Raw genomic sequence first — 54768 nt, 5'->3', positions numbered from 1 at the left:
CGATGCCCATGCCCCAGGCGAAGCCCTGATAGACTTCCGGGTCGAGCCCGCAATTGCGCAGCACGTTCGGGTGGACCATGCCGCAGCCGAGGATCTCCAGCCAATCGTCGCCCTCGCCGAAGCGGATTTCGCCGCCCTTGCGCGAGCACTGGATGTCGACCTCCATCGAGGGCTCGGTGAAGGGGAAGAAGGACGGGCGGAAGCGCATCTTCACGTCGTCGATCTCGAAGAACGACTTGCAGAACTCTTCGAGGATCCACTTGAGGTGGCCGAGATTGGCGGACTTGTCGATGACGAGCCCCTCGACCTGATGGAACATCGGGGTATGAGTCTGGTCGGAATCGTTGCGATAGGTCCGGCCTGGGCAGATCACGCGGATCGGCGGCTGCTGCGCCAGCATGGTGCGCACCTGGACCGGCGAGGTGTGGGTGCGCAGGAGCTTGCGCTCGCCATTCTCGTCCGGCGCGAAGAAGAAGGTGTCGTGCATCTCGCGGGCGGGGTGGCCGACCGGGAAGTTCAGCTTGGTGAAGTTGAGATCGTCGGTCTCGACATCCGGCCCTTCGGCAATCGCGAAGCCCATATCGCCGAAGATCGCGGTGATCTCGTCGATGACCTGGCTGATCGGATGGATGCGGCCGCGCGCCTCCGGGCCGTCCTGCACCGGCAGCGACACGTCGACGCGCTCGGAGGCGAGCCGGGCTTCGAGAGCCGCCTCGCCCAGCGCCTCCTTGCGAGCCGCGATCGCGCCCTGCACGCGGTCGCGCAGGCCGTTGATCTGCGGGCCCTTCTCCTTGCGCTCGTCCGGCGTCATGCCACCCAAGGTCTTGAGCAGCGCCGAGATCGAGCCGGACTTGCCGAGGGCGCCGATGCGCACATCCTCGACGGCAGCTTCATCGGCGGCGGAATCGATCGCGGCGAGGACGTCGCGTTCCAGGGTGGCGATATCGGTCATGAACAGGTCGCAAGCATCTGAAGGCGTGGGAACGGGCGCGTTCTAGCGGGAACGGCCGGGTTATGCCAGAGCGAAGCGACGAGAGAGGAGAATGCCTTGCCCGACAATACCCGCCAGAAGGAATCGCCGTCCTATCGGCTCGCCGCGCTCGACCCCGATTTCATCCTCGGCGATTCGACCCGCGGCGTCCGCTTCATGCTGGAATACCAGAAGGCCGAGGACAACTTGAGGGCACGCGGCGTGGTTTCGACCGTCGTCGTCTTCGGCTCGGCGCGGGTGCGCGAGGGCAATCCCTGGTACGAGGCCGCCCGCGCTTTCGGTCGCATCGCCTCCGAACGCGGCGGCGCGCTGCGCGACGGCGAGGCCGGCCGCTATCACGTCATCGCCACCGGCGGCGGGCCGGGCATCATGGAAGCCGCCAATCGCGGCGCGACCGAAGCCGGCGCGATCTCGATCGGCTTCAACATCACCCTGCCGCACGAGCAGGAGCCGAACGCCTGGTCGACGCCGGACCTGACCTTCCTGTTCCACTATTTTGCGATGCGGAAAATGCATCTGGCGATGCGCGCCGCGGCGCTCGTGGTCTTCCCCGGCGGCTTCGGCACGCTCGACGAATTGTTCGAGATCATGACGCTGGTCCAGACCGGCAAGATGGGCCCGGTGCCGATCGTGCTCTACGATTCTGCCTACTGGAAGGGCCTGCTCAACCTCGACCAGATGGCCGCCGCAGGCTTCATCCGGCCGGATGACCTCAAGCTGTTCGCCTACGCGGATTCGCCGGAAGAGGCCTATGACCGGATCGTCGAAGGCGCCGGCGAAGGCTGGAACCCGCCGAAGAATGGCAGCGTGCAGACGTAGTCATGCGTGGCATCGTCATGGTCGGGCTTGTCCCGACCATCCACGTCTTCGCTGGTCGAAGGTCGCGTTCAAGACGTGGATGCTCGCCACAAGGGCGAGCATGACGGTAGAGCCCAAAGAAAAAGGCCGGCGTCACCGCCGGCCTTTTCCAATTCAGCACTGCAAGGCTGCTCAGGCAGCGGTTGTTACGCAGCCTTGGCCTCGGCGCCCAGCACGCCCTTGACCGTCTCGACAACCGCAGCGAACGAGGCTGCATCGTCGATGGCCATGGCCGACAGGGTCTTGCGGTCCAGCTCGATGCCCGACTTGATCAGGCCACCGATGAAGACCGAATAGGTCAGGCCGTGCTCGCGAACCGCAGCGTTGAGACGCTGGATCCAGAGAGCGCGGAACGAGCGCTTCTTGTTCTTGCGGTCGCGATAGGCGTACTGCATCGAGCGATCGACGGCCGCCTTGGCGGCGCGGATCGTATTCTTGCGGCGGCCATAGAAGCCCTTGGCGGCCTTGAACGTCTTCTTGTGCTTGGCGTGGGCGGTAACGCCCCGTTTCACGCGAGCCATGTCATGATCTCCGGAATGTCAGGTGGCGTCAGCCGTTGGGGAGGAAGAACTTCTTCACGTTGGCAGCATCGCCCTCGAAGAGGGTCGTGGTGCCGCGGTGATTGCGGATCTGCTTGTTGGTCCGCTTGATCATCCCGTGACGCTTGCCGGCCTGGGCGTAGAGCACCTTGCCGGTACCGGTGATCTTGAACCGCTTTTTAGCGGCCGATTTGGTCTTGATCTTGGGCATTTCAGCTCCTCAATGGTCGAGGCTCCGCGTCTTTCGAGCGCGTTGCCAATGTCTTGCTTTCAGGAAGCAAAGCACGACCGCCACGGCAGCCCTTATCAGCCGGGCGATCGAAGGCCGGCCCTATCGCAGAAAACGGCCGCTATTGCAAGTGCGAAGCCGGCAATCCGCCGTGGGATTGCCCGGAAAAGCCGCAGCCGCTTATCCCCTTCCTTCAAACGCTTGTCACGCCGTATGGTCAACAGGCGCGTACCGCACCTGGAGAACACCCCGTGAAGAAGCTTCTCACCCTTGCCGCAGGCCTCGTCCTGACGGCCGCCGCCTCGGCGCCGGCGCTTGCTCAATCGACGCTCGACAAGATCAAGGCCCGCGGCAACATCATCTGCGGCACCAGCGAGGGCGTTCCCGGCTTCTCGCTGCAGGACAAGAACGGAACCTGGGTCGGCTTCGACACCGATGTCTGCCGCGCGCTGGCCGCGGCGATCTTCAACGACCCGAACAAGGCGACCTATCTCTCGCTGTCGAGCAAGAACCGCCTGGTCGCGCTGCAGTCCGGCGAGATCGACGTGCTCGCGCGCACGACCACCTGGTCGCTCGGCCGCGATATCGGCCAGGGCGTCACCTTCACCGCGATCAACTATTATGACGGCCAGGGCTTCATCGTCCGCAAGAAGCTCGGCGTGAAGAGCGTCAAGGACCTCAACGGCGCCTCGGTCTGCGTGGCGCAGGGCACCACCACCGAGCTCAACCTCGCCGATTACGGCCGCACCAACGGCATCAAGTTCGAGACCGTCGCCTTCGCGACGCTGGAGGACACGGTACAGGCCTATGAGGCCGGGCGCTGCGACGCCTACACCACCGACCTTTCGGCGCTCGCCGGCACGCGGGGCCGCCTGAAGGACCCGGAAGAGCATATGCTGCTGCAGGAGGTCATCTCCAAGGAGCCGCTCGGCCCCTGGGTCCGCAAGAACGACCCGACCTGGTTCGACCTCGTCCGCTGGACCGTGATCGCCACGATCAATGCCGAGGAGCTCGGCGTGACGCAGGCCAATGTCGAGGAACTCGCCAAGACCTCGCAGAATCCCGAAGTTCGCCGCATGCTCGGCGCCGAGGGCAAGTTCGGCGAAGGCCTCGGCCTGACCAATGACTGGGTCGTGCGGATCATCAAGGCCGTCGGCAACTATGGCGAGAGCTTCGAGCGTCATTTTGGCCCGAAGACCAGCAATCCGCTGCCGCGCGGCGTCAACAACCTCTGGACCAAGGGCGGCCTGCAATACGGCCCGCCGATCCGCTGAGCCGAGACGGCGTTTGAAATCGGGCCGCTCCTTGCGGGGAGCGGCCTTTTTTCTTCACGCGGCTTCGCAGACCAGGGTTTCGGCTCGCGCGCCGAGTAACCGATTGTAGCCCGCGAGCACCACGAGCAGCGCCGCAGCCCCCGCGCCGACCGAGATCCAGAACCCGCTATGGGCGCCGAAGGCGTCGATCAGCACGCCAGCGGCGGAAGCTCCGGCGGCCATGCCTATGCCGATGCCGGTGATGCCCCAGGTCATGCCCTCGGTGAGCTGGCGCGGCGGCACCAGACGCTCGATCAGCCCCATGGCGATGATGATCGTCGGCGAGACCGCAGCCCCGGCCATGAAGAAGACCAGCGCCAGCGATGCGAGTCCGGTCACGGCGAGCAGCGGCAAGGTCGTCGCTGCGGCCAGCGCGATCGCCGCGAGGAACTGCGTGGCGAGCGAGGCTTTCAGCCGAAGCGTCCCGAAGACGAGACCGACGATCAGCGAACCCGCCGCATAGATGGCGAGGACGAAGCTCGCCGCAGCCTTCTGGCCCTGCACTTCTGCAAACGCGACGGCGGTGATCTCGGCCGTGCCGAAGATCGCACCGACGGCGATCATTGCGAGCACGACGACCTGGACGCCACCGACGCGAATGACTGAGGTATCAGCCTCGGCGGTACGGGTGCGCACCGGCGGCTCGGTCCGCCGCTGCGCGCAGAGCAAGGGCACGCCGACGACGAGGAAGATCAGGGCGGCCAGCGGCCCGGCCTCGGGAAACAGGCTGACGCTGAGCCCGATCGCGACGATCGGCCCTACGATGAAGATGACCTCGTCGACGACCGATTCGAAGGCGAAGGCCGTGCGCAATTGCGGGGTGTCGCGGTAGAACTCGGTCCAGCGCGCCCGGACCATGGCGCCGATGCTCGGCATCAGGCCCGCGAGCAGCGCGAAGACGAAGAGCAGCCAGCTCGGCGCGCGCGCCCAGGTCGAGAGCATCAGGCCGCCAAGCGCCAGCGCGCCTGCAGCCGCGGCCGGCATCAGGACGCGGCGCTGGCCATAGCGATCGACGAGGCGCGAGACCTGCGGCGTGATCAGGGCGCTGGCGAGCGCGAAGGTCGCGGCCACCGCGCCTGCGATCGCATATTCCCCGCGCCGCTCGGACAGCATGGTGACGATGCCGAGCCCGACCATCGAGGCCGGCAGGCGGGCGATGAAGCCCGCACCGGAAAAGGCGAAGGCGCCCGGCGCCTGGAATATCTCGCGATAGGGGTTAGGCATGACTCGAACCGAAGGAAGCGGACATACGCCGCGTATGTGAATGAATGCGTAATTGCATACGCCCCGTATGTCAATTAACATACGGGGCGTATGTGATGGGGATATGATGGCCCGCAGACTTCGTGCCGACATGATCGCGGAGACCCGCGCCAGCCTGATCGCCGCCGCTCGCGGGGCGTTCGGTGGCGTGGGCTATGCGGCAGCCTCGATGGACGAGATGACCGCGGCGGCCGGGCTGACGCGCGGCGCGCTCTATCACCATTTCGGTGACAAGAAGGGCCTGTTCGCGGCTGTGATCGACCAGATCGACGCGGAGATGACGGTGCGATTGCGCGCCGTCTCCGCCCGGGCCGAAGATCGCTGGACCGGCTTCCGCGACGAATGCGCCGCCTATCTCGCCATGGCGCTGGAACCGGAAATCCAGCGCATCATGTTGCGCGACGGCCCCGCCGTGCTCGGCGATCCCTGGAGCTGGCCGATCCAGAACGACTGCATCCGGATGATGACCCGAGGGCTGGATGAGCTCGTCGGCGAAGGGGTGCTGGCGCCGCTCGATCCAGAGGCCGTAGCGCGTCTGATCTTCGGCGCGACGCAGCATGCGGCGCAGTGGATCGCGCATGCGCCCGACCCGGAAGGGGCACTCAAGGCTGCGACCGACGCTTTCGACGCGATGCTGGACGGTTTGCTCAGCAAGACAAAATGAAAAAGGGCGCCGACGGCGCCCTTTTTCTCGATCTGCATGCGATCGCGGGTGACGCGCGCCTCAGCGCGGCGCGAGCACCATGACCATCTGGCGGCCTTCGAGCTGCCAGTCGCTCTCGACCTTGGCGATCTCGGCGGTATCGACCTTGACCCGCTCGAGCACCTTCACGCCGAGGTCCTGATGCGCCATTTCGCGGCCGCGGAAGCGCAGGGTGACCTTCACCTTGTCGCCTTCCTCGAAGAAGCCGTGCATGGCCTTCATCTTCACATCGTAGTCGTGCTTGTCGATGCCGGGGCGCAGCTTGATTTCCTTGATCTCGATGGTGCGCTGCTTCTTGCGCGCCTCCGAGGCCTTCTTCTGCTCGAGAAAGCGGAAGCGACCATAGTCAAGGATCTTGCAGACCGGCGGGACGGAGTTCGGGGCGATCTCGACGAGGTCGAGGCCGGCATCCTCGGCGAGCTTCAGCGCATCGAAGAACGAGACCACGCCACGGTTGGCGCCGGTATCGTCGATGAGCTGGACTTCGCGAACTCCGCGAATGTCGCGGTTCGAGCGGGGACCTTCTTTGGTCGGGGTCGGGGCAGCGCGGTAGGGACGACGAATGGGGGTATTCTCCTGTACTTGGCGCCTCCGCGCCGTTGTTGCAGACACATTGCACAAAGATGGGCGATGTCAATGCATGACACCGCTGCAGCAGGCATTCGCCTGCTTGCGGATCAGCGCCCCAGCAACGCGCAATAGACGTCGAGGGTTTCCGCGACCATCGCTTCGAGCGAGAAATGCCGCTCGACATGGACCCGCGCCCGCCGCGCCAGCGCGTCGCGGGCGGAGGGGCGCAGGGCCAAAACCTCGTTCAGGCTGGCCGCGAGAGCGGGAGCGTCTCCCGGAGGCACGCGCCAGCCGGTGCGCTCCGCCGGTGTGACCTGCGGCGGCGCCAGAACCGTCTCGGGCACCGCGCCGAGGTCCGAGACCACGACGGGCGTACCCATCGCCTGTGCTTCGACCGCAACGCGACCGAAGGCTTCCGGATCGGTCGAGGGCACCGCGACGACAGCGGCCGAGAGCATCGCCGCCGGCATGTCGGTGCAGTGGCCGACACGTTTCACGCGCCCCTCCAGCCCAGCCTTCGCGATCAGCGCGTCGAGCTCCTTCACGTAGCCGTCCCTGCCCTGCGCGTCGCCGGCGAGGATGAACGCCGTGTCGGCATCGCCGCCGTCACGCATGATGCGCGCGGCCTCGATCAGCACGCGCTGGCCCTTCCAGTTGGTCAGGCGGCCAGGTAGCAGCACGATGCGCTGGTGGGGCTCGACGCCCCATGCCTTGCGCAGGGCCTGCACCCGCTCCGCGCCGACGGCAGCCGGTGCGAAGGCCGAGAAATTGGTGCCGCGATTGACGACCCTGACACGGTCGCCCGCCACAGGGTGCTTCGCCTGGATCAGGCCCGCCGTATAGACGGAGTTGGCGATCACGACGTCGCCGCGCGCCATCACCGAATTATAGAGCGTCTTCACCACCGAGCGGCTGTTATAGGAGCCATGATAGGTAGTGACGAAGGGCAACTTCAGGATGCGTGCCGCGCCGAGCGCGACCCAGGCCGGGGCACGCGAGCGAGCATGGATCAGCTCGACACCCTCCTGCTTGCAGAGCCGGGCGAGCTTGCGGATGTTGAAGAGCATCGCGACCGGATTCTTCGAGGCCGCCGGAAACGGCAGCCAGACACCGCCCTTGGCCTGCAACTCGGCGACGAGGCGTCCGCCTTCGGTCGCGACCAGCGCGCGCGCGCCGGCATCGGTCAGCCCCTTGGCGATATCGACGGCTGTGCGCTCTGCCCCGCCGGCTTCCAGCTCGGGAATGATCTGCAGGATCGTCCGCCCCGCCAGCGGATGCGTTTCGGTCGAAGGCAGCGAAAGATGGGCACCCGGCTTGAAGGACATTCGCTCTCGGTCTGGAATTTCGTTAACAGGGGCGAATATGCCCCTATCGGTTGACTGCCGCAGCCTCTAATCGCCGCGGCCAGATGATTCGCCACAGGAGATTTGCCTTGGAGCGCCAGCCGCCGCAATGGCTCGAGGTCGGAAACGGCCCCTCTAAGCGCCGCCTCGCCTACCTCCTGCAGGAGGGAACCGGCGCGCCGATCGTCTGGCTTGGCGGCTTCCGTTCGGACATGCGCGCGACCAAGGCGGAGGCGCTGGCCGAGTGGGCGCGGGCCAATGGCCGGGCCTGCCTGCGCTTCGACTACGGCGGCCATGGCGAGAGCGACGGCGATTTCGGCAGCTTCACCCTGTCCGACTGGCTCGGCGACGCGCTCGCAGCGATCGAAAGCCAGTGCCGCCAGCGCCCTATCCTCGTGGGATCTTCGATGGGCGGCTGGATCGCGCTGCTCGCAGCCCGCAAGCTGTTCGGCACTCCGCTACAGCCGGCCGGGCTCGTCCTGATCGCTCCTGCCGTCGATTTCTCCGAAGAATTGATGTGGGCGCAGATGCCCGATTCGATCCGCCGGACGATCTTCGAGGAAGGCGTCTGGCAGCGCCCCTCGGAGTACTCGCCGGAACCGACGCCGATCACCCGCGCCCTGATCGAGGACGGGCGCAAGCACCTGATGTTCGGCGGCGAGATCAAGGCCGGCTGTCCCGTGCATATCCTGCAGGGCATGCGCGATCCCGACGTACCCTGGCGCCAGGCGCTCAAGCTCGTCGAGCATCTCAGCGGCGATCCCGTCGTCCTGACCTTGATCAAGGACGGCGATCACCGCCTGTCGACGCCCGAGGATATCGTGAGGCTGCAAGCGGCGGTCGCGGGAATCGCGACCGCGCCCTGACCTTGGGGGTGGCCAGCGTCAGTGGACGCTGACCATCCGCAGATCGTGCTCCCAGGCATTGGCCGTGGCCGCCTCGCGCGAATCCGTGACGAGGATCGGCGCACCGTCAGCCGAGAGCAGTGTGAAGAGCTGCAAGCCGGACTCGATCTTCGGAGCCTGCGGGAAAATCCGCATCAGCTCGTCCGAGGTCATCGACTTGACGTAGGCCACTTCGCCGGCGCCGAGCGCGGCGAATTCCGCAGGGGTCAGCGGGTTGGCCTGAATAAGGATTCTGTCCTGTTTCATCGCGCCCTCCTTCAGAGCAGTGCGAATGCGGTTCTGATACTGCGCCTTCAATTATGAACAGATGCGAAAACCGCTGGCCGCATCCTTCAAAAGCTGGGCGGGTCTCCGCCCTCTACTCTCGGCTCATGATATCGATACGCCGGATGAGCCGTTCCGGTTCCGGCCTGACCAGATCAATTGCAAGCAGGCCGTTCGACAGATCGGCGCCGAGCACCTGCATGCCGTCGGCCAGCAGGAAGCTGCGCTGGAACTGACGGGCCGCGATGCCGCGGTGCAGGAACTGGCGATTCTTGTCGTCGCTCTGGCGCCCCCGGATCGTGAGCTGGTTCTCTTCCAGCGTGATCTCGAGCTGCTCCCGAGCAAAGCCCGCGACGGCCAAGGTGATGCGCAGACGATCGGGCTCGTCCTCCGTCCGAGGCAACCGCTCGATATTGTAGGGCGGGTAACCTTCGCTCGCGCCCTTGGCGACGCGATCGAGCGCACGCTCGATATCGTCGAAGCCGAGCAGGAACGGGTGGGACAGGCTAGGCGTACGCGTCATCGATCCAGGCCCTCGAAAGGCGCCTCACAAACATCGGGACCCGCCGCCGGCAGCATCCCGCAGGCGAAAGGCGAACCCTTCCGCTTGTCCAAGATATGGCGAAGCGCGAAGGCCGCTTCAAGGGGAGCGGCATCGAGCCGGCGCATCGGATGATGGAAGGTTCCGACGATGTCCGGAAGAAGAATGGTACAGCCACCCCGGCTTGAACGGGGGACCTCTAGATCCACAATCTAGCGCTCTAACCAACTGAGCTATGGCTGCCCAAACACAGGCTTCGCGACCGGCCGCCGTGGCGGGGTCTTCAGCGGCGCGGACCCTAGTGCCGACTCTCCGCTTTTGCAACCGCGTAATTCAACTGCGGCTGCGGAAATTCGGCGCGGCCCGTGCACGCGCCGAATCCGGTACTTTGATCAGTCCTTGCGCAGGGCAGCATTGGCCGTGCGTGCCAGCTCCTTGAGGTGCTCGGCATAGGATTCGTAGCTGCGGCGCACTGCCTTGGCCTGCAGGGCGATCGCTTCCGAGGCGCTGTTGCTGCGTGCGAGCGTCTGCGCGTCGCCCAGCGTCGCCTCCAGTTCGGCACAGGCATGGTCGAGCATGCGGGCCTGCAAGGCACCGAAGGCGCGCGCCATGGTGAGCGCCTGGCTCATCGCCGTCGCCGTGACGACAGCCGCCGCCTCGGGCGGACGCGGCAAAGGCAGCGAATCGAGGGGAACAGGCTGCTGGGGCGGCGCCTTCGCGGTCAGAGCGGGAGCAGGCTCTGCGGGCTTGGTAACCGGGGCGGCAGGCGCGGCGTGAGCAGGCTGGGGCTTGGCAGTTTCGGGCTTGACGGCCGCAGGCTTTGCAATTGTGGGCTCGATCACCACAGGTTTGGCCGGCGCCAAAGCCGGCTTCGCTTCAGCGACCGCAGGCTTGGACACCGTAGCCGCAGGCTTGGCAGCCTCCGCCGCAACCTGCGGCCCCGCGACTTTCGCCACAGGCTTCTCGATCCGGATCTTGATCGGCGCCGCCTTCGTCGGAGCATTGGCAACGACGGGCTTGCTGACGGGAACCGCCTTGGCCGCTGCGGCGGGCGCAGGCGACGGCGCGGCAACCTTTGCAGGGGCGACAGGCGCGGATTTTGCGAGAGCGGACTCGGCCGCAGCGGCGGATTGCACGGCGGCCTTGGGCTTCTCAGGTTCCGTGGCGGCTGGCGGCGTCGCGGCGAGCGCCGGCGTCAGCGCCTTCACCGGGGACAGGCTGACCGGGACCTTGGACTTGGTCCGGGTCGGAGCAGGCTTGACCATGACAGCTCTCCTTCAGCGGCAAACAGCGAAGGCCGGACCGCGTGGTCCGGCCAAATCAGCAGTGAACGGCGCCTCGAAAGGCGCCGAATCAGCCAAGCCTCAGCGGCCCTTGGTCGCCTTGCTGACGGTCTCGGCGGCCTTGGTGGCAACGTCCTGCGCGGCGGTACCGAGATCCTTAATCTGGCTCTGGAGCGCGGCGACCTGCGACTTCAGGAACTCGGACTGGTGCTGCATGACCTCGGTCAGGTCCTTCGACTTCACCAGCTTCTGGGCGAAATCGAACGCGGCCGCGACGTTGTTCTCGGCATAGGAAATGGCCTTGCGGGTCGCTTCCTGGGTGTTGGCGCGAGCGCTCTCGGCCGAGCCATGGGCATTGTCCACAGCCTTGTGGGCAGCGCCCATGAAGCCGTCAAACGCCTTGCGGGCCTGCTCTACACTGCGCTCGGCGAACTCGCGCATCTCGGTGGGCACTTCATAAGGCAGCTTGCTGTTCATCAAATCCTCCTGTCGTGTGGCGATCCATCCCTAGATCATTGTGCAGTGCAATATCATTGTTGCACCGCAATGACAACAGCGTGACAATCGGCGACAGCCGCCATGTTAACGCTGTTTCGAGGAGAAGCGGGAGAGCGATCTTCGGTTCCATGGATTTGCCGCCGTTTGGGGTCTATTAAGGCTTTGTTAGGCATAACGGGCGCGGATCGAACGAGCAGGCGGGCATGAGCGAAGCCGGAGAGGACTGGGCGAAGTGGAGCGTGGCGGCGGCTGAAGACGCCGCCCTTGCATCCTTTGCCGCCGGCGGCGCCCTGCTGCTGTGGAATTCCGCCACCGAGCAGCCGCATCTCGTCAACGCCGCAGCGCAAGCCCTGCTCGGCGGGCAGACGAACCTGCCGGCGCCGACCCGGCAGCGCCTGAACCTTCTGGCCGGCGGCATGGCCTCGGCCAACGGCATACGGCTCGAACGCCTGCGCCTGACGGCGAGCTTCGCGGCGGTGCCCGTCACCTGCGGCAGCAAGCTGGTGCCGCTACCTGACGGTCGCTCCGCCCTGGCCATCGCCGTGCAGGTGTCCGAACTGCGCCGCCTCGGCATCACCGTGCCCGCGGTCGCGCCTGCCGACCGGGCTCCTGTCGCTGCTCCGGCTGTGCCCGCCCCCCAGGAGGAGGTCCCATCGCCCGCCAAGCCGGCCATGGTCCGCTTCCTCTGGCAGAGCGACCGTGAGGGCAGGCTGACCAAGCTCTCGGACAACATCGCCGCCCTGACCGGGCAATCCGCGGTGGCCTGGCTGATCGGCCAGCGCTGGCAGGATCTGCTCGGCTCCGCCTTCGCCGACAGCGATGGTGGACTGATCGACCGATTCACCAAGGCTACGACCTGGAGCGGCCACAGCGTGCTCTGGCGCACCGATTCGCCCGGCGAGGCCGCGCCAGTCGAGCTTTCCGGCGTGCCCGTGCTAGACGCCCAGCGCCAGCTCACCGGCTTCCGTGGCTTCGGTATCGCCCGGCTCAACGAGCGTTGCCCGTTTCCGGTGCCCGAGGCAGATCCCGCTGCGGCAGAGACCGCCGAGCCAGAGGCGGAGCAGATTCCGGCTGCGGCCCAGACCGCACAGGACGACAACTCGCACCAGGCGGCTGATCTGGCCGTCATGAACGCGACGGCTTCCACCACCTCGTTCGCTACCGACGAGAAGACCACTTCTGCCCCGTCGGCAGCGGAGGAAGGCACTCCCACCTCCGATGAAGCCGAAGCAGGCGGCCTTTCGGACATGACTGAGGAAGACGCAGAGGATGCTGACGATGCTGCCGCCTTGGCCGCGCTCGATCGGCCGGCGGACAAGCCCGTGCCGGGGCACGCTCCCGAAGCGCCTGCCAAACCTGACGCCGAGCCCGAACCGCTGCCCGGCAAGATCGTGCCGCTGCGCAACGGCCACCTGACTGCAATCAGGCCGCTGCTCGAGCCTTCCAAATCGCATCTGAGCTCGGCCGAGCGCAACGCCTTCCGCGAGATCGCCAAGGCGCTGGGCGCAAGGCTTGCCGGCGACGACGAGCCGAGCGCGCCTCGCCTGCCGCCGGTCGCGCCGTTGCAGGTCAAGGAGAAGGAAGAGGCCTCCCTCGCCAAAGCGGGCACGGAAGCGGATACCGGCCTTGCCCTTGCCCGCCAGCGCAACTCCCATGCCGACGTGCTCGACCGTTTGCCGATCGCTGTCCTCGTCAATCGCGGCGACGAGGCGCTCTATGCCAACCGCACGCTGCTCGAATTGCTGGATTACGCTGATCTTGCCGACCTGAAGGCCGGCGGCAAGGTCAGCCGCCTGATCAAGGAGGCCGCCCGCACCGATGGCGGCACGATGACCCTGATCGACCGGCTCGGTCATCTCGTCCATGTCGATGCCGTTCTGTCGAGCGTGAGCTGGCAGGACGAGCCGGCGACGCTGATGGCCTTCCGCCATCCCAGCGGCGACGGCAGCGAGGTGCCGGTGCTGACGCCGGAGGAGGCCGAGGAAGCCGAGCTCGCGGCGGAGTTCGCTGCGGAAGAAGCCGAATCGGTGGCGCGCGTCGAAGCGCTCAGGCTCGATGCCGAAGCGCGCGACGGCCGCATCGCCGAGCTCACCGCCATGCTCGACACCGCGACCGACGGCGTCGTCACGGTCGACGATCGCGGGCGTATCCTCTCGCTGAACAAGGCGGCCGAGGCGCTGTTCGGCTACGATCAGCGCGAGGTCACCGGCGAGTTGTTCACCCTGCTTTTCGCCAGCGAGAGCCATGCCCCTGCCCTCGATTATCTCGAAGGGCTGAAGGGTGGCGGTGTCGCCTCGGTGCTCAATGACGGGCGCGAGGTGCAGGGCCGGGTGCGTCAGGGCGGGAAGATCCCGCTGTTCATGACGATGGGCCAGATCGCCCATGGCAACGACCCGCGCTTCTGCGCCGTGCTGCGTGACATCACCGCCTGGAAGAAGACCGAGGGCGAATTGGTCGATGCCCGCAAGGCGGCGGAAATGGCAAGCGCCCAGAAATCGGACGTTCTCGCCAAGATCAGCCACGAGATCCGCACCCCGCTCAATGCGATCATCGGCTTCGCCGAGGTGATGGCTGAGGAGCGCTTCGGGCCGATCGCCAACGAGCGCTACAAGGAATATCTGCGCGACATCCACCAGTCGGGCGGCTACGTCATCAGCCTTGTCAACGACCTGCTCGACCTCGCCAAGATCGAGGCCGGCAAGCTCGATCTCGACTTCGTCAGCGTCAACCTGAACGAGATCGCGCTCTCCACAGTGTCGCTGCTCCAGCCGGAGGCGCAGCGCGGCCGTGTCGTCCTGCGCTCGGGGTTGTCGCCGAAGCTGCCGCCGGTCGTCGCCGACGAGCGCTCGATCCGCCAGATCGCGATCAACCTGCTCTCCAATGCGGTGAAGTTCACCGATGCCGGCGGACAGGTCATCATCTCGACCGCGCTGGGCGACCAGGGCGAGGCGATCCTCAGGGTCCGCGACACCGGCATCGGCATGGACGACGACGAGTTGCGCCTGGCGCTCGAACCCTTCCGCCAGGTGCCGACGACGCGCCGCGCCGGCGGCACGGGCCTGGGCCTGCCGCTGACCAAGGCGCTGGTCGAGGCGAACCGCGCCGCGATGGCGATCACCAGCGTCAAGAAAGAGGGCACGCTGGTGGAGATCACCTTCCCGCCGCAGCGCGTGCTGGCGAGCTGATCAACTGTCATGCTCGGGCCTGCCCCGAGCATCTCATGACGAGAAGGCGCCCATTTCTGCCCGAGGCGACGCTCTCGCGACGAGTTGCTATTTGTACGGGAATTCCGTATGATCGACCCCTAGATGTCGGAAGACAGATTTGATCCCGTCAAGGACGCTGCCAACCGCGAGAAGCACAGGCTGACGCTGGCCTTTGGCGACCGGATTTTCGAGGATGGTGATCACCTGATCATCCCGTCCATCCGTGAGATCGACGGCGAAGAACGATTCAAGGTCGTCGGGGTCGTCGAGGGGAGGCTGTTCACCGGCATTTTCGTCTGGCGGGACGACCTGCCCCGCTTCATTTCGGTGAGAAGGAGCAACACAGGTGAAGAACGAGCCTACCGCTCTTCCTGCTGATGCCGCCGATGCGGAGGACTTCGATGCGTCGACCAAGGCGCTGGACCGCGGCCAGCGTGCGCGCCTGATCCGCCAGACGCGGACCGGGCTCGGCCTGTCGCAATCCGAATTCGCCACCCGTTTTCAGGTTCCGGTCGGCACGCTGCGCGATTGGGAACAGGCGCGGGCAACCGCGCCTGACTTTGCCATCGCCTATGTGCGGGTTATCCGCCAGCACCCGGAGATGGTAGCGAAAGCCGTCGCCTAGCTGCAGCACTTCATGCTGGGTCCTAACCCGAGCATCTCGGGACGAGAAGGCGCCTTCCCGGCGAGAGGCTCTCGGGTCGAAGCTATGCTTCGCCCGAGAGTGACAACCCTCTTACAGCAAGGTCCCGCTCAGTATCAGCGCCGCCACGCCGAAATAGATGACGAGGCCGGTGACGTCGACCAGCGTCGCCACCAGCGGCGCCGAGGCGCTGGCCGGGTCGAAGCCAGCCCGCTTCAGCAGGAACGGCAGCATCGAGCCCATCAGCGAGCCGAAGGTGACGATGCCGATCAGCGCACCGCCGACCGTCGCCGCGATCAGCATCCAGTGCGGCCCGTAATCGTAGAAGCCGAGCCACTGCCAGAGCGCGATGCGGACGATGCCGATGGCACCGAGGATCGAGCCCAGCACGAGGCCCGAGGGCAGTTCGCGCAGAATGACCCGCCACCAGTCCTTCAGCGTGATCTCGCGCAGCGCCAGCGCCCGGATGATCAGCGAGGTGGCCTGCGAGCCGGAATTGCCGCCGGAACTCATGATCAGCGGGATGAACAGCGTCAGCACGATCGCCTTCTCCAGCTCCGTCTGGAAGAACTGCATCGCCGAGGCGGTCAGCATCTCGCCGAGCAGCAGGATCGAGAGCCAGCCGGCGCGCTTGCGGATCATCGCGACGAAGCCGATCTCGTTATAGGGCTCGTCGAGAGCCTCCATGCCGCCGAGCTTCTGCACGTCCTCGGTCGTTTCGGCGATCATTGCGTCGATGACGTCGTCGAAGGTGACGATGCCGATGACGTGCTCGTCGGCATCGATGACCGGGACCGAGAGCAGGTCGTATTTCGTGATCAGCCGGGCGACGTCTTCGCGATCGACCTCGGGCGTGACCGTGATCGGCTTGTGCGCTGGCACGACCGACTCGACGGGCGCCTCGGGATCGCCGCTGATCAGGCGGCGTAGCGAGACCGCACGCACCAGCTTGCGCGTCGCCGAATCGAGCACATAGATCGCATAGACCGTCTCGCGCGAGCGCTCGACGCGGCGGATATGGTCGAGCGTCTGCTGCACCGTCCAGTTCGAGGGCACGCTGACGAACTCGGTCGTCATGATCGAGCCCGCGCTGTGCTCGGGATAGGCCAGCAGCTTCTTGAGGTCGGAGTGGGTCTGGCGATCGATCCGCCCGCTCAGGCGCGCCCGCGTCTCCTCGTCGAACTCCTGGAAGACGTCAGCCGCACGGTCGGCCGACATGGCGGAAAGCAGCGAGCCGGCGCGCTGGTCGGGCAGCAGCGCCAGCGCCTCGGCCGCGGCGGTGAACTCGGGCTGGTCAAGCACTTCGACGGCGCGCTCGAACGGCAGCTCGGTCAGGACATGCGCAATGGTCGCGTCGTCCTGATCGTTCAGCGTCTCGACGATGTCGGCGACGTGTTCCTGCGCTAGCGTCTGGGCCAGCGTCACGGCAAGGAGGTCCGTGGTGTCGGCGGTATCATTCATGGCTCTGTTCCTTGCGATCGGGCCGTCGTGGCCGGACCGCAGGCGAGCCGGGGGACCCGGTCAGGCGCGCGAGACGGCGGCAGACGGCTTCGACTGTCGGCTGGGACTGTCGCTTGGCATCGGGTCGGTGGTTCCTGTGAGCAGCCGGCCGCAAAGGCCGGAAGCAGGAGGCCAATGCACCCGCAAAGCGCCCGCGTCAAACGGTTTTTTGCTCCGCCGGCAGCAATGATTGTCATTGGCCGACGACACCCGCTCGGCCTATGGTCGCCGCGACGCGCCGGCCCCTGCCGGGAGCGTCGCCGTGCCGCTCTCTCTCGCTGGATTCCGCCGATGTCCCTGACGATCTATGGCTGTTACCGCTCGCGCGCCTCGCGCAACATCTGGCTCGCCAACGAGCTCGGCCTCGCCTTCACGCATGTGCCCGTAATCCAGGCCTATCGTCTGGCCGATCCGGCGGCGCCCGGCGTGCCGCTGCATACCCGCAGCCCCGACTTCCTGAAGGTCAATCCGAACGGCCATATCCCGAGCATCGACGACAACGGCTTCAAGCTGCACGAATCGCTGGCGATCAACCTCTATCTCGCCCGCAAGCATGGCGGCCCGCTCGCCCCCAAGGACGCGCAGGAGGAAGGGCTCGCGATCATGTGGTCGCTCTGGGCCGCGACCGAGTGCGAGACGAACGCCCTCGCCCTGCAGCAGCATCTCGCCGCCTTTCCGCCGGAGAAGCGCAAGCCGGAGGTGGCCGAAGCGGCACTCGCCGCCCTGAAGGCCCCGTTCGCCGTGCTCGACCGCGCCCTGGCCGAAGGCAAGGGCTATCTGATGGGCGGCCGCTTCACCGTCGCCGACATCAACGTCGCCGAGGTGATCCGCTACGCCAAGCCGGCGACGCAGCTCTTCGACGCCAATCCCAACGTGAAGGCCTGGCTCGATGCCTGCCAGGCGCGGCCGGCCTTCCAGGCGATGTGGCAGGCGCGCGACGCCGAAGCCGCGTGAGCGGACAGACATAGGCAGAATACGGGTGGCCGGGCTTCGTCCGGCCACCTACTGACGCGGGATGACCCGGCCCAAGAGCAGAGCTTCCGCCATGACACAGCCGACCTCAGCCTCCGCGCTGCGCATGGGCCCGCTCGAATGGCTCATGCTGATCGCCCTGTCGATCCTGTGGGGCGGCTCTTTCTTCTTCAACAAGCTGACCGTGGCGGAATGGCCGCCCTTCGCCGTGGTGCAAGTGCGCGTCGGCCTCGCGGCCCTGGCGCTGCTGCTCGTCGTGCGAATCGCCGGGCAGTCGATGGCGGTCGGACGCGAGCTGTGGATTGCCTTCTTTGGGATAGGCATCCTCAACAACCTGATCCCGTTCAGTCTGTTTCTCTGGGGCCAGCAGCAGATCGCCAGCGGCCTCGCCTCGATCCTGAACGCGACCACGCCGATCTTCGCGGTGCTGGTGATGCATTGCTTCGGCAACGAGAAGGCGACCGGCCTGAAGCTCGGCGGCGTGCTGGCCGGGCTCATCGGCGTCGCCATCTTGATGGGCCCCGACGCGATCAGCGGCCTCGGCTCCAATCTGGCAGCGCAGATCGCCTGCATCCTCGCCGCGGTCTCCTATGCCTTTTCCGGCCTGCTCGGTCGGCGTTTCCGCGGCGTGTCGCCGCTGGTCGCCGCCACGGGCCAGCTCTCAGCCTCAACCTTGATGATGATCCCGATCGTCTTCGTCATGCATCCGCCCTGGACGCTGCCGGTCCCGTCCCAGACGGCGTTTCTCGCGCTCGTCGGCCTGGCGCTGATCTCGACGGCGCTGGCCTATCTCCTGTTCTTCCGGATCATGCGTACGGCCGGGCCGAGCAATGTCATGCTCGTGACCTTCCTGATTCCCGTCAGCGCGATACTGCTTGGTTCGGGTCTGCTTGGCGAGGCTCTGCTGCCGCGCCATTTCGCCGGCATGGCGGCAATCTTCGTCGGGCTCGCGCTGATCGACGGCCGTATCGTGCGCATCCCCCGGACGAAACCTGCCCCGACATCCTGACGTCCGGGCACCTCCGCACACCGTCCCTGCCCAAGCGGCAATCAGCCGAAAGGCTTTATTGCCAAAAAATTATGAATTTCTGTAGAGTCGACACCCTGGCCGGACGCGTTATTGGCGACGGCCACCGATAGAGATATCGCGGCAAGCGATACACGGGACAGGGGACGGCTTATGGATGTGCGGCAACTGCGATGTTTCATCGCGGTGGCGGAAGAGCTGCATTTCGGCCGGGCGGCCGAGCGGCTCGGCGTGGCGCCTCCAGCGCTGTCGCGCCAGATCAGCGCCCTCGAAGACGAACTCGGCGTCGCTCTCCTGACCCGCACCACCCGGCAGGTCGCGATGACGCGTGCCGGATTGATCATGCTGGAGGAAGCCAAGGGCATCCTCGTCAAGATGGAGCATGCCTCGCGAGCCGTGCGCGAGGCCTCGCTCGCCTCGGGCAAGGTGCTGCGCGTGGGCGCCATCGACGCGGCCTCATCGAGCTTCGTACCGGAAGCGCTGATGGCCTTCCGCGCCCGCTTCCCCGGCGTCGAGATCAAGTTCGTCGAGGCGATGACGGCCGCGCTCGTCCAGATGCTGGAGGCCGGCAAGCTCGACCTCGCGCTGACCCGCCCGCCGCGCAAGCCGACCGACTGCGCCTTCGAGATCCTGCGGGTCGAGCGCCCGATCGTGGTGCTGCATGAGGATCACCCGCTCGCGGCACGCGAGCACCTGACCATGCTCGACCTCGTCGGCGAGCCCTTCGTCGTGCCCTCCAAGCGCATCCGGCCCTACGCCTATGATCTGGTCATGGCCTATTTCGAGAGCGTCGGCGCGGTCCCGAACGTCACGATCGAGGCGACCGAGAAGCCTGCGATGATGTCCGCCGTCGCCGCCGGGCTCGGCATGGCGCTCGCACCGGACTGGGTCTCGCGCCTGTCCTTCCCCGGCGTGACGATGCGACGCTTGCGCGGCGCGATGCTCGATCCCCCGCCGCCCGGCGCGCTCGTCGGCGTTTCCTGGCGGCCGCAGCAGAAGCTGCCGTCCCGCGACGACTTCCTCGCCATTCTCAGGGAAAGCGTGACCCTGCTCGACGAGCGGCACGTCCTGCCCCCGGTCTCGTCGAAGCCACAGAAACGAACCGCCCGCACCGGGTCGCCAATCGGAGGAGCCTGATGAGCTTGAACCAGATAGAACAGGCCCAGGGCCTGCGCGTGCGATCGACGCAGGATCTGGCCGGCGGCCTGTTCATGATCCTGCTCGCGGCGGGCGCCTTCTTCTTCTCCTGGGATCTGCCGGCCGGCACGCTGCGCCAGCTCGGGCCAGGCATGCTGCCCAAGGCCTTCGCGGTGATCTGCGGCGCGCTTGGCATCATGCTGGCGCTCGCTTCACTGCGCTATCATGGCGAGCAGCTCTCGGGCTGGTCCTGGAAGGGCATCTTCTTCGCGCTCGGCGGCGCCTGCCTGTTCGGGCTCACCATCCGCGGCTTCGAATTCGGCCCGATCCGCGTTCCGGCGCTGGGGCTGCTGGTTTCCGGTCCGCTGCTGATCTTCTTCTCCGGGCTTGCCGCCGATGACCGCAAGCTGAGGGAGTTGCTGATCTTCGCGGTGGCGATGTCGCTCGGCTGCATCCTGCTGTTCAAGTACGCGCTGAGCCTGCCGATCCCGCTCGCGCCCTGGCTTCTGGGTGTCTGAGCCATGATGGAGACGATTTCCCACCTCTCGCTCGGCTTCGGCGTCGCGCTGACGCTGAAGAACATTGCGCTCTGCTTCGCGGGCTGCCTCGTCGGCACGCTGATCGGCGTTCTCCCCGGCGTCGGGCCGATCGCGACGATCTCGATCCTGCTGCCGATCACCTTCGGCCTTGATCCGACCGGCGCGCTGATCATGCTCGCCGGCATCTATTACGGCGCGCAATACGGCGGCTCGACCACAGCGATCCTGGTCAACATACCCGGCGAGGCGACCTCGGTCGTCACCACGCTGGACGGCCACCAGATGGCCAAGCAGGGCCGCGCCGGCGTCGCGCTCGGCACCGCCGCGATCGGCTCGTTCTTCGCCGGCTGCGTCGCCACCGTGATCATCGCTGCGCTGGGCGCGCCGCTCACCAAGATGGCGCTGCTGTTCGGTCCGGCCGAGTATTTCTCGCTGATGGTGATGGGCCTGTGCTTCGCAGTCGTGCTGGCGCGCGGCTCGATCCTCAAGGCCTTCTGCATGATCATGCTGGGCCTGCTGTTCTCGACCGTCGGCACCGATCTCGAGACCGGGCAGGAGCGCCTGACCTTCGGCGTCGCCTCGCTCTCGGACGGCATCGACTTCTCGGTGCTGGCGATGGGCGTGTTCGGCTTCGCCGAAGTGCTGCGCAATCTCGAAAGCCCGGAGGCACGCGACGTCGTCAAGGGCAAGATCGGTCGGCTTCTGCCGGGCTGGGAGGACATCAAGCAATCCGCTGCGCCGGTGCTGCGCGGCACCTTCATCGGCGGCATCCTAGGCATCCTGCCGGGCAATGGCGCGGTGCTCGGCCCCTTCGCCAGCTATACCGTCGAGAAGAAGATCGCCAAGGATCCCTCGCGCTTCGGCAAGGGCGCAATCGAGGGCGTAGCGGGGCCGGAATCGGCGAACAATGCCGGCGCGCAGACCGCCTTCATTCCGCTGCTCACCCTTGGCATCCCGCCGAATGCGGTGATGGCGCTGATGGTCGGCGCGATGACGATCCACGGCATCATCCCCGGCCCGCAGGTCATGACCCGCAACCCGGAATTGTTCTGGGGCATGGTTGCCTCGATGTGGGTCGGCAACCTGATGCTGCTGATCATCAACCTGCCGCTGGTGGGCATGTGGGTGAAGCTGCTGCAGGTGCCTTACCGCCTGATGTTCCCGGCGATTCTGATCTTCTGCTGCATCGGCATCTACTCGGTGAACAACCAGCCGCTCGACGTCGCCTTCACGGCGCTGTTCGGCCTGTTCGGCTACCTGCTGATCAAGCTCGGCTTCGAGCCGGCGCCGATGCTGCTCGGCTTCGTGCTGGGCAAGCTGATGGAGGAGAAGCTCCGGCAGGCGCTCATCATCTCGCGCGGCTCGTTCATGACCTTCGTCGAGCGGCCGATCTCTGCCGGGTTGCTCGTCGTCGCCGTGGTCGTGCTCGCCGTCGCGCTGCTGCCATCGATCTCGAAGAAGCGCGACGAGGTCTTCACCGAATGACGGGGTTGCCGCCCCCGCGGCACCCCTCCAGTTTCGTTTCACGCAACGTCTAGGGAGACATACGGATGAAGAAGCTCGTTCTTGGCCTTGCCGCGGCGACCGCGCTGGCTTTCACCGGCGGCGCGCAGGCGCAGGGCTATCCGACGAAGCCCATCACCATGATCGTGCCTTTCGCGGCCGGCGGCCCGACCGACATCATCGCCCGGATCGTCGCCGACAACATGTCGAAGACGCTCGGCCAGCAGATCGTGATCGAGAACGTCGCCGGCGCCGGCGGCACGACCGGCATCACCCGCGCGATGACGGCGGCGCCGGACGGCTACACGATCGCGATGGGGCATCTGGGCACCTTCTCGGCCGCGCAGGCGACCTATCCCGGCCTGAAATATGACCCGATCAACGGCATGCAGACGATCGGGCTGGCCGGCGGTACGCCGATCCTGATCGTCGCCCGCAAGAACCTCGAGGCGCCCGACCTCAAGACCTTCGTCGCCACCGTGAAGGCCAACCCGGACAAGTTCAACGAAGCTCATGCCGGCCTCGGCTCGGTCTCCTGGACGACCTGCACCCTGCTGAAAGGCGTCATGGGTACGCCGAAGATCAATGCGGTCGCCTATCGCGGCACCGGTCCGGCCCTGAACGACCTCGTCTCCGGCCAGGTCGACTTCATGTGCGACCAGATCGTCTCGGTCGCCGAGCAGGTCCGCGCCAACACGATTAAGGCCTATGCGATCGCCTCCGCCCAGCGCTCGCCGGCCCTGCCCGACGTGCCCACCACCAAGGAAGCCGGCCTGCCCGAGTACCAGATCGAAGCCTGGAACGGCATCGCCGGCCCGAAGGGTATGCCGAAGGAGGCCGTGGACAAGCTGGTCGACGCGCTCGGCAAGGCGCTCAACGACGAAGGCACCAAGAAGCGCCTGCTCGATCTCGGCACCGTGCTGCCGACGGCCGAGGAGCGCACGCCGGCCGGCTTCGCCGCGCTGATCAAGCGCGATGCCGACAAGCTGACGCCCGCGCTCTCGGCCGCGCCGAAGCAGTGAGCAACGCCTGAATCCACCGAAGACGCGGCGGGCCTTCGGGTCCGCCGTTTTCATTTCCCGCCTGCCACCTTTTCCGGCAAGCGATGCGCCGGGCTTTTTTCGTGATCCGGCAAGCCATTGTGGCCGAACGCTTTTCGCCGCTCTGTTGCCTGGCGTTAACATCTCGTGACCCGGTTTTTAGGAACTGTTCCAGCGCATCTTGGTTGTCCCGCCGAAGATTAGCTTCGAAAGGAGACATCCCATGTTCAAGAAGCTTGCTCTTGTAGCCGCCCTGACCGTCACCCCGGCGGTCGCTTTCGCGCAGAACCAGCCTTCGGGCGGCGCGGTAGGCGGCGCGACCAGCGGTGCTGCGACCGGCGCGGTCGGTGGCGCCATCGTCGGTGGCCCGGTCGGCGCGGTTGTCGGCGGAGTCGGCGGCGCGGTGGTCGGCGCGATCGTCGGCGATGCGACCGAGCCGCGCTTCCGCACCTATGTGGTCGAGCAGCGCGTGCCGTCCTACACCTATGCCGAGCCGGTCGCGGTCGGCACGGTCCTGCCCGAGCAGGGCGTCGTCTATCACCGCGTGCCGGCCGAGTACGGTCCCCAGGCTTCGCGCTACAGCTATACGGTCGTGAACGACCGGCCGGTGATCGTCGAGCCGCAGACCCGCCGCGTGGTGCAGATCATCGAGTAACGCAGACCCGAAAGGCGGGCGGCTTCAACCCCAGGCACGCCCATCTTTCAGGCCAGGCCCGCTCCGGAAACGGGGCGGGCCGCTTTGTTTCGAGGCCGCGCTCAGCGGGTGCCGAACATCCGGTCGCCGGCGTCACCGAGGCCAGGTACGATATAGCCGTGATCGTTCAACCGCTCGTCGATCGCCGCCGTCCAGATGCGGACGTCGGGATGGGCGCCGCGCAGGCGGGCGATGCCCTCGGGCGAGGCCAGAAGGCAGACGAAGCGCAGATCCTTGGCGCCACGCTCCTTCAAGCGCTCGACCGCGGCAACAGCCGAGTTCGCGGTCGCCAGCATCGGGTCCATCACCACGATCATGCGCTCGGTGATGTCCGAGGGCGCCTTGAAGTAATACTCGACGGCCTGGAGCGTGTCCGGGTCGCGATAGAGCCCGATATGGGCGACGCGGGCGGCGGGCACGAGTTCCAGCATACCGTCGAGAAACCCGACGCCGGCGCGCAGGATCGGCGCGAAAACCAGCTTCTTGCCCGAAATGACCGGCTGCATCGACTTCTGCAGCGGCGTCTCGATCTCGATCAGCTCGGTCGGCAGATCACGTGTCACCTCGTAGCAGAGCAGCATGCCGATCTCGTTGAGGAGCTGGCGGAAGCTCTTGGTGGAACGATCCTTCTCGCGCATCAGCGTGAGCTTGTGCTGGACCAGCGGGTGGTCGACGACGGTGACGCCGTCCTGGCTCGAAGTCATACGCCGGTTACCCCTCTATCTCTCGGACCTTGCTCTCGAAGCTTGGCTTACCCTCAAAATACCGTGCCATCGCTGACGATGGTCAAGGGCGGGCCGCCATCCACACGCTTTTCGCGCGCGATCCGGCGCCCGGCCGCCCAGGTCCCGCCTTCGAGCACCTTGGCGAGCGGGAGTTCCTCGCGCGACCGACCGAGCCGCTGGCGGACAGCCAAGCCGATCTCGTCGAGCAGCGCGACGGTGAGCGCCCGCCATTCGACCACGAGCGGCGAGGAGACCTCATGCGCCTTCGTCCGGTCCGCCTCGTCCTTCAGCGCGATGACGCCGCTGTCGAGGAAGAGCCCGCCGTTGCGGTATTCCGGCAGGCCGGTCATCTCGTCGATATCGACCACGGCGATACCGGCCCATTGCAGCGGCTCAATCAACGAATAGGTCAGCCATTGCGACAGCTTGTGGAAGGGTACGAGCCCCTCGGTCGGCTTGCCCGCCGCGATCAGCGGATGGCGCCAGGTATCCCCGAGCGACACGCCGGCCAGCGTCAGGCGCGAGGGCCAGATGCCGCCGAAGGTGCCGAGCACCTCGCCCAGCATATGCGGTGCCCGCAGCGTTCCGGTCTCGGCGGCAGCGGCGAATCGATCGAACAGCGCGCCCGGACGCGACAGGCCCTGCCTCTCAAGTTCCTCACCGAGGCGGTTGAGAAGCGCGGCGCGGCCTTCGAGCGCAAGCAGCGGATTGTCGGGGCCGGCCTGGAAGCCACGCGCCAACGCCGCCGCATCGAGGCGCTTCAGCCCGGCGGCATCGGCTTGCAGGGGCTTCTCGGGATCGCTGGAGAACAGGCCGGCGGCGAACATGTCGAGCGAGGCCAGCGCCAGCCCCTCCGAACGGCCGATCTCACGGCCGATCGCGGCGTCACGATAGCGCCAGTCCGGCCCCGCGCCGGCATCGAGCAGCACGCTGACGACGGCGAGATCATAGGCGGCGCGGCCGCGGGCGGCCGGATTCGCGAAATTCGTCTCTCGGTCGAGTTTCTGCCAGCGATCCTCGCCATCGACGGTGAAATGGCGCCAGCGCGCGTGGAACGGTATATCGAGCGTCGGATAGTTCGCGCGGATCGTCTCCAGCACATAGTCGGCGCAGGCTTCGAGGCGCTCGGGATGGACGCTGAAATGGAGCAGCTTGCCGGCGAGCCCGAGCTCCAGCATCTCCTGCGCGCGCTCGCGCACGGCAGCGGGTTTCAACAGGGCGCGGAACGCCTCGGGATCGCGGTCAGGCATCGTCAACTCGGGCAGGCGTGGCGAGGTCAGAACTTGTCGAGGTCGCGACCGACCGTCGATTTCAGGGTGTTGTCGCCGGGCGCGCCGTCCGGCGAATAATAACCCGCTGCCTTCTTGGCCTCGATCTCGACGGAGGCGTCGGGCGGGATCAATTCCGGCGGGATCGCGACGCGCTCGCCGATGGTGATGCCGCTCTCGACCATGGCATCGTATTTCATGTTCGACATCGACATCAGCCGGTCGATATGCGTGACGCCGAGCCAGTGCAGCACGTCCGGCATGAGCTGCTGGAAGCGGGCGTCCTGCACGCCCGCGACGCATTCGGTGCGCTCGAAATAGGTCGCGGCGGAATCGCCGCCCTCCTGACGCTTGCGGGCGTTGTAGACGAGGAATTTCGTGACTTCGCCGAGCGCCCGCCCCTCCTTGCGATTGTAGACGATCAGGCCGACGCCGCCGCTCTGGGCCTCCTTTACGCATTCCTCGATGCCATGCGTGAGATAGGGCCGGCAGGTGCAGATATCGGAACCGAAGACGTCCGAGCCGTTGCACTCGTCATGGACGCGGCAGGCGATGCGCGTCTTCGGATCGGCGAGCCGCGAGGCCTCTCCCATCACGTAAGCCGTGATCGAGCCGATCGGGGGCATGAAGACCTTGAGGTCCGGCCGCGTGACGAGCTCGGGATACATGCCGCCGGTCTGCTCGAAGAGCGTGCGGCGCAAATCGCTTTCGGTCGTGCCGAAACGCTCGGCGATGCCCGGCAGGTACCAGACCGGATCGACCGCGATCTTGGTGACGCTGATATCGCCCGAGGAGTGCAGGATATGGCCGTCCGCAGCGAGGCGGTGGGCGCCCATCGCCGCGAGGATCTCGGGCAGGTTGAGCCTGGCCTTGGTGATCGCGATCGAGGGGCGGATATCGATGCCCTCGCCGATCAGCCGGCCGAAATCCTGCGCGACCGTGTGGCCGAACGGATCGAGCGAGACGATCTTCTTGGGATCGGCCCATTGCGGCTGAGGCAGGATTTCCGCCGTCGGATGGGTGTTGGTCAGGTCCGGACGCTGCTGCGGGTTCATCGCGCGGGCGGAGATCGCGAGCGCCCGATAGACCGAATAGGAGCCGCCATGGGCGCCGATGACGTTGCGGTCGGCCGGATTGGTGGTCGAGGCGATGATCGGGCCGCGCTCGGCAGCAGTTGGTGCGCCCCATCGGATGGGAAAGCGCGCGGCGGCGCTGCCCGGCTCGGGATGGGAGGTCAGCCTGATATGGCCGTTGCGGTTCGGCGCGTTCATCGCGGTCACGTCCTGAAACGGAAAAAGGCCCCGGGACGGGATCGTCCGGGGCCTTCTGGACCTCACGAAGTCTGAACCAGCGCGACGGCGCCGTCAATCGCCTTAGAAAACAGCGAGATAGCGCAGCAGCGAGATGATGCCGATCACGATCACGATGATCTGCACGACGTTCTTGATCTGCCCGTCGAGCGGCAGCATCCGCACGAGGTAGAGCACGAGGCCGATAACGAGAACGGTGATCAGCAGCGAAATCAGAATGGACATGCTTTCAGCCCTTTATCTCGGCCGGTAGCCGGCCCCCCGGAGCCCAGCCGCGACGCATTCGCGGCTTGTCAGCCCCGGCGAAAGAACGTCGCAGGGCGGGGATTGGTTCCGGGGGTGGGGTTTCGGGGCGAAAAGGGAGGTGGTCAGGGAGTGCGCGGGAGCCACAACAGAAAACCCCTCTCCCGGATGGGAGAGGGGTAGGGGGTGAGGGAAGGCCAGAGAACCAGTTCCGCTCGATGCCAACAGCATCGGGAGAGAGAGCAGAGCAAGGGTGATTGGCGGCAGGCCCTCACCCCTGCCCCTCTCCCATCCGGGAGAGGGGTTCCCCGCGCTGTCCTTGCCTTATCCGGCGATGCGGTCGAAATCCGCGACGGCGCGCGTCGCCTGACGGAGCTGGTTGAGCAGCTTCAGACGGTTGGCGCGGAGCGCCGGATCGGGATCGTTGACCGTCACCTTCTCGAAGAAGGCATCGACCGCCGGGCGGATTTCGGCGAGCGCGGCCATGGCGCCCTCGTAATCCTCGGCGGCGACGGCGGCCTCCGCCTTCGGCGTCGCCTGCGCCAGCGCGACGGCCAGCGCCTTCTCCTCGATCAAGCCAGCATCGGCGATAAGATGCAAATCGGGAGCCTCGGCGAAGGCGCCCTCCCCGTCCTTCTTCTCCTCGGCCTTGAGGATATTGGCGGCACGCTTGTAGCCCGCGAGCAGGTTCCGGCCGTCCTCGGTGTCGAGGAAGCGGCCGAGCGCGGCGACGCGGCGGGTGATGAGCAGAAGGTCGTCGTTGGCCGTAGCGCCCTCGCCCAGCACGGCGTCGACGAGATCATGCCGCGCGCCCTGGTCGCGGAGCATGACCTTCAGGCGGTCATGGAAGAAGGCGAGCAAACCGTCACTGATTTCGAGGAAACGTTTCGGCTCGATAATTCGATCTTTCCTTGCACCAATCAGCTCCTCAACTACAGAGCCAAAGGCTTCACCCTGAAGGTCAAACGTTTGAAGGAATTCATAAATTTTATCAGCGTGATCTCTACCGCCCATGAATATATCGCGATGCATGTGGAGCATGAACGCAACTCCAACTCCACGAAGCACCAGATTGAGACGCACCCCATTCTCAACCACGAGCCGGATCACACCCAGCGCCGCCCTGCGAAGCGCGAACGGGTCCTTGCTCCCGGTCGGCTTCTCATCAATAGCCCAGAAACCGACGAGGGTGTCGAGCTTGTCGGCCAGGGCCACCGCGACCGAAACCGGATCGCTCGGCACGCGATCGGACGGCCCGAGCGGCTTGTAATGCTCCTCGACCGCCGCGGCGACCGAAGCGTCCTCGCCCTGCAATTCCGCGTATTTCCGGCCCATCAGGCCCTGCAGTTCCGGGAACTCGCCGACCATCTCGGTCGGCAGGTCGGCCTTGGCGAGCTTGGCGGCGCGTTCGGCCTTGTCCGGATCGGCACCGACGATCGGGGCCAGCTCCCGCGCCAGCGCGGCGATGCGCTGGACGCGCTCACCTTGCGTGCCGAGCTTGGCGTGGAAGACGACGCCGAGCTTGTCGAGCTTGGCCATGCGCTGGTCGAGCGGCTTGGCGAGATCGAGGCCGAGCTTTTCGGCACTCTCCTTGAGCGTATCGAGATCCGGCAGCGAGCCGCGATCGGTCTGCCAGAAATAGGCAGCGTCCGAGAGGCGCGCACGCACGACGCGGCCATTGCCGGCGGTGATCGCCACGCCGCCATCGCTGGCGGCGAGGTTCGAGGTCAGCAGGAAGCGGTTGGCAATGTTACCGGTCACGGGATCGCGCAGCACGAAGCATTTCTGGTTGGCGCGGATGGTGGCGCGGATCGCCTCGCCGGGGATGTCGAGGAAGCGCTCCTCGAAGGAGCCCATCAGCACGACCGGCCATTCGACGAGGCCGGCGACCTCCTCCAGCAAGCCCTCGTCCTCGACGAGGTCGAGCCCCTGCGCGAAGGCGAGGTTGCGCGCGTCGGTGAGGATGATCTCCTTGCGCCGGTCGGCATCGAGCACGACCTTCGCCTTCTCCAGCGAGGTCACGTAATCGTCGAGGCGCTTGACCGTGATCGGGCCGGGCGCGTGGAAGCGGTGGCCATAAGTCGTGTTGCCGGAGACGATGCCGTCGACCTCGAAGGGCACGATTTCCGGGTCCTCCGTCTCGGCTGCGCCGAAGGTGCAGAGGATCGAATGCAGCGGGCGCACCCAACGGAGGCTGGCGCCGGCAGCCGAGGCCTTGCCCCAGCGCATCGATTTCGGCCAGGGGAAGGACCGGATCACGGCCGGCACGATCTCGGCGATGGCCGCGACGGTTTCCTGGCCGGGCTTCTCGATGATGGCGACGTAGCTGTCGCCCTTCTTCGGGTCGCTGACGATGGTCGCCTGATCGAGCGACGAAAGGCCGGCAGCCTTGAGGAAGCCCTGCACGGCGGCGTCGGGCGCGCCGACGCGCGGACCTTTGCGCTCCTCGCGCACGTCGCGGCCACGCACCGGCAGGCCGGCGATATGCAGCGCGAGCCGGCGCGGCGTCGCGAAGGCCTTCGCGCCTTCATAGACCAAGCCGCGCTCGACCAGCGCATCGGTGACGAGCTTCTTGAGGTCCTCGCCGGCCTTGCGCTGCATGCGCGCCGGGATTTCCTCGGAGAAGAGTTCGAGCAGAAGATCGGGCATCAGTTCGCTCCCCCGCCGGCAGTCTTCAGCCAGGCTGCGCCGCAGGCCTTGGCGAGCTCGCGCACGCGCAGGATGTAGCTCTGCCGCTCGGTGACCGAGATCACGCCGCGCGCATCGAGCAGGTTGAAGGTATGGCCGGCCTTGAGGCACTGGTCGTAAGCCGGCTGCACCATGAGATGGCGGTCGCCGGCCTCGCCCTTCTGCAGGAGGGCGCGGCATTCGGCCTCCGCCTCGGCGAAGCGCCTGAACAGGGCGTCGGTATCGGCGTATTCGAAATTGTAGCGGGAATATTCCTGCTCGGCCTGCAGGAAGACGTCGCGATAGGTGACCTTCTCGTCACCTTCGAGCCCATTGAAATTGAGCTCCATGATGCTCTCGACATTCTGCAGATAGCAGGCGAGGCGTTCGAGGCCGTAGGTCAGCTCGCCGGAAACCGGCGCGCATTCGATGCCGGCCACCTGCTGGAAATAGGTGAACTGGCTGACTTCCATGCCGTCGCACCAGCATTCCCAGCCGAGGCCCCAGGCGCCCAGCGTCGGGTTCTCCCAGTCGTCCTCGACGAAGCGGATATCGTGCAGGGCCATGTCGATGCCGATGGCCGCGAGCGACTGGAGATAGAGCTCCTGCAGGTTCGGCGGGTTCGGCTTCAGGATGACCTGGAACTGGTAATAATGCTGCAGCCGGTTGGGGTTCTCGCCATAGCGGCCATCCTTGGGCCGGCGCGAAGGCTGGACATAGGCCGCCCGCCAGGGCTTAGGCCCAAGCGAACGCAGCATCGTGCCGGGATGGGAGGTGCCGGCGCCGACCTCCATGTCGTAGGGCTGCAGCACCACGCAACCTCGCTCGGCCCAGAAGCGCTGCAAGGTCAGCAGCAGCCCCTGGAAGGAGCGGGTCGGGTCCATCGCCGGGGAGGAAGCCGGGATGGTGGAGTGCGTGAGGGGCGCCGGGGCGGACAAGTGCCTGCAACCTTCCGATAACAAAGAGATGGCGGTGATTAGAGTTCGCGTCGGCCAGGGTCAAGCGCGGGCGGGAACCACAAGCGGACAGATTTCGTTCATAACCGGCCTGATATCGATAAAGGCAACCGCAGGTTCGCGATGTTCAGAGCGAGCATTTGACGGGGCCAGCGGCCACACAACCAAGGAGACTAGCCCATGTTGACAACCCGCATCATTGCCGCCGCCTTCGGCGCTGCAACCTTGCTCGGTGCCGCCATGAGCAGCGCCCCGGCCTCCGCGGCCCCGGTTTCCGCCGGCACGACGTTCGGCGCCGAGACCGGGCTCATCCAGCAGGCCCAGTATTATGGCCGGCCGCGTTACGCTCCGGGCCGCCCCCATGTCCGTCGTTGCTGGACCGAATCCCGCCGCGTCTGGGTCGGCCACCGCTGGGTTCGCCGCGCCGTGCGCGTCTGCCGCTGAGGCCAGCGCATCGCAAGATGAAGCTTAGCTGAACGGCGCGGTATCGCGCCGTTCACGCATTTGGGGTTAGGGTTCCGCCAGGGACGACTTGATAACCCTCGGCATAGCCGGCGGTACCATCCACGGAGAACACCATGTTCCGGACAACCATTTTCGCCGCCGCGACGGCCGCCGCGCTCGGTGCCGGCGCCCTGATGGCGACATCCGCCTCCGCGGCTCCGGTCGCCGCGCCGGCTGGACAGACGGCGCAGGCCGGGTCGGGCCTCATCGAACAGGCCCAGTATTATTACGGCCCGCGCCGCTACTATCGTCCGCGCCCCTATTACCGCCCGCGCTGCTGGACCGAAGGCCGCCGCGTCTGGAACGGCTGGCGCTGGGTCGTCCGCCCGGTGCGCGTCTGCCGCTGAGCGCGGCGAAGCATGGCCGCAATGCGGCCATTCCCTGAAGGCAAGCTGAACGGCGTGCTCCCGCGCCATTCAGGTTCGAGACCCTAAGGTCTCACACCAAGGGCGGCGTTTCATCCGACGGCACAGGCTGCCGACGCCATCTCATGGAGGTTTTCATGTTTCGGACATTGATCGTCACGATGGCAACCGCCGGCGCGCTGGGCGTGGCCGGCCTCGCCATGTCTCCCGCCTCGGCCGCTCCGGTGGGCGCTGCCCCGCTCGCGGCTCCGATGGTCGCCAGCGAAGGCATGGTCCAGCAGGCCCAGTACTATTACGGCCCGCGCCGCTATTACGGGCCGCGGCGCTACTATGGCCCGCGCTACTATTACGGCCCGCGCCGCTACTACGGCCCGCGCTATTACGGCCCGCCGCCGCTTTTCGCTCCGCCGATCTACGCCCCGCGGCCCTATTACTGGTAATCGGGCGTCAGACGCCCGCGGCCGCGATGCACCGCATCGCTTAGCGGAGTCAGGCGGCCATCGGGTCCGTTGATCACGAAAGCCGGCAGCAACGCTGCCGGCTTTCTGCTGTTCAGAACGGCGGTGACGATGATGCGGATCGCGGGCTTGTCGGCAAAGGCATGCACCGGCCGCACCGCGACTGCGCCGAAACCGGTCTCAAGACCAGCCAGGACCTCCGGCAGCGCCTCCACCCGATGGATGAGCGCGAGATGCCCACCCGGCCGGAGCAGGCGTCTCGCCGTTCGCAGCCAGGGCGCAAGCGCTCCTTCCGCGACATGGGCCGCCTTGCGGTTGGGGATCGGCGAAGCCCGGCTGCCCCCCGGCGGATAGAAGGGTGGGTTCATCGCAACGGCATCGAAGGAAGCCGATGCGAGCCCCAATTCAGACAGGATGGCTGCCCGCGCCGTGACATCGCCGGCAACGGCCGTCACACGGCCAGCGATATCATTGAGCATCGCATTGCGTGCTGCCAGCGTAACGAGGTCCGGGTCGCGCTCCAACAGCGTGACGTGAAGCTCCGGCTGCATCAGCGCCGCGGCGAGGCCGACCGTGCCGACACCTGCGCCCATATCGAGCAAGGCGCCCTGCCCCAGTTGCGGCAGGGCCGCAGCCAGCAGGATCGCGTCGCTGCCAGCGCGGTGGCCCTTGCGGGGCTGCAGCAGCCGCAAGCGGCCGTCGAGCACGCGATCCTCGACGATCTCGCCCAGCGCCGAATCCGCCCCGATCTCACTCATCGCGCAATTCTGATCCGTAGCCGGCCTCGATCAGCAAGGCCCTTGCCCGCCTGCGATCGGCATCGCGCACCAGCAGGCGGCGAGGAAATGCACCGATCATGCCCTCCAGCGAGCTGATATGCTGATCGGCGATCAGACATTCGAGATTGGCTGAGGCCAGCAGGGCCTCAACCGCGCCGAGCAGAATCAAATCATTGGTGCGCATGAGTTCGTGCATGGTTCCATGGAGCCCAGCCGCCTGCTTCGCGCAAGAGCCGGAGCCCTTCAGACCCATCTTCACGCAAAGGTGCGGCGTCGCGCCGGTTTGCGGGGGCTGGCGTCCCATGCAACGGTTGTGGCATGGGACGGGGACGCCGCCCCGGCGTGAGGATCTGACCCGGAGTGTTTCCAGTGGGTGTCGTCGTCTCCCTCGAGGAACGGGAATCGAGCCAGGCCAGCATCGAGCCGCTGGTCGCGCTGACGCGCGCGGACATGGAGCGCGTCAATGCGATGATCCTGTCGCGCACCGGCTCCGACGTGACGATGATCCCCGAGGTCGCCAATCACCTGATCTCGTCCGGCGGCAAGCGGCTGCGGCCGATGCTGACCCTCGCAATGGCCGATCTCTGCGGCTATCAGGGCGAAGGGCATGTGAAGCTCGCGGCTTCGGTCGAGTTCATGCATACCGCCACGCTGCTGCATGACGATGTCGTCGACGAGAGCGACATGCGCCGCGGCAAGCTCGCCGCCCGCATGCTCTGGGGCAACGAAGCGAGCGTGCTGGTCGGCGACTTCCTGCTCGGCCAGGCCTTCAAGATGATGGTCGAGGTCGGCTCGCTGCGCGCGCTCGACATCCTGTCGACGGCTGCCTCGGTGATCGCCGAAGGCGAGGTCCTGCAGCTCTCGGTCGCCAAGAACACCAAGACGACCGAGGACGAGTATCTCTCGGTGATCCGCGGCAAGACGGCCGAGCTCTTCGCCGCGGCCTGCGAGGTCGGGCCGGTGATCGCCAGCTCCTCCAAGGCCGATGCCGCGGCCTGCCGCAGCTACGGTCTCAATCTCGGCATCGCCTTCCAGCTGATCGACGACGCGCTCGATTATGGCGGCGTCGCCGCCAAGCTCGGCAAGAATACCGGCGACGATTTCCGCGAGGGCAAGATCACCTTGCCCGTCGTGTTGTCGTTCCGGCGGGGCGACGAGGCGGAACGCGCTTTCTGGAAGCGCACGCTGCAGGATGGCGAAATCCGCGACGGCGACCTCGAAGAAGCGCAGGCGATCATGCGCCGGCACAAGGCGCTCGACGACACCATCGCCCGTGCCGAGCATTACGCGCGCATGGCGAAGGATGCGCTCGGCCTCTTCCCGGCCTCGCCGATGAAGCAGGCGCTCAACGCCGCCGTCGATTTCTGCGTGGCGCGGGCGCATTGAACGGCCCGCTCTTCATCAGCTGAGCAAGGTCGGCTTGACCCACCAGCCCGGCCGCTCGCTCTGCAACACCTTCGCCGCGGCGGCGCTGATCGTGCAGTCGTCGAACAGCGCGAAGCAGGTTGCGCCCGAGCCGGACATTCGCGCCAGCCTGCAGCCCGGCAGCGCCGCCAGCCGCTCCAGGACCTCGTCGATGACCGGTGCGACGCGCTGTGCCGGCGCGGCGAGATCGTTGGTCGTGGACTTGAGGTAATCGAGCAGCCCGGCCGCCAATGCCGGCGCCGCGATGTTCGTCGCGCGTGCCTCCGAGACCATCTCCCCAGCCTTGAGGCCCAGAGCCCGGAACACCGCAACCGTCTCGACGCCCACGCCCGGATTGACCAGCACCGCAAAGAGCGGCGGCAGCCTGAGCATCGGACCAAGCTTCTCGCCGATACCCGCCATCAATCGCGCCCGCGAATCGAGGCAGACCGGCACGTCGGCGCCGACGCCCGCGGCGACCTCCCGCAACAGCGAATCCCCCGGAGCGATGCCGTTCAGGCGCGCGAGCAGGCGCAGTGCGGCAGCGGCATCGGCAGAACCGCCACCGATGCCAGAGGCGACCGGCAAACGCTTGACGAGACGAAAGCGCCCGAGACGCAGGTCCGGGCGGGCGGCAGCGAGCGCGCGAGCAGCGCGCAGGACGAGATTGCCGTCATCGACCGTCAGCCCTTCCGCCCTTGGCCCCGCGAGGGTGAGAGACAGCGAAGCGCCGGGATCGAGCGACAGCGTGTCACCCACGCCTGCGAAGGCGACGAGGCTTTCGAGCTCGTGATAGCCGTCGGCGCGCCGGCCGAGCACGCGCAGGTCGAGATTGACCTTGGCGCGGGCGCGCGTCGTCAGCGGTAAAGCCACGGCATCAGGCCGGCGGCGCGAGGGCGTCAGCCGCCATCCTTCTTCGTTCCCTCGACGACATTGGCCGAGGGCTCATTCAGGCCGTGCTCGATCTTGCGCAGGATCTTCTCGAGATCTTCGGGCTCGGGCTTGAGGTCGCGGGCATGGTTCCACTGGAACTTCGCCTCGAGCTGACGGCCGGTGCGCCAGTAGACGTCGCCGAGATGGTCGTTGATGACGGGGTCCGACGGGCGCAGTTCCGCAGCGCGTTCAATCTCGCGCGAGGCATCGTCATAGCGGCCGAGGCGATAATAGGCCCAGCCGAGCGAATCGATGATGTAGCCGTCGCGCGGCCTGAGCTCGACGGCGCGGCGCAGCATGTCGAGCGCCTCGTCGAGCTTGAGATGCTTGTCGACCAGCGAATAGCCGAGATAGTTCAGCACCAGCGCGCGCTCGCGGCCGAGCGGATCGGGCAGGAGCTCCAGCGCCTTGCGCAAATCGGCCTCGGCCTCCGGCCAGCGGTTGGTGCGCTCGCGGGCGATGCCGCGGAAATAGAACAGGTCCCAGTTGGCACGGCCCGGCGACGCGAGCTTGGCGATGGCCTTGTCATAGGCGGTCGCAGCCTCGGCGAACTGCTTGCGCGAGCGATAGATGTTGCCGAGCGCGGAGAGCGCGTCGACATCGTCCGGGCGCTCCGCGATGACCTTGTCGAGATGCTTCACCGCCTCGTCGGGCTTGCCGAGGTTCTCCAGGGCCAGACCGGCCTGAATCTCGGCATTCGGACGCAGCGGCGAGGAAGCCGGCATCTTGTCGTAAACGGCGACGGCGTCCTCGGGCTGGCGTGCGCGCTCCAGGATATCGCCGAGCGTCAGGATCGCGAGATCATGACCGGGATCGAGATAGATCGCCATGCGCAGGTAGAGCAGCGCGGCGGCTTCGTCGCCCTGGCGGTTGCCGGCGCTGGCGAGGCCGTAGAGCACCTCGGCCGCGCCCTGCTGCGGCGTCGTGATCTGGCGCGGCGGCGCCTCCTTCTTGGCGACGAGCGCCATGCCCTCGCGGATGACCGGGTGATTCGGCAGCAGACGGTCGAAGGCGGCATAGGTCTCGGCAGCGCCGTTGAAATCGCCGTTGCGGGCCTGGAAGCGCGCCCAGAGGTCGACCAGCCGGAGCGTGGTCTTCTCGGCGTCATAGGCCGATTTCAGACGCTTCTCGGCATCGGCCTTGCGGCCCGCCGCGTCGAGGATCAGGCCGGCATGATAGTCGCGGAAGAGATTGTAGGAGGGCTCGCCCTTCAGGCGCTCCAGCGTATCGATGGCGCGCTTGGGATTGTTCGAGCCGAGATAGGACCAGGCCGAGAGCAGCGTCGCGGTGATATCGGCAGCGCGCCCCCTGCCCCCGCGCTGAAGGTGGTTGCGCGCGGTCTGGTAGCTCTTCTGCTTGATCGAGCGGATGCCGATGACGAGCTGAGCCAGGCCGTTGCTCGGGTCCTGCTGGATCAGCTTGTCAGCAGCCCGGAAGGCGTCCGGCATGGCGCCGTCGGCCAGGAAGGCGACGAAGGCGCGCTCGGTCAGGTCGTTGTTCTGCGGGTCTTCCTTGATCGCTTCGCGCAGATAGACCGAAGCCGCACCGAGATCGCGCGACGCGCCGGCGACGATCGCCGCAAGATAGTTGCCTTCCAGGCTGTCGCCCGGTTCCAGCGAATCGGCCGCGCGTGGCTGCGTCGCGCCCTGGGCGGCTGCCATGGCTGGCAGGAACATCAACAGCGACAGCGCAGCAGCCGTGCCCGAGACACGCACCTTCTTCAATAATGTCACGACTGCCATTCTCCTTCGGTCCGCGGCCTCACCATCTCGGGGCGCACTCTTCCAGCGGACCGTGATCGCTTCGCGTAGGCTGCCAAGATGGCGGTTTCCGGGCGGCCGGGCAAGCCGGCCCCCGACGCAATGCGCCGCTTTCGTAGCAGCCGCGCAACAGTCGCTGGAATCCCGCTGACGAAGAGGCCGAGCCCCGGAAACAGAAATCATCTCGTAGGGATATCGGGCCTATATTTTATCCGCTTGCGGTCCTCGCAGCGATTCTACTGGGATCATTCCAATGAAGAAGATCATTCTGAGCATTGCCGCCGTTGCGCTCCTCGGCGGCTTCGTCGCCGGCTGCGCCAAGGACGAGACCAAGCCGGTCGCCAAGATCGTCCGCAAGGGCTGATTTGACCCGGTTTGACGACAAAGGGCGCGCCTGCCGGCGCGCCCTTTTTTGACTCACGGGACCGCGAATCGCAGGCGATCACATATTCGCGTAGCCAGGTCCGCCGCCGCCTTCCGGCACCGTCCAGGTGATGTTCTGGGCGGGGTCCTTGATGTCGCAGGTCTTGCAGTGGACGCAGTTCTGCGCGTTGATCACGAAGCGCGGATTGGTCCTGGTCTCCGCGTTCTCATAGACGACCTCGTAGACGCCCGCCGGGCAGTAGAGCCGCGCCGGCTCGCCGTAGAGCGGCAGGTTCCGCGTGATCGGGACCGACGGGTCGGCCAGCTTCAGATGGGCCGGCTGGTCTTCCTCGTGATTGGTCGAGGACAGGAAGACCGAGGAGAGCTTGTCGAAGGAGATCTTGCCGTCCGGTTTCGGATAGGTGATCGGAGTGACATCGGCGAGCGGCTTCAGCGTCGCGAAATCCGGCTTGCCGTGCTTGAGCGTGCCGAAGGGCGACCAGCCGAAGAGCTGATTCGACCACATGTCGACGGCGCCGAGCACGACGCCCGCCAGTGTACCGAATTTCGACCAGAGCGGCTTGACGTTGCGGACGCGCTTCAGATCCTTGCCGATCGCACTGTCGCGCCAGCTATTCTCGATCTCGACGACCTCGTCATGCTGACGCCCGGCCTGCAGCGCCGGCACCAGCTTCTCAGCCGCGAGCATGCCCGACAGGATGGCGTTGTGGCTGCCCTTGATGCGGGGAACGTTGACGAAGCCCGCCGCGCAGCCGATCAGCGCGCCGCCCGGGAAGGTCAGCTTCGGCACCGACTGCCAGCCGCCCTCGGTGATGGCGCGCGAGCCATAGGCGATGCGCTTGGCGCCCTCGAAGGTGTCGCGGATCAGCGGATGCGTCTTGAAGCGCTGGAACTCGTCGAAAGGCGAAAGCGTCGGGTTCTGGTAGTTCAGATGCACGACGAAGCCGACCGAGACCAGGTTGTCGTCGAAATGATAGAGGAAGGAGCCGCCGCCTGTGCCGTTATCAAGCGGCCAGCCGAATGAGTGCTGGACGCGGCCCTTGTGGAATTTCTCCGGCTTGACCTGCCAGAGCTCCTTCAGGCCGATGCCGTATTTCTGAGGCTCGCGCCCCTCATCCAAGGCGAAGCGCTTGATCGCGATCTTGGAGAGCGAGCCGCGCGCGCCCTCGCCCAGCAGCGTATAGCGGCCGCGCAGCTCCATGCCGCGGGTGAAGCGCTCGGAAACCGTGCCGTCCTTGGCGATGCCCATGTCGCCGGTCGCGATGCCGGCAACCGAGCCGTCATCGTTGAAGAGCAGCTCGGCGGCGGCAAAACCCGGATAGATCTCGACGCCGAGCGCCTCGGCCCGCGCCGCCAGGAATTTCGCGACCAGCCCGAGCGAGCCGACGAAATTGCCGTGATTGTTCATCAAGGACGGCATGCCGAAGTTCGGCAGGCGGATGCCGTTCGGCTGCGTCAGGAAATAGAAGATGTCCTCCTTGACCTCGGTGGTCAGGGGGCGCTCGGGATCGTCGCGCCAGTCCGGCACCAAACGGTCGAGGCCGATCGGATCGATGACCGCGCCCGAGAGGATGTGGGCCCCGACCTCGGCGCCCTTCTCGACCACGACGACGGAAATGTTCTCGTCGAGCTGTTTCAGCCGGATCGCGGCGGCCAGGCCTGCGGGGCCGGCACCGACGATGACGACGTCATAGTCCATGCTCTCGCGCGGTTCGCTCTGCGCTTCCTTGAGATCCATCCTGCCCTCCGCCTCAGCAACCGCGCCGCATGATAGTTTATATATGAACTATTTCGCCGGTTCGTTCAATGCCGGCTTTCGTTCAGTCTGGAACCCCTCTATCCAAGCGCCCGTTCCATTTTGCAACTGCGTTGGCTCGCGAAGAGCCCCTGCAGGGTATAGGATGCGCCGATGAGCCTGTCCGATACAGTCGGCCCCGACGCGCCCGATCCCTATGAGTTGCTGAGCTGGTACGCCGAGATGGGCGTGACCGAAGCGCTCGACGAGACGCCGCGTAACCATTTCGCCGATCCGGCGCCCGCCGGCAACAACGGACAGCCGCGCCTGCGCCCCCTGCCCGGCCGCCCTACGCCGCCGGCACGACCGATGGCGGCGGCCGCCACAGCCCCGGACGACGCGACGCTCAGCGCCAAGGCTCTCGCCCGCGAGGCCCGCACGCTCGATGAATTGAGGACGGCGCTCGCCGGTTTCGAAGGCTGCGCGCTCAAGGCCACCGCCAAGAACCTCGTCTTCGCCGACGGCAATCCGGAAGGCCGCGTGATGATGGTCGGCGAGGCGCCGGGCGCCGACGAGGACCGGATCGGCCTGCCCTTCGTCGGACGTTCCGGGCAATTGCTCGACCGCATGCTGGCCGCGATCGGGCTGAGCCGGAAAGAGGACGTCTATATCGCCAACCTTCTGCCCTGGCGGCCACCCGGCAACCGCACGCCGACCCCGCAGGAGGTCGCGATCTGCCTGCCCTTCATCCAGCGCCAGATCGAGCTCGCCGATCCCGACATCCTGGTCTGCGTCGGCGGGCCCTCGGCGCAGGGCCTGCTCGGCTTCACCGGCATCCTGCGCTCGCGCGGCAAATGGGTAGAATACGACACCGGCGCGCGGCGCATCCAGGCGATCGCGACCCTGCACCCGGCCTATCTGCTGCGCCGCCCCCTCGACAAGCGCCTCGCCTGGCGCGACCTGCGGTCGCTGAAGGCAGCGCTCGACCCGAAGTCCTGACGCGGGAACCGCCACGCTCACCCCGCGTTCAGGAGCGGCCTGCAAAGACGACTTGAGTTCCCCGCATCTCCCGGCGAGATTGCGGGGGAGCTTCGCCGGGGATGCCTTCATGCAATGGGAAGATTACCGCCAGTCCGATAATCTCGAGGACCGGCGCGGCAGTGGCGGCGGCTTCGCCGGCATGCCCGGCGGGCGCGGCGGCGTCGGCATCGGCACGATGGTGGTGCTCGGCCTGCTCGGCTGGGCACTGGGCATCGACCCGCGCCTGCTCATCGGCGGCGCCGAACTGATCGGCGGCATCGGCGGGCGCGAACAGACGCAGGAGACACGCCAATCCTCCGGCCCGCCGCAGGACCAGATGGGCCGCTTCGTCTCGGCCGTGCTGGCGCAGAACGAGGACATCTGGTCGAAGATCCTGCCGCAGCAGGCCAATACCCGCTACCAGCCGCCGCGGCTCGTGCTGTTCTCCGGTGTCGACCGTTCGGGCTGCGGCACGGCGCAGTCCGCGATGGGGCCATTCTATTGCCCGGTCGACAGGAAGGTCTATCTCGACACGTCCTTCTTCCAGGAGATGCAGCGCAAACTCGGCGGCGGCGGCGATTTCGCCTATGCCTATGTCGTCGGCCACGAAGTCGGCCACCACGTCCAGAACCTGATCGGCATCCTGCCCAAGGCCAACCAATTGCGCGAGCGCTCCTCCGAGCGCGATGCGAACGCGATCTCGGTCAGGATCGAATTGCAGGCGGACTGCTTCGCCGGGGTCTGGGCCCATAACATCCAGGCGATGGGCCGCCTCGACCAAGGCGATATCGACCAGGCGATGCGCACCGCTTCCGCCATCGGCGACGACAAGCTGCAGAAGGCGGCGCAGGGCGTTGTCGTGCCGGATTCCTTCACGCACGGCTCCTCGGCGCAGCGCATGAAGTGGTTCACCACCGGCTTCCAGTCCGGCTCGATGCAAAGCTGCGATACGTTCCGCAATCCGGTGTAGTCGGGGCGCCCCGCGAGGCGAGGCGCGCTCAGCTGCAGAGCTGCACCGTCTCCAGCACCTGCAGCGGCGGCCAGGCAACGCTCTCGACCCTGTCAAAGACAAGTTCGAACGGCGCGACGCTCTCAGCCGTTAGGGCGACGGCATTCTCGCGCCGTTCCATGGGAACAGCGGTCGCGAGCGTCAGATGCGGGGTCCATTGCCCAGGCCGGTAATAGGGATCGCAGAGCGCGGGGCCGACGATCTCATGGATTCGGGCGTGCAGATCGATCAGGTGCCGGTCGCTCCGCGGTGACAGCCATAAGACCAGCGGATCGACATCGAACAGGCCGATTCGGTCGAAGGTCAGCGCGATCGGCCTCTCCTCCGCGACAATCGCAAGCGCCCCGCTCAACCCATCGGGGGAGTTCCCGGCATAGCGCGCCAGAGTGAGATGAGGCGGATAGCCCAAGGCCCGGATCGAGGACGACGCCTCCAAGGCGGACGCCCTGTCGACCCATTGCCAGAATGGGGGCGCCTCTGATCTCGTGCACAAGGTGATGCCGATCATCGGCGGGAAGGCCCTCGGGTTCGCTGGAACTGAAGGTCTTGTAGCAGGGCCTGCGACGCCCCGGAATTCCGTGCGGAGGGCTGCGTTCAGCCCTCCGCCTTGTTGTCATGGAGCTGCCGGACCACCGCTTCGGCGATCAGGCCCCTTTGCTCAGCATCGGATGATCCTTGAAGCCTTCGCGGCTTCCAGTCCGCCGCCTAGCTCCAGAATCCTTCCTGATGAACGCGAGGCGAGAACGTATCCTCGTCCTCCTGCTGTTCCTCGCGCTTATCCTCGTCGCGCTCCGCTTCGAGCGCAGAACAGGAATCGTGCCGTTCCAGCATGGGTCTCTCCTTTCGATGTCTGAGGGAGGTGCTTCAGGCGACCGTCAACATATGAACTTATGCTGCAATGCACAAGTTCCCGATCAAAATCCGTCCAGCCATGCGTAGCCGGCATAGCGAATATCGGAATGAAGCAGCTTAGCCCGCCCGTTCCCGCAGGACCGACAACCGCACCGGAGCCTGGTCGAGACGGCCGGCCAGCGCCATCGCCTTGGGCATGACCAGCCCTGCCGCGAGCCCGCGGCTTCCGACGGAAAACGCGATTCGCTCACGCAGCGACGCGGCGGCCCCGCGTGAGGGAATCAGCGCTGGCTTGCTCGCCGCGAGCAGCAGATGGCGCTCCACCGCCTGGACCCAATGGGCCTGCGGAACGTCGCCGGCGTCGAACAGGACGAGGCGATCGCCGCGAGCTTTCGCTGCCGCGTCCTGCCAGGCCTGCTCATGGCTCGCGCGCAGATAACGGGCGCCCGTCGCGTCGGCCGCCCGCTCTGTCTCAGGCGAGCCCGCCGTGTCGACGAGCACCGCGTGGCCGAGAAAGCCTTCCGCCACCGCCGGAATCAGCACGGCCAGGGTCGCGGCGAGAGCCTGCTGGGAACCATCGCTGCGGATCACGGCTGTGAGCATGAGCGAAATCCTATGCCGCAACGCAGCATGTCACAATCCCGCCACTTGCCTTTTGTTCTTGTTATGTTCACTCTACATGAGACCAGAGAGCGTCGATTCCCGGCGCGCGACCCGGTTCGAAAGCCATGCCCCAGGCCAGACCTACTTCACGGCCCTACCCAACGGCACAGCCCTTGCGGCGGCTGGACAGGGAGCCGAGCGTCTCCGCGCCGGTCGTCGCCCCGGCCGATCCGATGGCCTATGCCGGGCACCGCATCGATCCCGACAGGCGGCGCGGGCGAGGCGCCACGATCAATCCGGGCGGGCGCTACGAAGCCGAGCAGCGTGTCGTTGAGGATGACGGCTGGGGCTCGCTCGAGGAATTGCCGCCGTTCTCGACCGAGCTCGCCTATGAGAAGGCGCGCACCATCATCACGCGCAACGACTCGCCCGACATCTCCTTCGACCGCTCGATCAATCCCTATCGCGGCTGCGAGCATGGCTGCGTCTACTGCTTCGCGCGGCCGACCCATGCCTATCTCGGCCTGTCTCCCGGCCTCGATTTCGAGAGCAAGCTGACGGCCAAACCCGATGCGGCGGCGCTGCTGGAGAAGGAACTCTCCTCTCCGTCCTACCAGCCGCGCACGATCGCAATCGGCACCAATACCGACGCCTACCAGCCGATCGAGAAGAAGCTCCGGATCATGCGCCAGATCCTGGAGGTGCTGGCGAAGTTCAACCATCCTGTCGGCATCGTCACAAAATCGGCGCTGGTGCAGCGCGACATCGATATCCTCGCGCCGATGGCGGAGAAGGGGCTGGTCAAGGTCGCGCTCTCGGTGACGACGCTCGATCCCAAGACCGCGCGCGGGATGGAGCCACGCGCTGCCTCGCCACCGAAGCGGCTGGAGACGATCCGCAAACTTTCGGAGGCCGGCATCCCGGTCACGGTGCTGGTGGCGCCGATCATCCCGGCTATCAACGAGCACGAGATCGAACGCATCCTCGATGCCGCGAAAGCCGCGGGGGCGCAGGAAGCCGGCTATGTCCTGCTCCGGTTGCCGCTCGAAGTCCGAGACATCGTGCAGGAATGGCTGCTGACGCATCATCCGGACAAGCTCCGGCATGTGATGTCGCTGATCCGGTCGACGCGGGGCGGCAAGGACTACGATTCGCAATGGGGCCAGCGCATGGTCGGCTCCGGCCCCTATGCCTGGATGATCGGGCGGCGCTTCGAGATGGCAGCCGAGCGCATCGGCTTCAACACGACGCGGCGCCGCCTGCGGACCGATCTTTTCGTGAAGCCGGAGAAGGAGAAGGCGCAGTTGAGCCTGTTTTGAGGAGTTGCGTGGCCCTCGTCGTCATGCTCGCCCTTGTGGCGAGCATCCACGTCTTGGGACCGCATTGCACGAAGGAAGACGTGGATGGTCGGGACAGGCCCGACCATGACGTTCAAGCGCTATCGCGTGCGACGAGCAGAAGACCGCTCTGGCCCTGCGTCGCGCCCTGCTGCATAACCCCGCCATGCCCGCTCACTTCCACCGCGAGACATCCTCCATCGCCAACGGCCTGTGGCCGCTGGCCGGCATCGACGAGGTCGGGCGCGGGCCGCTCGCCGGGCCGGTAGTGGCCGCGGCGGTGGTCCTCGACCCTGAGCGCGTGCCTGCCGGCCTCGACGATTCGAAGAAGCTGCCGGCCGCGATCCGCGAGGAGCTCTTCGGCGAGATCATGGAGCAGGCGCTTGCGGTCTCCGTCGCCAGCGTGACGGCGATCGAGATCGACACCATCAATATCCGCCAGGCGACGCTGCTGGCGATGCGCCGGGCGGTTGCTGGCCTGCCGCTGGCACCGCTCCATATCCTGGTCGACGGTAACGACCCGCCGCAATTCGCCTGCTCCTGCGAGGCGATCGTCCAGGGCGACGGCCAGGTCGCCTCGATCGCAGCGGCCTCCATCGTCGCCAAGGTGACCCGCGACCGGATGATGGCGCGGCTGTGCAAGCTCTACCCGACTTATGGTTTTTCCGGCCATGTTGGCTACGGGACGCCGCAGCATCGCAAGGCGATCGCCGCGCACGGCCCCTGCCCCGAGCATCGCTATTCCTTCGCGCCGGTGAAGGGCGTGTGGTTCCGGTAGAAGCGCTCGTTCTCCCCATCGTTCCGCGATGGCAGGTAGCCTCGACCCGACCTTCATAAGCTCGGCCGTATATCACCCCGTCATGCTCGCCCGTGTGGCGAGCATCCACGTCTTGAACACCACCTTGCATGGTGAAGGCTTGGATGGTCGGGATAAGCCCGCCATGACGGAAATGCGGCTCCCGGCCTCATCAAGGGCCCATCGCAAACCTGCCGCAACGGCAACCAGAGACGTTAACCGCCGTTTACGAATTCCCTTTGATTGCCAATAGCCTAGGCAAAAATTGCAGCCCCAGAATGGGACGCATTTTTTTCAAAGCGGAAACCCGACCTTTACCCTGTCTGACCAATATCGGCCTCGTTGAAGTTGCGTAACGGTCTTGGCGTCATGGGTATCTCGCGTACCGGGACCGCCAGTGCTCCCGTCCGGATTCAGGTTTCGCGTACCGGACGGCCTGCACTGGGGGCTCGGATGAAGGCCAGGAGCCTTCCCGAACATATCGGCATTCCTCAGGAACTGCCGCTCGATCAGATTCTCGTCGGCGACTGCGTCGCGGCGATGAACGCGCTGCCGCCGGCAAGCGTCGACCTGATCTTTGCCGATCCTCCCTATAATCTCCAGCTCGGCGGCGATCTACGGCGGCCCGACGACAGCCTCGTCGATGCCGTCGACGACGACTGGGACAAGTTCGCCTCGTTCTCGGACTACGACCGCTTCACCCGCGACTGGCTCTCGGCGGCGCGGCGCGTGCTGAAGCCGGACGGAGCGCTGTGGGTCATCGGCAGCTATCACAACATCTTCCGCGTCGGCGCGACGCTGCAGGATCTTGGCTTCTGGATGCTGAACGACATCGTCTGGCGCAAGGCCAATCCGATGCCGAATTTCCGCGGCCGGCGCTTCACCAATGCGCATGAGACGCTGATCTGGGCGGCGCGCGGCGAAGCTTCCAAATACACCTTCCATTACGAGGCACTGAAGGGCGGCAATGACGACCTGCAGATGCGCTCGGACTGGTATCTGCCGCTCTGCACCGGCGACGAACGCCTGAAGGACGACAACGGCGCCAAGGTGCACCCGACGCAGAAGCCGGAAGCGCTGCTCGCCCGCGTGCTGCTCTCGGCCTCGAATCCCGGCGACGTCATCCTCGATCCGTTCTTCGGGACGGGGACGACCGGCGCCGTCGCCAAGGCGCTCGGCCGCCGCTTCATCGGGCTCGAGCGCGATCCGGTCTACGCGAAGGCTGCGCGGGAGCGCATCGCTGCCGTGACGCCGCTGGCGCCGGAAGCGTTCTCTGCCGCGCCCTCCAAGCGCAGCGAGCCGCGCGTGCCGTTCCTCAGCCTGGTCGAGGCCGGGCTGGTGAAGGCCGGCGAGACCGTCCATGACGAGAAGCGCCGCTACAAGGCCACAGTGCGGGCCGATGGCACGCTGCTGCTCGGCCCGGCGGTGGGCTCGATCCACAAGGTCGGCGCGTTGGCGCAGGGACTCCCGGCCTGCAACGGCTGGACCTTCTGGCATGTCGAGCGCGAAGGCGGGCTCACCGTGCTCGACGCGCTGCGCGGCGAGATCAGGGCGCAGATGGCGGCTGCCTGAGCCGCCGTTCGCTCTCCCGCCCCCTTCTCTCATTCGTTCAGAGGATGCGCCCTCGCCTCGGGGGCGGGCATCTTCGCACGCATGACAGCGAGGGCGGCAGCATGGCGACGATCCTCAAGAACGGTTCCCGCGGCCCCGAGGTCAGGAGGCTTCAGGAAGCGCTGAACGCCAAGCTGAAGCCGATCCCGAAGCTCGTGCCCGATGGCCAATTCGGCACCTTCACGCACAACGCGGTCCTGGCCTTCCAGCGCAAGAACTGGCTGGTGGACGATGGGCAGGCGGGGCCTGCGACCCAAGCCTGCCTCTATGACACCGAGGCCTTCTCGCCGATCCTGCACAAGGTCTCCTTCATCGCACAGCCCACGAACACGACCTGCTGGGCGACCTCGACGGCGATGATGAAGAATTCGACCGTACCGATCATCATCGCCAAGACGCCACCGGACATGATCGCCTCCGATGGCGGCTTGCTGAACTCATCCGAAAGCGACCAGGCGATCGTGACCGGACAGCGTTACGGCAACATCCACAGGCTGCGCTGCAACGCGCCGCAGTCCTGGTCGGTCGAGCAGCTCAGGCAGGCCATCTCGCGCGGGCCGCTGATGTTCGACATGCTCTGGCGCGTCGACGAGTACACGGCGGGCCGCGGCAGCCCTGGCCATATGATCGTCATCGTCGGCATGCGCGGCGACGGCAATCCCGACGGCACCGGCACGACGCTGCGCATCCACGACCCCTGGCCGCCGAACCGGGGCAAGATCTATTCGAAGGGCTATTTTAAATGGTCCGTCGAACTGCCGACGATGACCTATCGCGTCTTCGAATTGATGTAGAGCCCGGCCCGCTCGACCACCTTCACCATCAGGCTCGGCAGCGGCTCGCTAGCGAGATCGGCAAGCCTGGTGAAACGCATGCCGGCGGGAGCCTGCGCATGCTCCGGAGTGCTGCCGGTGAACACGGTCAATTCCAGCGGAAAATGCGTGAAGACATGGCGCACGGGCTCCGCGACCTGGCTCCAGCGCAGGGGCAGCGGCGCGTCCTGCGCGGCACCGTCGAGCTCGTAATCGGCACGCCATTCGCTAGTCGGCACCTCGGCCATGCCACCGAGCAGCCCCTTGGCCGGCCGCGTGCGCAGCAGGATGGCGCCATCGGAACGGGTCAGCACGAAGGCCGCGCCATAGCGCGTGACACCGGCCTTCTTCGGCGCCTTGCGTGGAAAGCTCTCCTGCGTGCCGGCGATCCGCGCCCGGCAGGGCTCGCGCCACGGGCACAGGCCGCAGGCCGGATTGCGCGGCGTGCAGATCGTGGCGCCGAGATCCATCAGAGCCTGGGCGAAATCGCCCGGCCGGCCGGGCGGCAGCAGCGCCAGAACCCTCTCGCGAATCAAAGGCCGGGCGCCGGGCAATTCATCCTCGATCGCGAAGAGCCTGCTCATGACGCGCTCGACATTGCCGTCGACGGCCGCCGCCGGCCGGTCGAACGCGATGGCAGCGACCGCGCCGGCGGTATAGGCACCGATGCCCGGCAGCGCGCGCAGGCCTTCCTCGGTGTCGGGAAAACCGCCGCGATGCCTCTCCATCACCGCCTTGGCGCAGGCATGGAGATTGCGGGCACGGGAATAGTACCCGAGCCCGGCCCAGGCCTGCATGACCTCTTCGGACGGCGCCTCGGCCAGCGCCTTTACAGTGGGGAAGCGCGCCATGAAGCGCTCGTAATAGGGCTTCACGGCCGTGACCGTCGTCTGCTGCAGCATGATCTCGGAGGCCCAGACGCGGTATGGGTCGGGCCGCTCGCCCGCGCGGGCACGCCAGGGCAGCGCCCGGCGATGACGGTCGTACCAGGCAAGAAGATCAGTGGCACGGGCCGTGCTCACGGGCCGGACAGCCCCGTCGCAATGCCCAGCGACAGCGCCGTCTGCGCCGAAATATGGTACATGCTGTTGAAGGCCGCTTTCGTGATGAGCGAAGCGGCACCGGGCACGCCCATCTCGTAGTAGATGTTGACCATGCTGGATGTCGCGCCACCGGAATAGCCGCGCCCGCCAGCACGCTGCGAACTGTTGCCCTCGTGAAAGCCGAGCCCGCGCTTGGTCTTGCCCTCGCCGTCACTGATGGCACCCGCGTTCAGGTACAGCCGCCGCGAGCCCGCGACGAACAGGCCTGTGCAAGCGCTCTCGCAGCGCCCGCGAGCCGCATCGACGGCGGTCGCATAGCCCTTCTCGCGAATCTGCCGCGCCATTTCACGAGCCGGATCGATCTGGCCTCCGGGGCTGTCGAGATAAACGGTCCTGATCTGGGTTGCTTCGGGCCGGGCAAGGAACTCCCGCAACTTGAATTGGTCACCATCCTTGATCGCGCCGCTGATCAGTGCCGCAGGTCCCTTTTGCGACAGTTCCACGGCCGAGACTGGCGCGACGAGAAGCATCGCCGCGCAAAGTCCGAGCAGCATTCCACGCATCCCGCCATCCCCCAACCAAGCCGCCACCGCGATCACTGGCCTTGTAAGACAGGGCCATCGCGCCGACAATGCAACCATGTCCGCCAAACCCCTCGCTGAGCTGATCGACGACTGCATCGCGCCCGCGCTCGCCGCCCAGGGCTTCGCGGGGCGTGCCATCGTCTCGCTCTGGCCGGAGATCGTCGGCGAGCGGCTGGCTGCGCGCTCGCGCCCGCTCAAGATCGACTGGCCGCGCCGCCGACCGGCTCCGGGCGAGGCTTCCGAGCCCGCGACCATGGTCGTGCGGGTCGAGAGCGCCTTCGCGCTGGAGATGCAGCAGCTCGGGCCGATCCTGGTCGAGCGCGTCAACACCCATCTCGGCTGGCGCGCCGTCGGCAAGCTCGTGCTCAAGCAAGGGCCGGTCGCTCCGCTCGTTACGCAGAAGCCGGTACCGAAGCTCGACAGCGAAACCGCAGCGCGTGTCGAGGCGCAGGTCGCCGGCGTCGCCGATGAAGGCCTACGGGAGGCGCTGGCCCGGCTCGGCCGGGCGGTAGCCCTCCGCACGAAAACGCAAGGCGACGACACGGCTTCGTGAGCGGTGCGGCGCGCGGCACGATGCGCTCTTGCCACAATCGCACCGGTCTCTATAGCTCCAAGCCACTTTGACCCTTCGAGGATCCCTTACGATGACGAACAGGCGACAGCTCCTGACCGGCGCAGCCGGTATCGCCGCTGCCGCGCTCGCCGGCGGCACCGCCGCGCGAGCCCAGACCAAGCTGCCCGATGCCGGCCCGCTGGGCGATGTCTGGCTCGGCCCGGCCGACGCCAAGGTCACCATCGTCGAATATGCCTCGATGACCTGCTCGCATTGCGCGCATTTCCACGAGACGACCTGGCCGGAGCTGAAGAAGAAATACGTCGATACCGGCAAGGTGCGCTTCACGCTGCGCGAGTTCCCGCTCGATCCGCTGGCGACCGCCGGCTTCATGCTTGCCCGCTGCAACGGCAACGACAAGTTCTACCCGATGACGGACCTGCTCTTCGCGCAGCAGAAGAACTGGGCTTTCACCGACAAGCCGGTCGATGCCCTGTCGTCGCTGGTGAAGCAGGCCGGTTTCACACAGGAATCCTTCGAAGCCTGCTTGAAACGCCAGGATATCTATGACGCGGTCACGGTGGTGAAGGATGGCGGGGCCAAGGCTGGCGTGGATTCGACGCCGACCTTTTTCATCAATGGGCAGAAGCGTTCCGGTGCGCTCACGATCGCCGAGTTCGACAAGATCCTGGAGCCGCTCATCGGCAATTGAGGCGGCGGTTTTCCGCTCGCGCGCCCTGAGCGCGACATTCACTTCAGCCCTCATCCCAGGAAGCCATACGGCGGCTTTTCGCGGGACGGGGGCTGAGTTTTTTCAAGCCGGCGAGGCGCAGCCATGCACCTGACGCGTCTCAAGCTCGCCGGCTTCAAGACCTTCGTCGAGCCGACCGAATTTCCGATCGAACCCGGACTGACCGGCGTCGTCGGGCCCAATGGCTGCGGCAAGTCCAATCTCGTCGAAGCCTTGCGCTGGGTGATGGGCGAAAGCTCGTTCAAGAACATGCGCGGCTCGGGGATGGACGACGTCATTTTCGGCGGCTCGAACGAGCGCCCGGCTCGCAACATGGCCGAGGTCTCGCTCACCCTCGACAACAGCGATCGCAAGGCGCCTGCCGCCTTCAACGAAACCGACGTTCTGGAGGTCACGCGCCGGATCGAGCGCGAGGAAGGCTCGACCTACCGCATCAACGGCAAGGAGGTCCGGGCCAAGGACGTGCAGCTCCTCTTCGCCGACGCGGCGACCGGAGCCCGCTCGCCGGCCCTCGTCCGGCAGGGGCAGATCAGCGAGATCATCTCGGCCAAGCCGCAATCGCGCCGGCGCATCCTGGAGGATGCCGCCGGCATCGCCGGCCTGCACAGCCGCCGCCACGAGGCGGAGCTGCGCCTGCGCGGGGCCGAGGACAACCTGACCCGACTCGAAGACGTGCTCGGCGAGATCGACGGGCAGATCGACGCCCTGCAGCGTCAGGCGCGGCAGGCCGGGCGCTATCGCAGCCTCGCCTCCGATATCCGCCGGGCCGAGGCGACGCTCGCCGTCATCGCCCTGCATGACGCCCGCGCCCAGGAGGCGCAGGCATCGCATGTGCTGGAAGAGGCGGTGCGCGGCGTCACCGACCAGACCGGGCTCCAGGCCGAGGCTGCGAAGCGGCAGGCTATCGCCGCCCATGAATTGCCGGCCTTGCGCGAGGGCGAGGCGACGGCCGCCGCCGCCCTGGTGCGATTGAAGCGCGGGCTGGACGAGCTCGAAGCCGAGAATCGCCGCGCCCGCCAGCGCGCCGAGGAACTTGGGAAGCGCCTTGCCGAATTGCAGGCCGACCTGTCGCGACAGGAAAACGTCGGGCGCGATGCCTCCGAAAGCCTCGCCCGGCTGGCGGAGGAAGATGCCGCGCTCGCCCTGGAAGGCGACGGCGCCGGATCGGGCGCCGAAGCTGCGGCCGCCACGCAACGCGTGGCAGAGGCCGCGCTCGCTGCCGCGGAGGCCGAGCAGGTTACCGCGCAGAGCGCCTTGTCTGATCTCGCCGCGCGACGCGGAGCCCTGGAACGATCGCTGCGCGAGGCGCGCGAGCGGCAGGATCGTGCCGGCGCCGAACGCGACAAGCTGCGTCGTGAGCTGGAAACCCTCGACGCCTCCGATGCGAAGACGCTGCTCGACAAACTGCGCGAAGCGCTGATCGCCGCCGAGAAGGCGCTGAAATCCGCCGATGCCGATGTCATAGCTACGCGTGCTGCCGTAGCCTCGGCACGCGAGCGCGAAGCCGGGCAGCGCGGCCCCCTCGCCGAGGCTGAACGCCGGGCGCAGCGCCTCGACACCGAGATCGGCACGCTGCGCAAACTGCTTGCACCAGCCGCGGGCGATCGCTGGCCAGCGGTCCTCGAAGCGGTCAGCGTCGCCAAGGGCTATGAGATCGCGCTCGGCGCCGCGCTCGGCGATGACCTCGACGCTTCGACCGAGGCGACCGCCCCCGCCCATTGGGACGATACCGGCGAAGGCGGCGACGATCCGGCCTTGCCCGCGGGCGCCGATCCGTTGCTCGCCCATGTCGAGGCTCCCGCGGCTCTGCGCCGCCGGTTGGCGCAGATCGGCGTCGTCACGCCTGACGAGGGTGAAGTCCTGCGACGTGCCTTAAAGCAAGGCCAAATCCTGGTCTCACAAGCCGGCGATCTCTGGCGCTGGGACGGCTTCACGAGTGCTGCCGACGCTCCCTCGCCTGCCGCGCGACGGCTGTCTGAGAAGAATCGCCTCACTGATCTTGAACGCGTCTCGCAAGCGGCCCGAGAGGCGGCGGAAGCGGCGCGCCGCACATTGGAAGCGGTGAGCGCCGAGGCAAGACAAGCGGCGCAGGCCGAAACCGCAACAATCGAAGCCGCACGGCAAGCACGGCGCGGCGTCGACCAGGCCCGCGAGCAATTGACCGCTGCGGAACGCAAGGCGGCCGAGACGCTGGTCAAACGCTCGACACTGGCCGAAGCGATCAAGCGGCTCGGCCAAGCGGTATCCGAAGCCGGGCAGCAGGTTACGGCGCAAGAGAACGGGCTTTCCGCCCTGCCCGCCTCCGCAGAGCTGGAGAACACCCTGCTCAAGGCCCGCGTGCTGCTGGGTCAGGCCCGCGCAGCCGCCTCCGATGCACGGGCGCAGGTCCAGACCCTGGCGCGCGAGGCTGACCTGCGCGCCCGCCGCCGCGACGCCATCGCCGCCGATATCAAGGCCTGGAAGCAGCGTATCGCCGCCAGCCTCCAGACTGGCCAGGAGACACGGCGGCGAATCGAGGCCGCCAGCGCCGAGCAGAAGACGCTTCTCGAAGCGCCCGACACCTTCCTGACCGAGCGGCGGCGTCTCGTCGCAGAGATCGAGCAGGCGGAAGGCGCGCGCCGGGAAGCTGCCGACAAGCTGGCTGCGGGTGAAACCACGCTCGCGGAGGCCGACCGGCAGGCGCGCATCACACTGGAAGGCCTGTCGAGCGCTCGCGAGCGCCGCGCCTCGGCCGAAGCGCGGCTGGAGGCAGCCCGTCAGCGCGTTGGCGACATCATCCGGCAGATCGAGGACGGTCTCGATACCGGGCTCGACGGTTTGCAAGCGATCGCCGGAATCAAGGCTGGTGACGCGCTTCCGGAACCCGAAGCGATCGAGCGGCGGCTTGCCAATCTCAAGGGCGAACGCGAGCGGCTCGGCGCCGTCAATCTGCGTGCCGAGGACGAACTGACCGAGGTGAAGGCCAAGCGCGAAGGGCTTTCAGGCGAACGCGACGACCTGACCGAGGCGATCCGCCGCCTGCGACAGGCCATCGGCGCGCTCAACCGCGAAGGACGGGAACGCCTGATCGCCGCCTTCGACGTCGTCAACGGCCATTTCCAGCGGCTGTTCGGCGTGCTCTTCGGCGGCGGTGAGGCGGAACTCCGACTGGTGGATTCGGAAGATCCGCTCGATGCGGGGCTCGAGATTTTCGCCCGTCCGCCCGGCAAGAAGCCGCAGGTGATGACGCTGCTTTCCGGCGGCGAGCAGGCGCTGACCGCGACCGCGCTGATCTTCGCGGTGTTCCTGACCAATCCCTCGCCGATCTGCGTGCTCGACGAGGTCGACGCGCCGCTCGACGACGCCAATGTCGAGCGCTATTGCGACCTGCTCGTCGACATGGCCCGCAATACCGAAACCCGCTTCATCCTGATCACGCATAACCCGATCACGATGGCGCGGATGGAGCGGCTCTTCGGGGTGACGATGGCCGAGCGCGGGGTCAGCCAGATGGTCTCGGTCGACCTGGCCACGGCCGAACGCATCCGCGAGGCGGGATAAGCGGGCGCCGAGCAGCCCGATCATCCCCAGAAACAGGTCGTAGATTGGCCGCGCCCCGCTGAAAAAATGCCACATTCGGTCCCGCAATGCGGCAAGATTGTCGCACTTTGCCAGAATTTATATATATTCCAATGCGTTAGACATTATCCACCTGCCTTGACAGCGCGGGGGGCTGCCAATAAAGGAGGCCGTGCTGACGACGGCTCGATGCGCGGGTTTGGTCGTGGTTATAGTGGTTTTTCGCGGGATCGCGGCATAAACGCGATCAAGATGGAGAACCAAGACCATGTCCGAACCCGACCCAAACGCCTCAGACTCGGAGTTGCGCGCAAGACTGGGCTCGCTGAAGTCCGCGATCAAGCGGGCGGAAGAGAGCGAAAGGCCGGGCGCGAGCCCGGTTGGAGAAGACAAGGCGCTTGCGGGCGCGATGTCTTCAGGCTTTCGCGCCGCGACGGATCTCGCAGGTGGCATCATCGCAGGCGCCCTGATCGGGTACCTCGGCGACCGGTGGCTGGGAACGTCCCCGTTCCTGCTGATCGCCTTCCTGGTGATCGGTGCCATCGCGGGCTTCAGATCCGTCTATCGGCTCGGTTCGCGTCCGACCTCCGGGTCGAAGGGCGGCCCGAAAGCGAATTGATCGAAAGGCGGCTCTACCGGCCGCGCGACGAGGAACGAGACAATGGCGGCCGGCGGCGGAATCGATCCGATCCACCAATTCCACATCGCTCCGATCGTGGAGCTGAAGCCGTTCGGCATCGACCTCTCCTTCACCAACACCTCGCTGTGGATGGTGATCGTCCTCGCCGTCGTCTCCGCGATCATGATCTATGGCTCGAGCCAGCGTTCGGTCGTTCCCGGCCGCCTGCAGTCGCTCGCCGAGATGGCCTATGAATTCGTCGCCGCGACCATGACGGGCGTGATGGGCAAGGAAGGCCTGAAGTTCTTCCCCTTCGTGTTCTCGCTGTTCATGTTCGTGCTGGCCTCGAACCTGCTCGGCCTTCTGCCCGGCTCCTTCACCGTCACCAGCCAGATCATCGTCACCGCCGCGCTTGCGCTGCTCGTGATCAGCATCGTGGTGATCTACGGCATCGTGAAGCATGGCAGCCATTTCTTCGGCCTGTTCGTGCCGTCGGGCGTGCCTGGGTGGCTCCTGCCCTTCATGGTGCTGATCGAGGCCGTCTCCTTCCTGTCGCGCCCGGTTTCGC

The 54768-nt window shown here is 66.5% G+C and carries 57 protein-coding genes and 1 tRNA gene (1 of these 58 only partly in view); 29 read left to right on the top strand and 29 right to left on the bottom strand.

Annotated elements, in window-relative coordinates; all coding sequences use genetic code 11:
- On the bottom strand, positions 1 to 952 hold the 5' portion of the coding sequence (pheS, locus tag Q0Q36_RS14750; RefSeq protein ID WP_293798950.1) for a phenylalanine--tRNA ligase subunit alpha. Its footprint begins 131 nt before the window's first position; only the first 952 of its 1083 coding nucleotides appear in the window; the start codon lies at positions 950 to 952; its stop codon lies off the left edge, out of view.
- Between the two features lie 96 nt (positions 953 to 1048).
- Between pheS and Q0Q36_RS14745 the strand changes: the two genes are divergently transcribed.
- Positions 1049 to 1810, top strand: coding sequence for a TIGR00730 family Rossman fold protein (locus Q0Q36_RS14745; RefSeq protein ID WP_293798949.1), 762 nt, complete (start codon positions 1049 to 1051; stop codon positions 1808 to 1810).
- A 185-nt stretch (positions 1811 to 1995) separates the two neighbouring features.
- Here Q0Q36_RS14745 and rplT read toward each other — a convergent pair whose 3' ends face one another.
- A complete protein-coding gene (rplT, locus tag Q0Q36_RS14740) occupies positions 1996 to 2370 on the bottom strand; it encodes a 50S ribosomal protein L20 (protein WP_047575636.1) in 375 nt (124 codons plus the stop codon).
- A 28-nt stretch (positions 2371 to 2398) separates the two neighbouring features.
- A complete protein-coding gene (gene rpmI / locus Q0Q36_RS14735; protein ID WP_047575639.1) occupies positions 2399 to 2599 on the bottom strand; it encodes a 50S ribosomal protein L35 in 201 nt (66 codons plus the stop codon).
- A 269-nt stretch (positions 2600 to 2868) separates the two neighbouring features.
- On the opposite strand from rpmI, the gene Q0Q36_RS14730 reads away from it, so the two are divergent.
- On the top strand, positions 2869 to 3891 hold the full coding sequence (locus Q0Q36_RS14730) for an amino acid ABC transporter substrate-binding protein (protein WP_293798946.1): 1023 nt from the start codon (positions 2869 to 2871) through the stop codon (positions 3889 to 3891).
- A 54-nt stretch (positions 3892 to 3945) separates the two neighbouring features.
- Here the strand turns inward: Q0Q36_RS14730 and Q0Q36_RS14725 are convergent, their stop codons facing one another.
- Positions 3946 to 5154 (bottom strand): MFS transporter, encoded by a 1209-nt coding sequence (locus Q0Q36_RS14725; RefSeq protein WP_293798945.1) that lies wholly within the window; start codon positions 5152 to 5154, stop codon positions 3946 to 3948.
- A gap of 106 nt (positions 5155 to 5260) precedes the next feature.
- On the opposite strand from Q0Q36_RS14725, the gene Q0Q36_RS14720 reads away from it, so the two are divergent.
- The gene (locus tag Q0Q36_RS14720) at positions 5261 to 5857 is read left to right on the top strand and encodes a TetR/AcrR family transcriptional regulator (protein ID WP_293798971.1); all 597 of its coding nucleotides are present in this window, start codon (positions 5261 to 5263) and stop codon (positions 5855 to 5857) included.
- Between the two features lie 60 nt (positions 5858 to 5917).
- Here Q0Q36_RS14720 and infC read toward each other — a convergent pair whose 3' ends face one another.
- Entirely contained in the window at positions 5918 to 6460 is a 543-nt protein-coding gene (gene infC, locus Q0Q36_RS14715) for a translation initiation factor IF-3 (RefSeq protein WP_047575650.1), read from the bottom strand.
- Between the two features lie 113 nt (positions 6461 to 6573).
- Positions 6574 to 7791: a glycosyltransferase family 4 protein gene (locus tag Q0Q36_RS14710; RefSeq protein ID WP_293798944.1), complete on the bottom strand. Its 1218-nt coding sequence runs from the start codon at positions 7789 to 7791 to the stop codon at positions 6574 to 6576.
- A 107-nt stretch (positions 7792 to 7898) separates the two neighbouring features.
- On the opposite strand from Q0Q36_RS14710, the gene Q0Q36_RS14705 reads away from it, so the two are divergent.
- Positions 7899 to 8675, top strand: a complete 777-nt coding sequence (locus Q0Q36_RS14705) for an alpha/beta hydrolase (RefSeq protein ID WP_293798943.1) — start codon at positions 7899 to 7901, stop codon at positions 8673 to 8675.
- An 18-nt stretch (positions 8676 to 8693) separates the two neighbouring features.
- Here the strand turns inward: Q0Q36_RS14705 and Q0Q36_RS14700 are convergent, their stop codons facing one another.
- The 6 genes from Q0Q36_RS14700 to Q0Q36_RS14675 form a co-directional block, all read right to left on the bottom strand.
- Positions 8694 to 8960 carry a DUF1150 domain-containing protein gene (locus tag Q0Q36_RS14700; protein WP_293798942.1) on the bottom strand — a complete coding sequence of 89 codons (267 nt, stop codon included), beginning with the start codon at positions 8958 to 8960 and terminating at the stop codon, positions 8694 to 8696.
- A gap of 112 nt (positions 8961 to 9072) precedes the next feature.
- Positions 9073 to 9501, bottom strand: a complete 429-nt coding sequence (locus tag Q0Q36_RS14695; protein WP_047579573.1) for an Hsp20 family protein — start codon at positions 9499 to 9501, stop codon at positions 9073 to 9075.
- 184 nt (positions 9502 to 9685) lie between these two features.
- Positions 9686 to 9762, bottom strand: a tRNA-His gene (locus tag Q0Q36_RS14690).
- 149 nt (positions 9763 to 9911) lie between these two features.
- Positions 9912 to 10784 (bottom strand): phasin family protein, encoded by an 873-nt coding sequence (locus tag Q0Q36_RS14685; protein ID WP_293798941.1) that lies wholly within the window; start codon positions 10782 to 10784, stop codon positions 9912 to 9914.
- 99 nt (positions 10785 to 10883) lie between these two features.
- A complete protein-coding gene (locus Q0Q36_RS14680) occupies positions 10884 to 11279 on the bottom strand; it encodes a phasin (protein WP_293798940.1) in 396 nt (131 codons plus the stop codon).
- Positions 11257 to 11430, bottom strand: a complete 174-nt coding sequence (locus Q0Q36_RS14675) for a hypothetical protein (RefSeq protein ID WP_293798939.1) — start codon at positions 11428 to 11430, stop codon at positions 11257 to 11259. Before Q0Q36_RS14675 ends, Q0Q36_RS14680 begins: the two co-directional genes overlap by 23 nt.
- A gap of 73 nt (positions 11431 to 11503) precedes the next feature.
- Between Q0Q36_RS14675 and Q0Q36_RS14670 the strand changes: the two genes are divergently transcribed.
- From Q0Q36_RS14670 to Q0Q36_RS14660, 3 genes are all read left to right on the top strand, one after another.
- Positions 11504 to 14485 carry a PAS domain S-box protein gene (locus Q0Q36_RS14670; protein ID WP_293798938.1) on the top strand — a complete coding sequence of 994 codons (2982 nt, stop codon included), beginning with the start codon at positions 11504 to 11506 and terminating at the stop codon, positions 14483 to 14485.
- 123 nt (positions 14486 to 14608) lie between these two features.
- Positions 14609 to 14884, top strand: a complete 276-nt coding sequence (locus Q0Q36_RS14665) for a BrnT family toxin (RefSeq protein ID WP_293798937.1) — start codon at positions 14609 to 14611, stop codon at positions 14882 to 14884.
- On the top strand, positions 14853 to 15131 hold the full coding sequence (locus tag Q0Q36_RS14660; RefSeq protein ID WP_293798936.1) for a helix-turn-helix domain-containing protein: 279 nt from the start codon (positions 14853 to 14855) through the stop codon (positions 15129 to 15131). The genes Q0Q36_RS14665 and Q0Q36_RS14660 overlap by 32 nt, the downstream gene beginning before the upstream one ends.
- 111 nt (positions 15132 to 15242) lie before the next feature.
- Here the strand turns inward: Q0Q36_RS14660 and mgtE are convergent, their stop codons facing one another.
- Entirely contained in the window at positions 15243 to 16610 is a 1368-nt protein-coding gene (mgtE, locus tag Q0Q36_RS14655; protein WP_293798934.1) for a magnesium transporter, read from the bottom strand.
- A gap of 330 nt (positions 16611 to 16940) precedes the next feature.
- On the opposite strand from mgtE, the gene Q0Q36_RS14650 reads away from it, so the two are divergent.
- The 7 genes from Q0Q36_RS14650 (at position 16941) to Q0Q36_RS14620 (ending at position 23522) form a co-directional block, all read left to right on the top strand.
- Positions 16941 to 17603 (top strand): glutathione S-transferase family protein, encoded by a 663-nt coding sequence (locus Q0Q36_RS14650; RefSeq protein WP_293798933.1) that lies wholly within the window; start codon positions 16941 to 16943, stop codon positions 17601 to 17603.
- Positions 17604 to 17694: 91 nt separating this feature from the next.
- Positions 17695 to 18630: a DMT family transporter gene (locus tag Q0Q36_RS14645; protein WP_293798931.1), complete on the top strand. Its 936-nt coding sequence runs from the start codon at positions 17695 to 17697 to the stop codon at positions 18628 to 18630.
- A gap of 171 nt (positions 18631 to 18801) precedes the next feature.
- Positions 18802 to 19785 carry a LysR family transcriptional regulator gene (locus Q0Q36_RS14640; protein WP_293798929.1) on the top strand — a complete coding sequence of 328 codons (984 nt, stop codon included), beginning with the start codon at positions 18802 to 18804 and terminating at the stop codon, positions 19783 to 19785.
- Complete coding sequence (locus Q0Q36_RS14635) at positions 19785 to 20303, top strand: tripartite tricarboxylate transporter TctB family protein (RefSeq protein WP_293798928.1); 519 nt, start codon at positions 19785 to 19787, stop codon at positions 20301 to 20303. Before Q0Q36_RS14640 ends, Q0Q36_RS14635 begins: the two co-directional genes overlap by 1 nt.
- 3 nt (positions 20304 to 20306) lie before the next feature.
- The gene (locus Q0Q36_RS14630) at positions 20307 to 21809 is read left to right on the top strand and encodes a tripartite tricarboxylate transporter permease (RefSeq protein WP_293798927.1); all 1503 of its coding nucleotides are present in this window, start codon (positions 20307 to 20309) and stop codon (positions 21807 to 21809) included.
- A 65-nt stretch (positions 21810 to 21874) separates the two neighbouring features.
- Entirely contained in the window at positions 21875 to 22849 is a 975-nt protein-coding gene (locus Q0Q36_RS14625; protein ID WP_293798926.1) for a tripartite tricarboxylate transporter substrate-binding protein, read from the top strand.
- A gap of 241 nt (positions 22850 to 23090) precedes the next feature.
- A complete protein-coding gene (locus tag Q0Q36_RS14620; protein ID WP_293798925.1) occupies positions 23091 to 23522 on the top strand; it encodes a DUF1236 domain-containing protein in 432 nt (143 codons plus the stop codon).
- A 101-nt stretch (positions 23523 to 23623) separates the two neighbouring features.
- Here the strand turns inward: Q0Q36_RS14620 and upp are convergent, their stop codons facing one another.
- The 6 genes from upp to Q0Q36_RS14590 all read right to left on the bottom strand — a co-directional run bounded on the left by upp (position 23624) and on the right by Q0Q36_RS14590 (position 30658).
- Positions 23624 to 24265: a uracil phosphoribosyltransferase gene (gene upp / locus Q0Q36_RS14615; RefSeq protein ID WP_047574398.1), complete on the bottom strand. Its 642-nt coding sequence runs from the start codon at positions 24263 to 24265 to the stop codon at positions 23624 to 23626.
- A gap of 53 nt (positions 24266 to 24318) precedes the next feature.
- Entirely contained in the window at positions 24319 to 25536 is a 1218-nt protein-coding gene (locus tag Q0Q36_RS14610; RefSeq protein WP_293798922.1) for a URC4/urg3 family protein, read from the bottom strand.
- A gap of 26 nt (positions 25537 to 25562) precedes the next feature.
- Positions 25563 to 26825: a GTP cyclohydrolase II gene (locus Q0Q36_RS14605; RefSeq protein ID WP_293798921.1), complete on the bottom strand. Its 1263-nt coding sequence runs from the start codon at positions 26823 to 26825 to the stop codon at positions 25563 to 25565.
- Between the two features lie 102 nt (positions 26826 to 26927).
- Positions 26928 to 27089, bottom strand: a complete 162-nt coding sequence (locus Q0Q36_RS14600) for a Thivi_2564 family membrane protein (protein WP_091855869.1) — start codon at positions 27087 to 27089, stop codon at positions 26928 to 26930.
- 342 nt (positions 27090 to 27431) lie between these two features.
- Entirely contained in the window at positions 27432 to 29756 is a 2325-nt protein-coding gene (gene glyS / locus Q0Q36_RS14595) for a glycine--tRNA ligase subunit beta (protein ID WP_293798918.1), read from the bottom strand.
- On the bottom strand, positions 29756 to 30658 hold the full coding sequence (locus tag Q0Q36_RS14590) for a glycine--tRNA ligase subunit alpha (RefSeq protein ID WP_293798970.1): 903 nt from the start codon (positions 30656 to 30658) through the stop codon (positions 29756 to 29758). Before Q0Q36_RS14590 ends, glyS begins: the two co-directional genes overlap by 1 nt.
- A gap of 252 nt (positions 30659 to 30910) precedes the next feature.
- Here Q0Q36_RS14590 and Q0Q36_RS14585 point away from each other — a divergent pair, with 252 nt between their 5' ends.
- The 3 genes from Q0Q36_RS14585 (at position 30911) to Q0Q36_RS14575 (ending at position 32039) form a co-directional block, all read left to right on the top strand.
- Positions 30911 to 31174, top strand: coding sequence for a glycosyl hydrolase family 5 (locus Q0Q36_RS14585; RefSeq protein WP_293798917.1), 264 nt, complete (start codon positions 30911 to 30913; stop codon positions 31172 to 31174).
- Positions 31175 to 31308: 134 nt separating this feature from the next.
- Positions 31309 to 31581: a hypothetical protein gene (locus Q0Q36_RS14580; protein ID WP_293798916.1), complete on the top strand. Its 273-nt coding sequence runs from the start codon at positions 31309 to 31311 to the stop codon at positions 31579 to 31581.
- A gap of 155 nt (positions 31582 to 31736) precedes the next feature.
- Positions 31737 to 32039 (top strand): hypothetical protein, encoded by a 303-nt coding sequence (locus Q0Q36_RS14575; RefSeq protein WP_293798914.1) that lies wholly within the window; start codon positions 31737 to 31739, stop codon positions 32037 to 32039.
- On the opposite strand, the gene Q0Q36_RS14570 is transcribed toward Q0Q36_RS14575, so the two are convergent.
- Together Q0Q36_RS14570 and Q0Q36_RS14565 are read right to left on the bottom strand one after the other, a co-directional pair.
- Complete coding sequence (locus tag Q0Q36_RS14570; protein WP_293798912.1) at positions 32030 to 32815, bottom strand: methyltransferase; 786 nt, start codon at positions 32813 to 32815, stop codon at positions 32030 to 32032. The genes Q0Q36_RS14575 and Q0Q36_RS14570 overlap by 10 nt on opposite strands.
- Positions 32808 to 33140, bottom strand: a complete 333-nt coding sequence (locus Q0Q36_RS14565) for a DUF2007 domain-containing protein (RefSeq protein WP_367187176.1) — start codon at positions 33138 to 33140, stop codon at positions 32808 to 32810. Before Q0Q36_RS14565 ends, Q0Q36_RS14570 begins: the two co-directional genes overlap by 8 nt.
- A 65-nt stretch (positions 33141 to 33205) precedes the next feature.
- Here Q0Q36_RS14565 and Q0Q36_RS14560 point away from each other — a divergent pair, with 65 nt between their 5' ends.
- Positions 33206 to 34222, top strand: coding sequence for a polyprenyl synthetase family protein (locus tag Q0Q36_RS14560; RefSeq protein WP_293798910.1), 1017 nt, complete (start codon positions 33206 to 33208; stop codon positions 34220 to 34222).
- 15 nt (positions 34223 to 34237) lie between these two features.
- Here the strand turns inward: Q0Q36_RS14560 and Q0Q36_RS14555 are convergent, their stop codons facing one another.
- The 3 genes from Q0Q36_RS14555 to Q0Q36_RS14545 all read right to left on the bottom strand — a co-directional run bounded on the left by Q0Q36_RS14555 (position 34238) and on the right by Q0Q36_RS14545 (position 39055).
- Positions 34238 to 35113, bottom strand: a complete 876-nt coding sequence (locus Q0Q36_RS14555; RefSeq protein ID WP_293798908.1) for a 4-(cytidine 5'-diphospho)-2-C-methyl-D-erythritol kinase — start codon at positions 35111 to 35113, stop codon at positions 34238 to 34240.
- A gap of 26 nt (positions 35114 to 35139) precedes the next feature.
- Positions 35140 to 36906 (bottom strand): tetratricopeptide repeat protein, encoded by a 1767-nt coding sequence (locus Q0Q36_RS14550; RefSeq protein WP_293798907.1) that lies wholly within the window; start codon positions 36904 to 36906, stop codon positions 35140 to 35142.
- A gap of 469 nt (positions 36907 to 37375) precedes the next feature.
- Positions 37376 to 39055 carry an electron transfer flavoprotein-ubiquinone oxidoreductase gene (locus Q0Q36_RS14545; RefSeq protein WP_293798906.1) on the bottom strand — a complete coding sequence of 560 codons (1680 nt, stop codon included), beginning with the start codon at positions 39053 to 39055 and terminating at the stop codon, positions 37376 to 37378.
- 171 nt (positions 39056 to 39226) lie between these two features.
- Between Q0Q36_RS14545 and Q0Q36_RS14540 the strand changes: the two genes are divergently transcribed.
- Entirely contained in the window at positions 39227 to 40051 is an 825-nt protein-coding gene (locus tag Q0Q36_RS14540; RefSeq protein WP_293798905.1) for a uracil-DNA glycosylase, read from the top strand.
- A gap of 109 nt (positions 40052 to 40160) precedes the next feature.
- Positions 40161 to 41042 carry a neutral zinc metallopeptidase gene (locus Q0Q36_RS14535; RefSeq protein ID WP_265058307.1) on the top strand — a complete coding sequence of 294 codons (882 nt, stop codon included), beginning with the start codon at positions 40161 to 40163 and terminating at the stop codon, positions 41040 to 41042.
- Between the two features lie 28 nt (positions 41043 to 41070).
- Here Q0Q36_RS14535 and Q0Q36_RS14530 read toward each other — a convergent pair whose 3' ends face one another.
- The 3 genes from Q0Q36_RS14530 to Q0Q36_RS14520 all read right to left on the bottom strand — a co-directional run bounded on the left by Q0Q36_RS14530 (position 41071) and on the right by Q0Q36_RS14520 (position 42536).
- Entirely contained in the window at positions 41071 to 41589 is a 519-nt protein-coding gene (locus Q0Q36_RS14530) for a 2'-5' RNA ligase family protein (RefSeq protein WP_293798904.1), read from the bottom strand.
- A gap of 197 nt (positions 41590 to 41786) precedes the next feature.
- Positions 41787 to 41912, bottom strand: a complete 126-nt coding sequence (locus Q0Q36_RS14525) for a hypothetical protein (RefSeq protein ID WP_265058305.1) — start codon at positions 41910 to 41912, stop codon at positions 41787 to 41789.
- 138 nt (positions 41913 to 42050) lie between these two features.
- Positions 42051 to 42536, bottom strand: a complete 486-nt coding sequence (locus tag Q0Q36_RS14520; protein ID WP_293798903.1) for a hypothetical protein — start codon at positions 42534 to 42536, stop codon at positions 42051 to 42053.
- 233 nt (positions 42537 to 42769) lie between these two features.
- Here Q0Q36_RS14520 and Q0Q36_RS14515 point away from each other — a divergent pair, with 233 nt between their 5' ends.
- The 4 genes from Q0Q36_RS14515 (at position 42770) to Q0Q36_RS14500 (ending at position 47074) form a co-directional block, all read left to right on the top strand.
- Positions 42770 to 43855, top strand: coding sequence for a PA0069 family radical SAM protein (locus Q0Q36_RS14515; protein ID WP_293798968.1), 1086 nt, complete (start codon positions 42770 to 42772; stop codon positions 43853 to 43855).
- A 184-nt stretch (positions 43856 to 44039) separates the two neighbouring features.
- Positions 44040 to 44651 carry a ribonuclease HII gene (locus Q0Q36_RS14510; RefSeq protein WP_293798902.1) on the top strand — a complete coding sequence of 204 codons (612 nt, stop codon included), beginning with the start codon at positions 44040 to 44042 and terminating at the stop codon, positions 44649 to 44651.
- A gap of 471 nt (positions 44652 to 45122) precedes the next feature.
- Positions 45123 to 46241 carry a site-specific DNA-methyltransferase gene (locus Q0Q36_RS14505; RefSeq protein WP_293798901.1) on the top strand — a complete coding sequence of 373 codons (1119 nt, stop codon included), beginning with the start codon at positions 45123 to 45125 and terminating at the stop codon, positions 46239 to 46241.
- Positions 46242 to 46342: 101 nt separating this feature from the next.
- On the top strand, positions 46343 to 47074 hold the full coding sequence (locus Q0Q36_RS14500) for a papain-like cysteine protease family protein (protein WP_293798900.1): 732 nt from the start codon (positions 46343 to 46345) through the stop codon (positions 47072 to 47074).
- Here the strand turns inward: Q0Q36_RS14500 and mutY are convergent.
- Positions 47050 to 48114: an A/G-specific adenine glycosylase gene (gene mutY, locus Q0Q36_RS14495; protein WP_293798899.1), complete on the bottom strand. Its 1065-nt coding sequence runs from the start codon at positions 48112 to 48114 to the stop codon at positions 47050 to 47052. The genes Q0Q36_RS14500 and mutY overlap by 25 nt on opposite strands.
- Positions 48111 to 48689 (bottom strand): hypothetical protein, encoded by a 579-nt coding sequence (locus tag Q0Q36_RS14490; protein WP_293798898.1) that lies wholly within the window; start codon positions 48687 to 48689, stop codon positions 48111 to 48113. Before Q0Q36_RS14490 ends, mutY begins: the two co-directional genes overlap by 4 nt.
- An 85-nt stretch (positions 48690 to 48774) precedes the next feature.
- Between Q0Q36_RS14490 and Q0Q36_RS14485 the strand changes: the two genes are divergently transcribed.
- The 5 genes from Q0Q36_RS14485 to Q0Q36_RS14465 form a co-directional block, all read left to right on the top strand.
- On the top strand, positions 48775 to 49272 hold the full coding sequence (locus tag Q0Q36_RS14485) for a DUF721 domain-containing protein (RefSeq protein ID WP_293798897.1): 498 nt from the start codon (positions 48775 to 48777) through the stop codon (positions 49270 to 49272).
- 91 nt (positions 49273 to 49363) lie between these two features.
- Entirely contained in the window at positions 49364 to 49984 is a 621-nt protein-coding gene (locus Q0Q36_RS14480) for a DsbA family protein (protein ID WP_293798896.1), read from the top strand.
- A 123-nt stretch (positions 49985 to 50107) separates the two neighbouring features.
- The gene (locus tag Q0Q36_RS14475) at positions 50108 to 53563 is read left to right on the top strand and encodes an AAA family ATPase (RefSeq protein WP_293798895.1); all 3456 of its coding nucleotides are present in this window, start codon (positions 50108 to 50110) and stop codon (positions 53561 to 53563) included.
- 286 nt (positions 53564 to 53849) lie between these two features.
- The gene (locus Q0Q36_RS14470; protein ID WP_293798894.1) at positions 53850 to 54200 is read left to right on the top strand and encodes an AtpZ/AtpI family protein; all 351 of its coding nucleotides are present in this window, start codon (positions 53850 to 53852) and stop codon (positions 54198 to 54200) included.
- Positions 54201 to 54242: 42 nt separating this feature from the next.
- On the top strand, positions 54243 to 54768 hold a 526-nt coding region (locus tag Q0Q36_RS14465), incomplete at its 3' end, for a F0F1 ATP synthase subunit A (RefSeq protein WP_293798893.1).

The sequence above is a fragment of the uncultured Allobosea sp. genome (genome assembly GCF_945957345.1).
Lineage (GTDB): Bacteria > Pseudomonadota > Alphaproteobacteria > Rhizobiales > Beijerinckiaceae > Allobosea.
This window is presented reverse-complemented; position numbering and strand designations above follow the sequence as displayed.

Bases quoted from the DNA above. Each gene is read 5' to 3' on its own strand.
- rplT (WP_047575636.1), bottom strand. From the start codon at position 2,370: ATGGCTCGCGTGAAACGGGGCGTTACCGCCCACGCCAAGCACAAGAAG.
- rpmI (WP_047575639.1), bottom strand. From the start codon at position 2,599: ATGCCCAAGATCAAGACCAAATCGGCCGCTAAAAAGCGGTTCAAGATC.
- Q0Q36_RS14725 (WP_293798945.1), bottom strand. From the start codon at position 5,154: ATGCCTAACCCCTATCGCGAGATATTCCAGGCGCCGGGCGCCTTCGCC.
- Q0Q36_RS14720 (WP_293798971.1), top strand. From the start codon at position 5,261: ATGGCCCGCAGACTTCGTGCCGACATGATCGCGGAGACCCGCGCCAGC.
- Q0Q36_RS14710 (WP_293798944.1), bottom strand. From the start codon at position 7,791: ATGTCCTTCAAGCCGGGTGCCCATCTTTCGCTGCCTTCGACCGAAACG.
- Q0Q36_RS14700 (WP_293798942.1), bottom strand. From the start codon at position 8,960: ATGAAACAGGACAGAATCCTTATTCAGGCCAACCCGCTGACCCCTGCG.
- Q0Q36_RS14695 (WP_047579573.1), bottom strand. From the start codon at position 9,501: ATGACGCGTACGCCTAGCCTGTCCCACCCGTTCCTGCTCGGCTTCGAC.
- Q0Q36_RS14685 (WP_293798941.1), bottom strand. From the start codon at position 10,784: ATGGTCAAGCCTGCTCCGACCCGGACCAAGTCCAAGGTCCCGGTCAGC.
- Q0Q36_RS14680 (WP_293798940.1), bottom strand. From the start codon at position 11,279: ATGAACAGCAAGCTGCCTTATGAAGTGCCCACCGAGATGCGCGAGTTC.
- Q0Q36_RS14675 (WP_293798939.1), bottom strand. From the start codon at position 11,430: ATGGAACCGAAGATCGCTCTCCCGCTTCTCCTCGAAACAGCGTTAACA.
- Q0Q36_RS14670 (WP_293798938.1), top strand. From the start codon at position 11,504: ATGAGCGAAGCCGGAGAGGACTGGGCGAAGTGGAGCGTGGCGGCGGCT.
- Q0Q36_RS14665 (WP_293798937.1), top strand. From the start codon at position 14,609: ATGTCGGAAGACAGATTTGATCCCGTCAAGGACGCTGCCAACCGCGAG.
- mgtE (WP_293798934.1), bottom strand. From the start codon at position 16,610: ATGAATGATACCGCCGACACCACGGACCTCCTTGCCGTGACGCTGGCC.
- Q0Q36_RS14650 (WP_293798933.1), top strand. From the start codon at position 16,941: ATGTCCCTGACGATCTATGGCTGTTACCGCTCGCGCGCCTCGCGCAAC.
- Q0Q36_RS14645 (WP_293798931.1), top strand. From the start codon at position 17,695: ATGACACAGCCGACCTCAGCCTCCGCGCTGCGCATGGGCCCGCTCGAA.
- Q0Q36_RS14640 (WP_293798929.1), top strand. From the start codon at position 18,802: ATGGATGTGCGGCAACTGCGATGTTTCATCGCGGTGGCGGAAGAGCTG.
- Q0Q36_RS14635 (WP_293798928.1), top strand. From the start codon at position 19,785: ATGAGCTTGAACCAGATAGAACAGGCCCAGGGCCTGCGCGTGCGATCG.
- Q0Q36_RS14630 (WP_293798927.1), top strand. From the start codon at position 20,307: ATGATGGAGACGATTTCCCACCTCTCGCTCGGCTTCGGCGTCGCGCTG.
- Q0Q36_RS14625 (WP_293798926.1), top strand. From the start codon at position 21,875: ATGAAGAAGCTCGTTCTTGGCCTTGCCGCGGCGACCGCGCTGGCTTTC.
- Q0Q36_RS14620 (WP_293798925.1), top strand. From the start codon at position 23,091: ATGTTCAAGAAGCTTGCTCTTGTAGCCGCCCTGACCGTCACCCCGGCG.
- upp (WP_047574398.1), bottom strand. From the start codon at position 24,265: ATGACTTCGAGCCAGGACGGCGTCACCGTCGTCGACCACCCGCTGGTC.
- Q0Q36_RS14610 (WP_293798922.1), bottom strand. From the start codon at position 25,536: ATGCCTGACCGCGATCCCGAGGCGTTCCGCGCCCTGTTGAAACCCGCT.
- Q0Q36_RS14605 (WP_293798921.1), bottom strand. From the start codon at position 26,825: ATGAACGCGCCGAACCGCAACGGCCATATCAGGCTGACCTCCCATCCC.
- Q0Q36_RS14600 (WP_091855869.1), bottom strand. From the start codon at position 27,089: ATGTCCATTCTGATTTCGCTGCTGATCACCGTTCTCGTTATCGGCCTC.
- glyS (WP_293798918.1), bottom strand. From the start codon at position 29,756: ATGCCCGATCTTCTGCTCGAACTCTTCTCCGAGGAAATCCCGGCGCGC.
- Q0Q36_RS14590 (WP_293798970.1), bottom strand. From the start codon at position 30,658: ATGGACCCGACCCGCTCCTTCCAGGGGCTGCTGCTGACCTTGCAGCGC.
- Q0Q36_RS14585 (WP_293798917.1), top strand. From the start codon at position 30,911: ATGTTGACAACCCGCATCATTGCCGCCGCCTTCGGCGCTGCAACCTTG.
- Q0Q36_RS14580 (WP_293798916.1), top strand. From the start codon at position 31,309: ATGTTCCGGACAACCATTTTCGCCGCCGCGACGGCCGCCGCGCTCGGT.
- Q0Q36_RS14575 (WP_293798914.1), top strand. From the start codon at position 31,737: ATGTTTCGGACATTGATCGTCACGATGGCAACCGCCGGCGCGCTGGGC.
- Q0Q36_RS14570 (WP_293798912.1), bottom strand. From the start codon at position 32,815: ATGAGTGAGATCGGGGCGGATTCGGCGCTGGGCGAGATCGTCGAGGAT.
- Q0Q36_RS14565 (WP_367187176.1), bottom strand. From the start codon at position 33,140: ATGGGACGCCAGCCCCCGCAAACCGGCGCGACGCCGCACCTTTGCGTG.
- Q0Q36_RS14545 (WP_293798906.1), bottom strand. From the start codon at position 39,055: ATGGATCTCAAGGAAGCGCAGAGCGAACCGCGCGAGAGCATGGACTAT.
- Q0Q36_RS14540 (WP_293798905.1), top strand. From the start codon at position 39,227: ATGAGCCTGTCCGATACAGTCGGCCCCGACGCGCCCGATCCCTATGAG.
- Q0Q36_RS14535 (WP_265058307.1), top strand. From the start codon at position 40,161: ATGCAATGGGAAGATTACCGCCAGTCCGATAATCTCGAGGACCGGCGC.
- Q0Q36_RS14530 (WP_293798904.1), bottom strand. From the start codon at position 41,589: ATGATCGGCATCACCTTGTGCACGAGATCAGAGGCGCCCCCATTCTGG.
- Q0Q36_RS14525 (WP_265058305.1), bottom strand. From the start codon at position 41,912: ATGCTGGAACGGCACGATTCCTGTTCTGCGCTCGAAGCGGAGCGCGAC.
- Q0Q36_RS14520 (WP_293798903.1), bottom strand. From the start codon at position 42,536: ATGCTCACAGCCGTGATCCGCAGCGATGGTTCCCAGCAGGCTCTCGCC.
- Q0Q36_RS14515 (WP_293798968.1), top strand. From the start codon at position 42,770: ATGGCCTATGCCGGGCACCGCATCGATCCCGACAGGCGGCGCGGGCGA.
- Q0Q36_RS14510 (WP_293798902.1), top strand. From the start codon at position 44,040: ATGCCCGCTCACTTCCACCGCGAGACATCCTCCATCGCCAACGGCCTG.
- Q0Q36_RS14505 (WP_293798901.1), top strand. From the start codon at position 45,123: ATGAAGGCCAGGAGCCTTCCCGAACATATCGGCATTCCTCAGGAACTG.
- Q0Q36_RS14500 (WP_293798900.1), top strand. From the start codon at position 46,343: ATGGCGACGATCCTCAAGAACGGTTCCCGCGGCCCCGAGGTCAGGAGG.
- Q0Q36_RS14490 (WP_293798898.1), bottom strand. From the start codon at position 48,689: ATGCTGCTCGGACTTTGCGCGGCGATGCTTCTCGTCGCGCCAGTCTCG.
- Q0Q36_RS14485 (WP_293798897.1), top strand. From the start codon at position 48,775: ATGTCCGCCAAACCCCTCGCTGAGCTGATCGACGACTGCATCGCGCCC.
- Q0Q36_RS14480 (WP_293798896.1), top strand. From the start codon at position 49,364: ATGACGAACAGGCGACAGCTCCTGACCGGCGCAGCCGGTATCGCCGCT.
- Q0Q36_RS14475 (WP_293798895.1), top strand. From the start codon at position 50,108: ATGCACCTGACGCGTCTCAAGCTCGCCGGCTTCAAGACCTTCGTCGAG.
- Q0Q36_RS14470 (WP_293798894.1), top strand. From the start codon at position 53,850: ATGTCCGAACCCGACCCAAACGCCTCAGACTCGGAGTTGCGCGCAAGA.